Source organism: Streptomyces sp. UW30 (assembly GCF_008042075.1).
In the GTDB taxonomy this organism is placed as follows: Bacteria; Actinomycetota; Actinomycetes; order Streptomycetales; family Streptomycetaceae; genus Streptomyces.
Map to the genome: position 1 here is coordinate 2,179,030 of NZ_RDBN01000037.1, position 56,924 is coordinate 2,235,953.

Annotated in this window: 46 protein-coding genes and 5 pseudogenes (1 of these 51 running past the window's edge); 32 read left to right on the forward strand and 19 right to left on the reverse strand. The window is 71.8% G+C overall.

Annotation, left to right across the window (positions count from 1 at the left end; translation table 11 throughout):
- The 4 genes and pseudogenes from EAO75_RS28690 to EAO75_RS28705 form a co-directional block, all read left to right on the forward strand.
- Positions 1-221 (forward strand): annotated as a pseudogene (locus tag EAO75_RS28690) (alpha-glucosidase C-terminal domain-containing protein); the annotation flags it as partial.
- A 41-nt stretch (positions 222-262) separates the two neighbouring features.
- Positions 263-1,624: a maltokinase N-terminal cap-like domain-containing protein gene (locus EAO75_RS28695; RefSeq protein WP_147997879.1), complete on the forward strand. Its 1,362-nt coding sequence runs from the start codon at positions 263-265 to the stop codon at positions 1,622-1,624.
- A gap of 4 nt (positions 1,625-1,628) precedes the next feature.
- A complete protein-coding gene (gene glgB, locus EAO75_RS28700; protein WP_147997880.1) occupies positions 1,629-3,848 on the forward strand; it encodes a 1,4-alpha-glucan branching enzyme in 2,220 nt (739 codons plus the stop codon).
- A gap of 113 nt (positions 3,849-3,961) precedes the next feature.
- Entirely contained in the window at positions 3,962-5,869 is a 1,908-nt protein-coding gene (locus EAO75_RS28705; protein ID WP_147997881.1) for an AMP-dependent synthetase/ligase, read from the forward strand.
- A gap of 16 nt (positions 5,870-5,885) precedes the next feature.
- Here the strand turns inward: EAO75_RS28705 and EAO75_RS28710 are convergent, their stop codons facing one another.
- Positions 5,886-6,437: a fibronectin type III domain-containing protein gene (locus EAO75_RS28710; RefSeq protein ID WP_147997882.1), complete on the reverse strand. Its 552-nt coding sequence runs from the start codon at positions 6,435-6,437 to the stop codon at positions 5,886-5,888.
- A 10-nt stretch (positions 6,438-6,447) separates the two neighbouring features.
- Entirely contained in the window at positions 6,448-7,050 is a 603-nt protein-coding gene (locus EAO75_RS28715) for a LamG domain-containing protein (protein WP_147997883.1), read from the reverse strand.
- Positions 7,051-7,368: 318 nt separating this feature from the next.
- On the opposite strand from EAO75_RS28715, the gene EAO75_RS28720 reads away from it, so the two are divergent.
- From EAO75_RS28720 to EAO75_RS28735, 4 genes are all read left to right on the forward strand, one after another.
- A complete protein-coding gene (locus EAO75_RS28720; protein WP_187284599.1) occupies positions 7,369-8,763 on the forward strand; it encodes an NAD(P)/FAD-dependent oxidoreductase in 1,395 nt (464 codons plus the stop codon).
- Between the two features lie 68 nt (positions 8,764-8,831).
- The gene (locus EAO75_RS28725) at positions 8,832-11,075 is read left to right on the forward strand and encodes an FUSC family protein (RefSeq protein WP_147997885.1); all 2,244 of its coding nucleotides are present in this window, start codon (positions 8,832-8,834) and stop codon (positions 11,073-11,075) included.
- A gap of 51 nt (positions 11,076-11,126) precedes the next feature.
- Entirely contained in the window at positions 11,127-11,348 is a 222-nt protein-coding gene (locus EAO75_RS28730; protein ID WP_147997886.1) for a hypothetical protein, read from the forward strand.
- A gap of 302 nt (positions 11,349-11,650) precedes the next feature.
- Positions 11,651-12,106: a cyclic nucleotide-binding domain-containing protein gene (locus EAO75_RS28735; RefSeq protein WP_147997887.1), complete on the forward strand. Its 456-nt coding sequence runs from the start codon at positions 11,651-11,653 to the stop codon at positions 12,104-12,106.
- A gap of 3 nt (positions 12,107-12,109) precedes the next feature.
- On the opposite strand, the gene EAO75_RS28740 is transcribed toward EAO75_RS28735, so the two are convergent.
- Entirely contained in the window at positions 12,110-13,411 is a 1,302-nt protein-coding gene (locus EAO75_RS28740) for an MFS transporter (RefSeq protein WP_147997888.1), read from the reverse strand.
- A gap of 97 nt (positions 13,412-13,508) precedes the next feature.
- Positions 13,509-14,123, reverse strand: a complete 615-nt coding sequence (locus EAO75_RS28745) for a LysE/ArgO family amino acid transporter (RefSeq protein ID WP_147997889.1) — start codon at positions 14,121-14,123, stop codon at positions 13,509-13,511.
- Positions 14,124-14,189: 66 nt separating this feature from the next.
- Between EAO75_RS28745 and EAO75_RS28750 the strand changes: the two genes are divergently transcribed.
- Entirely contained in the window at positions 14,190-15,098 is a 909-nt protein-coding gene (locus EAO75_RS28750) for a LysR family transcriptional regulator ArgP (protein WP_147997890.1), read from the forward strand.
- Between the two features lie 99 nt (positions 15,099-15,197).
- On the opposite strand, the gene EAO75_RS28755 is transcribed toward EAO75_RS28750, so the two are convergent.
- Complete coding sequence (locus tag EAO75_RS28755) at positions 15,198-15,902, reverse strand: TetR/AcrR family transcriptional regulator (RefSeq protein WP_147997891.1); 705 nt, start codon at positions 15,900-15,902, stop codon at positions 15,198-15,200.
- Positions 15,903-16,011: 109 nt separating this feature from the next.
- Here EAO75_RS28755 and EAO75_RS28760 point away from each other — a divergent pair, with 109 nt between their 5' ends.
- Positions 16,012-17,229, forward strand: coding sequence for a saccharopine dehydrogenase family protein (locus EAO75_RS28760; RefSeq protein ID WP_147997892.1), 1,218 nt, complete (start codon positions 16,012-16,014; stop codon positions 17,227-17,229).
- A 107-nt stretch (positions 17,230-17,336) separates the two neighbouring features.
- Positions 17,337-17,570, forward strand: coding sequence for a WhiB family transcriptional regulator (locus EAO75_RS28765; protein ID WP_147997893.1), 234 nt, complete (start codon positions 17,337-17,339; stop codon positions 17,568-17,570).
- Positions 17,571-17,578: 8 nt separating this feature from the next.
- Here EAO75_RS28765 and EAO75_RS28770 read toward each other — a convergent pair whose 3' ends face one another.
- Genes EAO75_RS28770 through EAO75_RS28780 form a run of 3 tightly spaced genes read right to left on the reverse strand, consistent with a single transcriptional unit; the run spans position 17,579 to position 20,876 of the window.
- Positions 17,579-19,414: a sensor histidine kinase gene (locus EAO75_RS28770; RefSeq protein WP_147997894.1), complete on the reverse strand. Its 1,836-nt coding sequence runs from the start codon at positions 19,412-19,414 to the stop codon at positions 17,579-17,581.
- Positions 19,411-20,106, reverse strand: a complete 696-nt coding sequence (locus EAO75_RS28775; protein ID WP_147997895.1) for a response regulator transcription factor — start codon at positions 20,104-20,106, stop codon at positions 19,411-19,413. Before EAO75_RS28775 ends, EAO75_RS28770 begins: the two co-directional genes overlap by 4 nt.
- A 29-nt stretch (positions 20,107-20,135) precedes the next feature.
- Positions 20,136-20,876, reverse strand: a complete 741-nt coding sequence (locus EAO75_RS28780) for a L,D-transpeptidase family protein (protein WP_147997896.1) — start codon at positions 20,874-20,876, stop codon at positions 20,136-20,138.
- Positions 20,877-20,982: 106 nt separating this feature from the next.
- On the opposite strand from EAO75_RS28780, the gene EAO75_RS28785 reads away from it, so the two are divergent.
- Positions 20,983-21,333: a DUF488 domain-containing protein gene (locus tag EAO75_RS28785; protein WP_147997897.1), complete on the forward strand. Its 351-nt coding sequence runs from the start codon at positions 20,983-20,985 to the stop codon at positions 21,331-21,333.
- Between the two features lie 22 nt (positions 21,334-21,355).
- Here the strand turns inward: EAO75_RS28785 and EAO75_RS28790 are convergent, their stop codons facing one another.
- Together EAO75_RS28790 and EAO75_RS28795 are read right to left on the reverse strand one after the other, a co-directional pair.
- The gene (locus tag EAO75_RS28790; RefSeq protein ID WP_147998124.1) at positions 21,356-23,029 is read right to left on the reverse strand and encodes an FAD-binding dehydrogenase; all 1,674 of its coding nucleotides are present in this window, start codon (positions 23,027-23,029) and stop codon (positions 21,356-21,358) included.
- A 23-nt stretch (positions 23,030-23,052) separates the two neighbouring features.
- Positions 23,053-23,679 (reverse strand): TetR/AcrR family transcriptional regulator, encoded by a 627-nt coding sequence (locus tag EAO75_RS28795; protein WP_147997898.1) that lies wholly within the window; start codon positions 23,677-23,679, stop codon positions 23,053-23,055.
- A gap of 115 nt (positions 23,680-23,794) precedes the next feature.
- Here EAO75_RS28795 and EAO75_RS28800 point away from each other — a divergent pair, with 115 nt between their 5' ends.
- From EAO75_RS28800 to EAO75_RS28815, 4 genes are all read left to right on the forward strand, one after another.
- A complete protein-coding gene (locus EAO75_RS28800) occupies positions 23,795-24,424 on the forward strand; it encodes an alpha-ketoglutarate-dependent dioxygenase AlkB (protein WP_147997899.1) in 630 nt (209 codons plus the stop codon).
- Positions 24,425-24,533: 109 nt separating this feature from the next.
- A complete protein-coding gene (locus EAO75_RS28805; protein ID WP_147997900.1) occupies positions 24,534-25,748 on the forward strand; it encodes an acyltransferase family protein in 1,215 nt (404 codons plus the stop codon).
- Positions 25,749-25,797: 49 nt separating this feature from the next.
- A complete protein-coding gene (locus EAO75_RS28810; RefSeq protein ID WP_147997901.1) occupies positions 25,798-26,544 on the forward strand; it encodes an MBL fold metallo-hydrolase in 747 nt (248 codons plus the stop codon).
- Positions 26,545-26,584: 40 nt separating this feature from the next.
- On the forward strand, positions 26,585-27,820 hold the full coding sequence (locus EAO75_RS28815; RefSeq protein ID WP_147997902.1) for a DUF4032 domain-containing protein: 1,236 nt from the start codon (positions 26,585-26,587) through the stop codon (positions 27,818-27,820).
- 14 nt (positions 27,821-27,834) lie between these two features.
- Here the strand turns inward: EAO75_RS28815 and EAO75_RS28820 are convergent, their stop codons facing one another.
- Entirely contained in the window at positions 27,835-27,978 is a 144-nt protein-coding gene (locus tag EAO75_RS28820; protein ID WP_410092491.1) for a universal stress protein, read from the reverse strand.
- 1 nt (position 27,979) lies between these two features.
- Between EAO75_RS28820 and EAO75_RS28825 the strand changes: the two are divergent.
- A pseudogene (locus tag EAO75_RS28825) lies at positions 27,980-28,216 on the forward strand (universal stress protein); the annotation flags it as partial.
- 134 nt (positions 28,217-28,350) lie between these two features.
- Here EAO75_RS28825 and EAO75_RS28830 read toward each other — a convergent pair.
- A complete protein-coding gene (locus EAO75_RS28830) occupies positions 28,351-29,223 on the reverse strand; it encodes a universal stress protein (RefSeq protein ID WP_147997903.1) in 873 nt (290 codons plus the stop codon).
- A gap of 75 nt (positions 29,224-29,298) precedes the next feature.
- On the opposite strand from EAO75_RS28830, the gene EAO75_RS28835 reads away from it, so the two are divergent.
- The 5 genes from EAO75_RS28835 (at position 29,299) to EAO75_RS28855 (ending at position 36,264) form a co-directional block, all read left to right on the forward strand.
- Complete coding sequence (locus EAO75_RS28835) at positions 29,299-29,655, forward strand: VOC family protein (RefSeq protein ID WP_147997904.1); 357 nt, start codon at positions 29,299-29,301, stop codon at positions 29,653-29,655.
- 131 nt (positions 29,656-29,786) lie between these two features.
- Positions 29,787-31,463: an FAD-dependent oxidoreductase gene (locus EAO75_RS28840; RefSeq protein ID WP_147997905.1), complete on the forward strand. Its 1,677-nt coding sequence runs from the start codon at positions 29,787-29,789 to the stop codon at positions 31,461-31,463.
- Complete coding sequence (locus EAO75_RS28845; RefSeq protein ID WP_147997906.1) at positions 31,460-32,899, forward strand: ATP-binding protein; 1,440 nt, start codon at positions 31,460-31,462, stop codon at positions 32,897-32,899. The genes EAO75_RS28840 and EAO75_RS28845 overlap by 4 nt, the downstream gene beginning before the upstream one ends.
- Positions 32,896-33,249 (forward strand): UBP-type zinc finger domain-containing protein, encoded by a 354-nt coding sequence (locus EAO75_RS28850; protein WP_147997907.1) that lies wholly within the window; start codon positions 32,896-32,898, stop codon positions 33,247-33,249. The genes EAO75_RS28845 and EAO75_RS28850 overlap by 4 nt, the downstream gene beginning before the upstream one ends.
- A gap of 72 nt (positions 33,250-33,321) precedes the next feature.
- Complete coding sequence (locus EAO75_RS28855; protein ID WP_147997908.1) at positions 33,322-36,264, forward strand: helix-turn-helix transcriptional regulator; 2,943 nt, start codon at positions 33,322-33,324, stop codon at positions 36,262-36,264.
- A 16-nt stretch (positions 36,265-36,280) separates the two neighbouring features.
- On the opposite strand, the gene EAO75_RS28860 is transcribed toward EAO75_RS28855, so the two are convergent.
- Together EAO75_RS28860 and EAO75_RS28865 are read right to left on the reverse strand one after the other, a co-directional pair.
- Complete coding sequence (locus tag EAO75_RS28860; RefSeq protein ID WP_147997909.1) at positions 36,281-37,471, reverse strand: SGNH/GDSL hydrolase family protein; 1,191 nt, start codon at positions 37,469-37,471, stop codon at positions 36,281-36,283.
- Positions 37,468-39,684: pseudogene (locus EAO75_RS28865) on the reverse strand (glycosyl hydrolase family 95 catalytic domain-containing protein); the annotation flags it as partial. The gene EAO75_RS28860 and the pseudogene EAO75_RS28865, both read right to left, overlap by 4 nt.
- 29 nt (positions 39,685-39,713) lie before the next feature.
- Between EAO75_RS28865 and EAO75_RS46095 the strand changes: the two are divergent.
- The gene (locus EAO75_RS46095) at positions 39,714-39,857 is read left to right on the forward strand and encodes a hypothetical protein (RefSeq protein ID WP_187284600.1); all 144 of its coding nucleotides are present in this window, start codon (positions 39,714-39,716) and stop codon (positions 39,855-39,857) included.
- On the opposite strand, the pseudogene EAO75_RS28870 reads toward EAO75_RS46095, so the two are convergent.
- Together EAO75_RS28870 and EAO75_RS28875 are read right to left on the reverse strand one after the other, a co-directional pair.
- A pseudogene (locus EAO75_RS28870) lies at positions 39,845-41,563 on the reverse strand (alpha-galactosidase D); the annotation flags it as partial. The gene EAO75_RS46095 and the pseudogene EAO75_RS28870 overlap by 13 nt on opposite strands.
- A 23-nt stretch (positions 41,564-41,586) precedes the next feature.
- Positions 41,587-42,774 carry an ROK family transcriptional regulator gene (locus EAO75_RS28875; protein WP_147997911.1) on the reverse strand — a complete coding sequence of 396 codons (1,188 nt, stop codon included), beginning with the start codon at positions 42,772-42,774 and terminating at the stop codon, positions 41,587-41,589.
- Between the two features lie 204 nt (positions 42,775-42,978).
- Between EAO75_RS28875 and EAO75_RS28880 the strand changes: the two genes are divergently transcribed.
- The 7 genes and pseudogenes from EAO75_RS28880 (at position 42,979) to EAO75_RS28910 (ending at position 51,543) form a co-directional block, all read left to right on the forward strand.
- Complete coding sequence (locus tag EAO75_RS28880; protein WP_147997912.1) at positions 42,979-44,235, forward strand: serine hydrolase domain-containing protein; 1,257 nt, start codon at positions 42,979-42,981, stop codon at positions 44,233-44,235.
- Positions 44,236-44,324: 89 nt separating this feature from the next.
- A complete protein-coding gene (locus EAO75_RS28885; protein WP_147997913.1) occupies positions 44,325-45,689 on the forward strand; it encodes a CAP domain-containing protein in 1,365 nt (454 codons plus the stop codon).
- A gap of 64 nt (positions 45,690-45,753) precedes the next feature.
- Complete coding sequence (locus EAO75_RS28890) at positions 45,754-46,431, forward strand: AIM24 family protein (protein WP_147997914.1); 678 nt, start codon at positions 45,754-45,756, stop codon at positions 46,429-46,431.
- Positions 46,432-46,634: 203 nt separating this feature from the next.
- Positions 46,635-47,699: a tetratricopeptide repeat protein gene (locus tag EAO75_RS28895; protein ID WP_147998125.1), complete on the forward strand. Its 1,065-nt coding sequence runs from the start codon at positions 46,635-46,637 to the stop codon at positions 47,697-47,699.
- A gap of 161 nt (positions 47,700-47,860) precedes the next feature.
- Positions 47,861-48,766 carry a polyprenyl synthetase family protein gene (locus EAO75_RS28900; protein ID WP_410092481.1) on the forward strand — a complete coding sequence of 302 codons (906 nt, stop codon included), beginning with the start codon at positions 47,861-47,863 and terminating at the stop codon, positions 48,764-48,766.
- Between the two features lie 138 nt (positions 48,767-48,904).
- Positions 48,905-49,864, forward strand: coding sequence for a threonine/serine dehydratase (locus EAO75_RS28905; RefSeq protein ID WP_147997915.1), 960 nt, complete (start codon positions 48,905-48,907; stop codon positions 49,862-49,864).
- 157 nt (positions 49,865-50,021) lie between these two features.
- Positions 50,022-51,543: pseudogene (locus EAO75_RS28910) on the forward strand (serine/threonine protein kinase).
- Here the strand turns inward: EAO75_RS28910 and EAO75_RS28915 are convergent.
- Positions 51,544-52,980: a serine hydrolase domain-containing protein gene (locus EAO75_RS28915; RefSeq protein ID WP_147997916.1), complete on the reverse strand. Its 1,437-nt coding sequence runs from the start codon at positions 52,978-52,980 to the stop codon at positions 51,544-51,546.
- Positions 52,981-53,208: 228 nt separating this feature from the next.
- Between EAO75_RS28915 and EAO75_RS28920 the strand changes: the two genes are divergently transcribed.
- Entirely contained in the window at positions 53,209-54,252 is a 1,044-nt protein-coding gene (locus EAO75_RS28920) for a hypothetical protein (protein WP_147997917.1), read from the forward strand.
- A gap of 29 nt (positions 54,253-54,281) precedes the next feature.
- On the opposite strand, the gene EAO75_RS28925 is transcribed toward EAO75_RS28920, so the two are convergent.
- The gene (locus EAO75_RS28925; protein ID WP_147997918.1) at positions 54,282-54,764 is read right to left on the reverse strand and encodes a DUF6328 family protein; all 483 of its coding nucleotides are present in this window, start codon (positions 54,762-54,764) and stop codon (positions 54,282-54,284) included.
- Between the two features lie 85 nt (positions 54,765-54,849).
- Positions 54,850-55,833, reverse strand: a complete 984-nt coding sequence (locus tag EAO75_RS28930; RefSeq protein WP_147997919.1) for an aldo/keto reductase — start codon at positions 55,831-55,833, stop codon at positions 54,850-54,852.
- Positions 55,834-55,970: 137 nt separating this feature from the next.
- Between EAO75_RS28930 and EAO75_RS28935 the strand changes: the two genes are divergently transcribed.
- Positions 55,971-56,924: the 5' portion of a cholesterol oxidase substrate-binding domain-containing protein gene (locus tag EAO75_RS28935; protein ID WP_147997920.1), read on the forward strand. 738 nt of this gene lie beyond the right edge of the window; 954 of the gene's 1,692 nt are visible here — the first part of the coding sequence; its start codon is at positions 55,971-55,973; the stop codon falls past the right edge of the window.

Genomic DNA, 56,924 nt, shown 5'->3' on the forward strand with positions numbered 1-56,924 from the left:
CTCTGTGTGCACAACTTCGCGCGCTTCGCGCAGCCCACCGAGCTCGACCTGCGCGAGAGCTCGACCTGCGCGAGTTCAGCGGACGGCACCCGGTCGAACTGTTCGGCGGCGTGCGATTCCCGGCCATCGGCGAACTGCCGTATCTGCTGACCCTCGGGGGCCACGGCTTCTACTGGTTCCGGCTCACCCGAGTCGCATCCCGCATCGGCAGACGACTTTGAGCGTGAGCTTCGAGCGTGTGCCGAGGAAAGGACGCGTCACCATGCAGAAGACCGCATCTCCCCGACCCACCCGTACGGTCGACGCCAGCCCGATGGCCTCCCTGGCCGGGCTCCTGCGCGAGTGGCTGCCACGGCAGCGCTGGTTCGCGGGCAAGGACCGGCCCGTCACGGACCTCGCGCTGCTGTCGATGACGGAGCTGTTCCCGGGCTGTCTGCATCTGCTGGTGCACGCCGGTCACTCGGCGGTGCCCTCGCCCGGCGGCGCTCCCCCGGCCGGCGACTGCTACCAGCTGCTGCTCGGCGTGCGGCAGCATCTGTCGCCGCGCCTCGGGAAGGCACTCATCGGCCGTGCGGAGGAAGGGCCGCTGGCCGGTCTGACGGTCTTCGACGCGCTGCAGGACCCCCGCTCGGCCCAGCTGCTCCTGGACCGGCTGCGGCACCCCGGCACCGCCGGACCGCTGCGCTTCGAGGCCGACCCGTCGGTGTCGCTGCCGGTCGGGCTCGTGCCGCGGCTGCTGGACGCCGAGCAGTCCAACTCCTCGCTGGTGTACGGCGACGCGTTCATCCTGAAGCTGTTCCGGCGCATCCAGCCCGGCGTCAATCCGGACCTGGAGCTGTCCGGCGCGCTGGCCCAGGAGGGCTGCGGTCGGGTGCCGGCGCCGGTGGCGTGGTTCCGGACGACGCACCCCTGGGAGGCGACGCTCGGCGTGCTCCAGCCGTTCCTGCGTGGCGCCTCCGACGGCTGGACGCTGGCGCTGGGCGCGCTCGCCTCGGGTGACGACTTCACCGCGCAGGCCCGTCAGCTGGGGCGGGCGACGGCGGAGGTGCACCTGGCGCTGGCCTCGGCCTTCCCCTCCAGGGCCCACGCCGAGAACGGCCGTACCGCGGCGGCGATGACCGAACGCCTGGAGCTCGCCGCGCACTTCGTCCCCGCCCTGCAGCCCTACGTCCCGGGCCTGCGCACCGCCTTCGGCGCCCTCGCCGCCTGCGATCCCGGGCCGCCCGCCCAGCGCATCCACGGCGACCTGCACCTGGGGCAGGTGCTGCGGGCCGACCGGGAGTGGTTCGTCATCGACTTCGAGGGCGAGCCGTCCCGCCCGCTCGCCGAGCGCCGCGGCGTGCACTCCCCGGTGCGGGACATCGCCGGCATGCTCCGCTCCTTCGACTACGCCGCCCGCCAGCGCCGGCCTTGGCGTCCGGAGTGGGCGCGCCGCTGCCGGGAGGCCTACTGCGCGGGCTATGCCGCCCGCGCCGGATGGGACCCGCGCACGAAGCACGGGTTGCTCCGTGCCTACGAAACCGACCGCGCCGTGTACGAGGTGCTGTACGAGGCCCGGCACCGACCCGACTGGTTGCCCGTACCGATGGCGGCGATCGAACGCCTCGCCGTGAGAGGAGCCTGACCCCATGGCCCTGCACGAGACCTCGCGCCCCGAGTCGGCCGGAGGGCCTCCCCGGCACACCGCCGCGCCGTCCCTCGACCCGGCCGAGCGTGACCGCCTGCTGTCGGGCGCACACCACGATCCGCACGCGCTGCTCGGGGCGCATCCGGTCCCGGGCGGGATCGCGTTGCGGGCGCTGCGTCCGTTCGCGCGAGCGGTGAGTGTCGTGGTCGACGGCGAGCGCACCGCGCTGGTCTCGGAGGGCGGCGGCCTGTTCTCGGCCGTACTGCCGCTGGACGCGATCCCCTCCTACACGCTGCTCGTGTCGTACGAGGAGGACGGGTCCGACGAGCGCGAGGTCCACGACCCTTACCGCTTCCTGCCGGCCCTCGGCGAGCTCGACCTGCACCTCATCCGCGAGGGACGGCACGAGCAGCTGTGGAAGGCGCTCGGCGCCGAGCCGATGACCCATCAGGGCGTGGCCGGCACCCGCTTCACCGTGTGGGCGCCGAACGCCCAGGGTGTACGGGTCGCCGGGGACTTCACCTGCTGGGACGGGACGGCGTTCCCGATGCGGTCGCTCGGCGCGTCCGGGGTGTGGGAGGTGTTCCTGCCGGACATCGGCGAGGGCACCCGGTACAAGTTCGAGATCACCTCCCGCTACGGCCACCGCTTCCTCAAGGCCGACCCGATGGCGCGCCGCGCGGAGGTCCCGCCGGACACCGCGTCGATCGTGCACGCCTCGCACTACGCGTGGGGCGACGAGCAGTGGATGACGCACCGGGGTGACGTGCCGGTGCACCAGGCTCCCTTCTCGGTCTACGAGGTCCATCTGCCGTCCTGGCGGCCAGGACTGACGTACCGCGAACTCGCCGAGGAGCTGCCCGCGTACGTCAACTACCTCGGCTTCACGCACGTCGAGCTCATGCCGGTGGCGCAGCATCCGTTCGCCGGTTCCTGGGGCTATCAGGTCACCGGCTTCTACGCGCCGACCTCGCGGCTCGGCACGCCCGACGACTTCAAGTACCTGGTCGACGCCCTGCACCGGGCCGGCATCGGCGTCATCGTGGACTGGGTGCCGGCCCACTTCCCCAAGGACGACTGGGCGCTGGCCCGCTTCGACGGGGACCCGCTGTACGAGCCCGGGGACGCGCGGCGGGCCGAGCATCCGGACTGGGGGACGTTCGAGTTCGACTTCGGGCGCACCGAGGTACGCAACTTCCTCGTCGCCAACGCCACGTACTGGTGCGAGGAGTTCCACATCGACGGGCTGCGCGTGGACGCCGTCGCCTCCATGCTCTACCTCGACTACTCGCGGGACTCCGGGCAGTGGTCGCCGAACGTGTTCGGCGGGCGGGAGGACCTGGACGCGATGGCGTTCCTCCAGGAGATGAACGCGACCGTGTACCGGCGCAACCCCGGGGTCGTGACGATCGCGGAGGAGTCGACGGCCTGGGACGGGGTGACCCGGCCGACCGAAAGCGGCGGGCTCGGGTTCGGGCTGAAGTGGAACATGGGCTGGATGCACGACTCGCTGGAGTACATCGCCAAGGAGCCGGTGCACCGCAAGTACCACCACAACGAGATGACGTTCTCGATGGTGTACGCCTATAGCGAGAACTACGTCCTGCCCATCTCCCACGACGAGGTCGTCCACGGCAAGCAGGCGCTTGTCTCCAAGATGCCGGGCGACTGGTGGCAGCGCCGCGCCAACCATCGCGCGTATCTGGGCTTCATGTGGGCACATCCCGGCAAGCAACTGCTCTTCATGGGGCAGGAGTTCGCACAGGGCGCCGAGTGGTCGCAGGAGCACGGGCCGGAGTGGTGGCTGCTCGATGAGGGGTACGCGTCGGCGGGCGACCATCGGGGCGTGCGGGACCTGGTCGCCGAGCTCAACGCGCGCTACCGGGCGACCCCGGCCCTGTGGGAGCGGGACACCGACCCCGGTGGCTTCCAGTGGGTGCTCGGGGACGCGGCCGACGACAACGTGTTCGCCTTCCTCCGCCACGGCACCGACGGCGACCCGCTGCTCGCTGTCTCCAACTTCTCCCCGGTCGTCCGCCACGACTACCGGCTCTGGGCGCCGGACCACGTCGTCGCCTGGCAGGAGACCCTCAACACCGACGCCGCACGCTACGGCGGTGGGGACGTCACCAACCCCGATCCCGTGAAGCCGGAGGACGGACATATCCACCTGACGCTGCCGCCGCTGGCGACAGTGTGGCTGCAGCCGTACAGGATGTGACGCCCGAGTTCTCCGTTCCCGACACCATCCGGTCTCAGCTGGGCTAGATTCGGGCAGCGCCGATAACGGTACTCATCGGTGACGTCACACCCGGTACACAACTGGAGCAGTGCATGCGCGACCACGGCCTCGCTCCGCCCACCGTCACGCCCCTGTCCGGCGGGCTCGCCGACAGCGTCTTCGAAACGGCGGCCGTCAACCCCACCTTGCCGATGCTCGCGCGGCGTCCCGACCCCTCCTCCACGGCCTGGGAGGAGGTGACCGCCGCCGAACTGCGCGACGAAGTCACCGATCTGGCCAAGGGGCTGATCGCGTCCGGCATCTCACCGGGCCACCGCGTGGCCATCATGGCGCGCACCCGGTACGAGTGGACGGTACTCAGTCACGCGCTGTGGGCGGTGGGCGCCGAGGTGGTCCCGATCTATCCGACGTCGTCGCGTGACCAGGTCGAGTGGATCCTGCGGGACGCCGAGTGCGTGGGCGTGGTGGTCGAGGACGAGCAGGCGGTCATGACGGTCGGGTCCGTGTGCGGATCGCTGCCGCGACTGCGCCACGTCTGGCAGCTGGACGCGGGAGGACTCGCGCAACTGGTGGAGCGCGGCGAGTTCGTCCCGCTCACCACGGTCGAGTCGCTGCGCCGCATCGTGCTGCCGGACTCCACCGCCGCGGTCATGTACACCTCCGGCACGACGGGCCGCCCCCTGGGCTGCGCCCTGAGTCACCGCGGGCTGGCGAGCCCCAGCGACACGCTCCTCGCGGGCTGGGGCCACACCGTGATCCCGCCCGGCGAGCGGCAGGCGTCGGTCCTGGCCTTCCTGCCCTTCTCCCATGTGTACGGCCTGCTGGTGCAGGCTCTGTGCATCCGCGGCGGCATGGTGATGGGGCACGAGCCCGACCTGAGCGAGGCGGCGCTGTCGGCGGCGCTGCGCACCTTCCGGCCGACCTGGTTCTGCGCCGTACCGTCGATCTTCGAGAAGATCTACAAGAACTTCCTGCGCGCGGCCCAACAGGCGGGCCGTGGCGCATTGTTCGAGCGTGCCGCCGACACCGCCCGGGACTTCGCCGCGGCGCTGGAACGGCACCGGCTGGGCGGCGGACCCGGACCCGGGTTCGATCTGCGGCTGCAACACGCCCTGTACGAGCGGACGGTGTACCGCAAGCTGCGGGCCGCGCTCGGCGGCCGAGTGTGCCGGGCGACGTCCGGCGGCTCGTCCCTGAACCGCGAACTCTCCCTGTTCTACGAGGGCATCGGCATCTACGTGAACGATGCCTACGGCCTCACCGAGACCTGCGGCGGGGTGACGGCGCAGCCGGAGGGCCGGGAGATGTCGGGGACGGTCGGGCAGGCCCTGCCGGGCATGGACATCCGGGTGGCCGACGACGGGGAGATCCTGGTGCGCGGGCCTTCCGTGTTCCAGGGCTACGTCAACGACGAGGCCTCGACGCGGGCCGCGCTGTACGGCGGCTGGCTGGCCACCGGGGATCTCGGGCGGCTGGACTCCGACGGCTATCTGACGATCACGGGGCGCAAGAAGGACATCATCATCACGAGCAGCGGCAAGAGCGTCTCCCCGGCGCTCCTGGAGCAGCGTCTGAGGATGCATCCGCTCGTCCACCAGGCGGTGGTCGTGGGCGACAACCGGCCCTGTTTCGGGGCCCTGATCACCCTGGATCCCGACTTCCTGGCCTACTGGCGCGAGTCCCTCGCCGTGCGCAGCGACGCCCGCATGCGGGTGGCGCGCGAGGAGAACGCGCTGCGCGAGGAGGTCGCGCGGGCCGTGGCGGCCGCCAACAGCGCGGTGTCGCGCTCGGAGTCCATCCGGGTCTTCCGGGTGCTGCCCGAGCCGTTCGACGTTGCCCGTGGTCTGCTGACGCCGTCGATGAAGCTGCGCCGGGACGAGATCGTGCGGCACTACGCGCTCCAGATCGAGGCGATGTACCAGGCCCGCTCGCGCGCTCCCCGGGAGCAGCTGGCGGAGGAGTTCGCGCACTGGGACGACACGGACAACGTCTTCGGCTGAGGGGGCATGGCGCGGCCTATTCGCCCGTCGTGAGCCGTACGACGTTCGAGCGTTCCCCGAGGACGAAGGCGCGGACGCGGTACGCGGCGTGCCGTTCGTCGGGCAGGGGGACGAAGTCGGTGGCCTCGGTGTCCGGGGCGAGGACGGCGACGGGGTCGTAGCGCTCGCCGTCCTTCTTGCGGATCTCCAGGAGGTAGCCGTCCTCGCCCGTGGAGTCGTCGCTCCAGGTGAGGCGGATGCCGTCCGGCCGGTCGGTGAGGTGCGGCCGGGCGGTGGGGCCCCGGTACGACGTCAGCCGGTAGTGGAAGGTGGTGTGCGGCATGAGGTCGGGGTGGCGGTAGCTCCTCACCTGGGGTGCGAGGTACTGGAGGACCGTGTAGGGGCCGTCCTTCTCGGTCGCGAACTCCAGGACGTGGCCCGCGATTCCGGTCCGCTCGTCCTGCCAGTTCAGGTCGATGTCGGTGGGTGTCGTGAGGGCACCCCGCAGCGGCTGTTCCGTGCCGGCCGAGCAGGCCGGCAGCGCCAGGACCAGCGCTGCCGACACCGCGATACGCGCCTTTCCTCGCATACGACGGCCGCTACTTCCGCCAGAAGCGGACGTTGCTCCACTCCACGGTGGCCGTCCCGTTGCCGCTGCTGGTGCGGTAGGCGCCGAACTTGTCGTAGAAGCTGCCGCCGGGGCTGTCGTAGGTGTGCTTGAGCGAGCCGTTGATGTAGGTGCGGTGTTCGACGCCGACCTGGTGGACCGTGTTGACGCGGACCGTCGCGCCGACCGTCCCGGCGTTGGACAGCGTGGTGCCGCCGTGCACCGCGTACAGCCGGCCGCCGCGTTCGACGGCGAGCATGAAGTACGGGCCGGAGCCCGACTCGTGGAAGGTCTGCTTGAGGCTGATCCGGGTGCCGCTGAGGCCGGTGATGCGGAAGTAGCCCTCGAACTGGCGCGTTCCGCCGGTGTAGGTGGCATAGCGTCGTTCAGCCCGTTGGTCACCGCTGGCGGTGGAGCAGGTGAGCCGGAACGTCAGGCCGTCGATCTGGCCGCAGCCCCGCTCCTGCTCGGTGAAGCTGGGTGAGACGGACTGCCAGCCCCCGGGCTCGACTTCGGCGAAGGCGTGCGGCGCGGTGAGCAACGACGTGGCGCACAGCGCCGTGGTGACGGTGAGGGTGCGCAGGCTTGGGCGCATCCTGCCTCCTGTCGGACGTGGGGGATGGACCGCACCTCATTTGTTCATGTGTATGAACTGCGATCCCTTATATGGATGAGCATTAGGGAAGTTAGGTTCGGACCAATGACTCGTCAAGAGATCGTGCGGACACGTCTTTCACTTCCGAACCGGTGTGCCCCCGCGTCGGTTGGGGCAAGGTGGCTCACGACGTGTTCATCTGCCTGCCGCACCCGGCTGGCGGAACGACCGGTGGCGCGGTGGGATCGAGGCGTGCGAAGCCGCGATCCAGGGGCAGGCGAACGTCGTCGAGGCAGACCGCCTGGAGCCGCAGAAGGGATGATCACCGTGACACGACCCAGGATCCTGGTGGTTGGCGCAGGCTTCGCCGGAGTCGGATGCGTTCGCCGGCTGGAACGCAAACTCTCCCCCGACGAAGCCGAGATCACCTTGGTGACGCCGTCCTCCTACCAGCTCTACCTTCCGCTTCTCCCCCAGGTCGCCTCCGGCGTCCTCACCCCTCAGTCGATCGCCGTGTCCCTGCGCCGCAGCCGCAGGTACCGCACCCGGATCATCCCGGGCGGCGCCATCGGCGTGGACCTGGCCTCGAAGGTCTGCGTCGTCCGCACCATCACCGACAAGATCCTCAACGAGCCGTACGACTACATCGTGCTGGCCCCCGGCAGCATCACCCGGACCTTCGACATCCCGGGGCTGACCGACAACGCCTACGGCATGAAGACGCTCGCGGAGGCCGCCTACCTGCGCGATCACGTCATCTCGCAGCTGGACCTGGCCGACGCCAGCCAGGACCCGGACGAGCGGGCGGCGCGGCTGCAGTTCGTGGTGGTCGGCGGCGGATACGCCGGTACCGAGACCGCCGCGTGTCTGCAGATGCTGACCCACAACGCGGTCAAGCGCTATCCGCGGCTCGATCCCCACCTGATCAAGTGGCATCTGATCGACATCGCGCCGCGGCTGATGCCCGAACTCGGCGAGAAGCTCGGCAGCGACGCCCAGGAGATCCTGCGCAAGCGCGGCGTCGAGATCTCCCTCGGGGTGTCCATCGCCAAGGCGGGCCCCGAGGAGGTCACCTTCACCGACGGCCGGGCGGTGCCCACCCGCACCCTGATCTGGACCGCCGGTGTCGTCGCCAGTCCGCTGATCGGCACCCTGGGCGCGGAGACGGTGCGGGGGCGGCTCGCGGTCACCGCTGAGATGAACCTGCCCGGGCAGGACGGAGTGTTCGCGCTCGGCGACGCCGCCGCGGTGCCCGATGTGGCCAAGGACGAGGAGGGCGCCGTCTGCCCGCCCACCGCCCAGCACGCGATGCGCCAGGGCAAGGTCGTCGCGGACAACGTCATCGCGTCCCTGCGCGACCAGCCGCTGCGGCCCTACAAGCACAAGGACCTCGGGCTGGTCGTCGACCTCGGCGGCCGCGACGCCGTCTCCAAGCCCCTCGGCGTGGAGCTGAAGGGCCTGCCCGCGATGGCCGTGGCCCGCGGGTACCACTGGTCGGCGCTGCGCACCAACGTCGCCAAGACCCGTGTCATGACGAACTGGCTGCTCAACGCGGTCGCCGGGGACGATTTCGTGCGCACCGGTTTCCAGTCCCGCAGCCCCGCCAAGCTGAGGGACTTCGAGTTCGTCCACGCGTATCTGACGCCGGAGCAGCTGCGGTCACAGACCGGCGGGAAGGGCTCAGCCAAGGCAAACGAAGGGACGGCCGAGTGAGGTGACGGTGCCGGCCGGACCGCGGTGCGCGGTGTGAGCGAGGAGAGAGCGGGAGTGAGTACGGCGGCGTGAGGGCAGCGGGAGGGCCGGTGCGGGCGCGGCTGCGCGACCGTGCCGCGGCCTCGGATCCGGGCCTGCTGAGGCTGACGGCCGGGTTGCGTACGGCGGGCTCGATCGCCCTCGCGGTCGCCGTGCTCGCGCTGCTGGGCACCGACGTGACCCACCTGGTGGCGGGGGCGCTGGCGGCGATGGTGTCCACGTTCGCCATCCGGGAGAAGCAGCGCGGGCAGCAGGCGGTCACGCTCGCGCTGGGCCTTCCGGTGGCGCTGGCGTCGATGACGCTGGCGGCGGCGCTGCACAGCCATGTCGTGGCCGGCGACCTGGTCTTCGTCGCGCTCATCTTCTGTGCCGTCTACGGCCGCCGGTTCGGCGACCGGGGCACCGCGCTCGGGCTGATCGGCTTCCAGATCTACTTCGTGTCGCTGTTCGTCGGCGCGACGGTCGGTGATCTGCCCGAGCTGTACGGCGTGGTCGCCGTGGCCTTCGCGTGCGGCGCCCTGGTGCGGTTCGTGCTCGTGCCCGAGACGCCGACGGGAGTGCTCCAGCGGCTGCGTGATGCCTTCCGCGCCCGGCTGGCCCAGCTGCTGTCCGCCCAGCTCGACCTGCTCGACGCCGGTCCCGAGGACGCGGACCGGGCCCTTGAGCAGGTGCGCGAGGGCACCGCCCGCCTGCACGAGACGGCTCTGCTGATCCAGGGCCGGCTGGAGGAGGGGACCTCCGACGAGGGCGTCGCCGGGCTCGTCCAACGGCGTGTCGCGGACGCCGAGATCGCCGCCGAGCGCCTGGGGCTGTCGCTGCTGCGGGCTCGCGGCGCCGAGCGCGTGGACACGCTCGCCCTGCATCTGCCGGGTGCGCCCGTCCCTTCGGGGGGCCGGGAACCGGTGCGGGACGCGGCGACCGAGACACTGCGCCGGGACCTGGAGGCGTTGCGCCAGCTCGTCCTGCGCCCCGTCGACCAGGCCGCCGGTACCTCGGTGGCGCACGTCCGCAACCGGCTCCTCGGCTACCGCGACGAGGAGAACCTGCCGGCCGCGTCGCCCGCCGTGCAGGACGTGTTCCGGGCCGTCGGCGAGGCCGCCCGTGCCGTCCTCGGGCTGCGGATCGCGCTCGGCGGGGTCCGGGACGAGTCGGACGACAGCCCGGCCACGGCACGCTCGCGCGAGGAGCTGGACGCCGAGGACGCCGTGCTCGACGCGGAGGAGGAGGCGCCGGCAGAGGAGGCGACCGGGCTGCGTCGGCCCACCACGCGCGCCGCCGTTCAGGTCGCCGTGGGGTCGACGCTGGCCATCGTCGGCGGTGAGCTGCTGTCCCGGGACCGCTGGTACTGGGCGGTGCTGACCTGCTGGATCGTGTTCCTCAACACCGCGTCCACGGGCGAGATCCTGGTCAAGGGCTACCGCCGGCTGCTGGGCACCGTCCTCGGCGTGCTGGCCGGCATCGTGCTGGCCGGCGCCGTCGGGCGGCACACCTGGACGGCGTTCGCGCTGGTGCTGCTGTTCGTCTTCGCGATGTTCTACTCGGCCGCGCTGTCCTACACGGCGGTGTCCTTCTTCGTCACCGCGGCACTCGGGCTGCTCTACACCCTGCTGCACACCTACAGCCTCTCGGTGCTCGTGCTGCGCATCGAGGAGACGGCGCTCGGCGCGGCCTGCGGGGTGATCGCGGCCGCGTTCGTGCTGCCGGTGGGGACGGACCGGCGGACGAACGAACTCCTCGCCACCGTGCTCCAGCGTCTCGGCGACGTCACCCGAAGCGCCGTCGAGGCGCTCAGCGGCGGGCCGCCCGTCGACCTGCTGGACGAGGCGCGCGACCTGGACCAGGCGCTGGCCGACCTGCGGGCCGCCACGAAGCCGCTCACCCATCCGGTCACGCCCCTGCGGGCCCGGCGGGAGACCGCCCGCTATGTCGTCGCGCTGCTCGAGACGTGCGCGTTTCACGCGCGCTCGCTGGCCGCGACCGCCGAGCTGCTGCCCACGCACCCCTCGATCGCGGCGGACCCCCGGCTGCGCCGGGCCGCCGGGCGCATCGAGAACAACCTCGAGGCGATCCGCGCGCATGTCGCCGACGAGCACGCCACCGCCGAGATCGAGACCGGCCCGAGCATCGCCTCGCTCCTGGGGCCGACCACTCCCGGCGCCTCGCGCTACGGCCGGGTCACCGACCGTGTCCTGCGGCATCTGCAACGCCTCGACGAGGGGGTGACCGGCCTGGCCCGTCCCCTGGGCGTGCCCGTGAAGGCACCGGACGGATGACCGCACGGCAAAGGACTGCACATCGGGGCGATACGCGGGTAGGCGGATGTCATGACCGATGTCGTGGACTCAGACGAACTGCTGCGACGGATGCACCGCGCCCGGGCCTGCGCCCGGCAGGAGGAGCGTGCGTGGCGGGTGCGGAGCGAACAGTTGAGGTCGACCGACCCCGAGGGGGCACGCGACGCCGCCGTACGGACACTGGCGTACGAGACCGTGATCATGGTGCTGGACGAGATCCTGACCCCCGGCAGGCACTCCGAACAGGGTTGACACCCGGAACCGCGTGAAACCGGTCACGTACCCCGGTCTGGGTTGCGCGGAAGCCTCCGAGATGGTTTACGGTTCATCCATACGTGGTCACGGGGTGGACCGAGTCAGTCCCCCGTGTACCACCGCATACGGCCCTGGCTGGCCTCCCCCGTCCAGCCAGGGCTTTTTCATGCCCTCGGCGGCCCGCCCCGGGATTTTCAGCCGAAACCGCCGTCCGCCGAGGTGCTCAGCGCGGCGGCAGCGGCTGAAATGGACGCAAGGGTTGCACCGGAACCTCCGTCCTCGGCGAGGAGCCCCGTGTCATGACCAAAGCGATCAAACTGCTGACCGCCCTGCCACCGCCGCAGCGTCAGGCCCTGATGTCGCTCGCCCGGGAGGTCGCCTTCGCGGAGGACGCCCGGATCTTCGAGGCGGGCGGTACGGCCGACCGCTTCTGGGTCATCCGCTCGGGCGCCGTCTCCCTCGACCAGCGGGTGACGTCCGTCCGGCGGGTCACCGTCGCCAGCCTCGGCGCGGGCGATCTGCTCGGCTGGTCCTGGCTGTTCCCGCCGTTCCAGTGGGACTTCGGCGCTGAGGCGTTCAGCCCGGTGCGCGCCTACGAGTTCGAGGCGGAGTCGGTGCTGCGGCTGTGCGAGGAGGACACCCGGCTCGGGATGACCCTGGTGCGCTATGTCGCCGAAATCCTCGCGCACCGGCTGGAGATGACCCGGGGCAAGCTGATGGAGCAGTACGGGCAGCGCCGGCGCAGTGTGCTCTGAGCGTCAGACGCGGTAGCGGCGCAGGGCGGGAAGCGCGGCGGCCAGGCCCAGCATGAGGACGACGACCAGCAGGCCGCCGCCCACGGTCGCGGTGCGCGCGCCGAAGGCCGAGCCCGCGGTGCCGTGCAGGACGTCGGCGAGGCGCGGGCCACCCGCGACGACAACGATGAACACGCCCTGCATCCGGCCGCGCATCTCGTCGCTGGCGGCGGACAGCAGGATCGCCCCGCGGAAGACCATCGAGACCATGTCGGCGACTCCGGCGAGGGCCAGGAACACCACCGCGAGCCACAGACTGCCGCTGAGCCCGAAGCCGGTGATGGCCGCGCCCCAGGTGACGACCGCGCCGATCACCATCCAGCCGTGCCGACGGGCCCGGGAGAAGGTGCCGGAGAACAGCCCGCCGGCCACCGCACCGATCGGGATCGCCGCGAACAGCAGGCCGAGCGCGAGCCCTTCGCCGTACGACCCGTAGGTCTGGCCGGCCAGTTGCGGGAACAGGGCGCGCGGCATGCCGAAGACCATGGCGATGATGTCGGCCAGGAAGGACAGCAACAGCACCTTGTGCAGGGCGATGTAGCGGAAGCCCTCGGCGATCTCCCGTACGCCCGCGCAGCGTTGGACGGCTGCCGCGAGCGGCGGCAGCGCGGGCAGCCGCAGGACCGCCCAGACCGTGACGCACAGGGCCAGCGCGTCGATGAGGTACAGCTCGGCCAGTCCGATCACCGGGATGAGCACGCCGGCCAGCAGCGGGCCCATCACCTGGCCGATCTGCATGACGGTGGAGCCGAGGGCGTTCGCGGCGGGCAGTTCGTCGGCCGGGACCAGGCGGGCGATGGAGGCGTTGCGGGCCGGGGCGTTGATCCCCCAGAACGCCTGCTGTACGGCGAGCAGCACCATCAGCACGGCCACCGACTCCAGACCGGTGACGGCCTGGAGCCAGAACAGCAGCGAGGTGACGGCTATGCCGGTGTTGGTGATGAGGAGCAGCTTGCGGCGGTCCATGCTGTCGGCGATGGCGCCGCCCCACAGCGCGAACACCACCAAGGGCAGGAGTCCGGCGAGGCTCGCGGCGCCGACCCACGCCGAGGAGCCGGTGATGTCGTAGACCTGCTTCGGCACGGCGACCGCGGTGAGTTGGCTGCCGACGGCCGTGACGATGGTCGAGGACCACAGGCGGCGGTAGGCCGGGCGGCGCAGCGGACGGGTGTCCATCGCCCAGCGGCGCCAGCCGCGCCTGGCGGGTATCGGTGGCTCGGCGCCGGCCGCCGGCTGCTCTTCGGTGCTGCTCTCGCTCGTGTCCACGGACGTCCTGGTTGCTCGTTACACCTATCGGGAACCAGAGATCACTATGGCACCAGGGGCGAGCGTGCGGGATGAGCGGTCTCGCTTTCCGGACAGGTCAGGCGCCCGCGATCAGGCTGACGCCGAGCGCGATCATCGTCGCGGACACCAGAGCGTCCAGCACGCGCCAGGCCTTGGGCTTGGCGAGGTGGCGGCTCAGCAGGCGCGCCCCGAAGCCGAGCGCGGCGAACCAGCACAGGCTGGCGAACGCGGCGCCGAGGCCGAACGTCCAGCGCAGCGGGCCCCGGTCGGCGGCGACCGTGCCGAGCAGGAAGACGGTGTCGAGGTAGACGTGCGGGTTGAGCCAGGTCAGAGCGAGGCAGGTCAGCACCGCCCGCCGCCGTGACCCCGTCGCGTCGCCCTCGGTCAGCAGGGCGCCGGCCGGCCGGAAGACCCGGCGGGCGGCGAGGGCGCCGTAGCAGAGCAGGAACGCCCCGCCCACCCAGGCGACCGCCGTGAGCACTCCCGGCCATGCCACGACCACCGCACCGACACCGGCCACGCCCAGGGTGATGAGGAGCGCGTCCGACAGGGCGCAGATGCCGACGACCGCGAGGACGGCGTCGCGGCGGATCCCCTGGCGCAGGACGAAGGCGTTCTGGGCGCCGATGGCGACGATCAGGGAAAGGCCGGTGCCGAATCCGGCGGCGGCGGTGGTCAAGGCGTTTGTCATGCCATTGACGCTAAGGAAACGGTCTCCTGGCGTACAGCTAAAGATTCTTACGTATCCTTAGCTCTCGTGAAGACCGAGCTGACCGAGCTTCCCCTCGACCAGGTGCGGACGCTGCTCGCGGTGGTGGACGAGGGCACCTTCGACGCGGCCGCCGCAGCCCTGCATGTGACGCCGTCGGCCGTGAGCCAGCGCGTGAAGGCGCTGGAGCAGCGCACGGGGCGGGTGCTGCTGGTGCGCACGAAGCCGGTGCGGCCGACCGAGTCGGGCGAGGTCGTCGTCCGGTTCGCCCGCCAGCTGGCCCGGCTGGAGCGCGACGCGCGGGCCGAGCTGGGGCTGAGCGGGGCCGGGGACGCGACCCGGGTGTCCATCGCGGTCAACGCCGACACACTGGCGACATGGTTCCTGGGGGCACTCACCCGGGTCCCCGAGGAGGACCTGCTCTGCTTCGAGCTGCGCCGGGAGGACGAGAGCCGAACGGCGACGCTGCTGCGGGAGGGGCTGGTGATGGCCGCGGTCACCTCCTCGGCGGAGGCGGTGGCGGGCTGTTCGGTGCGTGCACTCGGCCGGATGCGCTATCTGGCCGCGGCGAGCCCGGAGTTCGCCGAGCGGCATCTCGGCGGCTCGCTGGGGGACGCGCTCGCGCACGCTCCGGTGATGACGTTCGACCGCAGCGACGACCTCCAGGACTCCTTCGTCCGCAGGCTGCGCCGCACCCGCACGGGCGCGAGCGCGGTACGGCACTACGTCCCGACCTCGGAAGGCTTCTTGTCGGCCGTGACCGCCGGCCTGGGCTGGGGCCTGATCCCCGAGGCACAGGCGGAACCACTCTTCGGGGACGGCCGCCTCGTCCAGCTGGCCCCGGACCGCCCGCTCGACGTCCCGCTGTACTGGCAGCAGTGGAAGCTGGACTCGCCGGCGCTGGTCGCGGTGACGAAGGCGGTGACGGCGACGGCAGCGGAAGTGCTCCGCGGGTAGTGCGGCGCTGTGCCGCGATGCGGCTGCGGCGCCGTCGTGGCTGGTCGCGCCCACACGGCCGGAGCCGCGCTTCGATACAGCCCCGCGCCCCTCAGGGCGCTAGTCGCGCCGCTCCAGCCGGGCCGCGGCGCTGTCCAGCAGCATCTCCAGAGCCGTCGGATAGGCGCTGTTCACCATCCGGGCGGCCAGGAGCGGCGCCGCCTCCGCGATCCGGGGATGCGTGGCGCGCGGGAGCCGGGCATACGTCGACCGCCACATGTCCTCATCAGCACGCAGGGAGTCGCTCGGCAGAGTCAGCGACGCGGCGTCCAGCGCCGCGAAGGCCAGGGTCTGGTCGATGAAGGCGTGGTAGACGCGCACGGTGTCCGGCAGCGGGAATCCCGCCCTGCGCAGGATGTCCAACACGGCCTCGTCGGCGGCGAGTTCGTTGGCCCGGCCGGTGACCCGGCTCGTGGTCAGAACGGCGGCTTGCGGATGGGCCACATACGCGGCGTGAATGCGGAGCCCGACGGCGCGCAGGTCCTCGCGCCACTCCCCCGTGGGCGTCCAGCCCTCCAATGCCTGGCCCATCAGCGCGTCGCCGATGGCGAGGGTCAGCTCGTCCATGCCGCGGAAGTACCGGTACAGCGTGCTCGGGTCCGCGTCCAGGGCCAGGCCGAGGCGGCGGGCGGTGAGGCCGGCACTGCCGTGTTGGCGCAGCATGCGCAACGCCGTGTCGACTATCAGCCGCTCCGACAGCACGGTGCCACTCTTGGTGGGACGACGCCGACGCCGCTTTTCCTCCGGTACGACCGGTTTCGGCATCGCATCCTCCATCCTTACGCCAACGCCATTGACCTTACGTGAAGGCGCGGCGTTGTATCTCCGGCGGGGCCCCACCACGTCGTAGACCTTCAATCAAGGGAGTCTTGTCATGCGTGTACTGCTCGTGGGTGCCGGCGGGGTGGGTACCGCCATCACCCGGATCGCGGCCCGGCGTCCGTTCTTCGAGGCGATGGTGGTCGCCGACTACGACCTGGCCCGCGCCGAGGCGGCCGTGGCGGCCCTCGACGGCGACGCCCGGTTCCGGGCCGAGCGGGTGGACGCGAGCGACCAGCCGGCGGTGACCGCGCTGCTGGAGCGGCACGCCTGCGACGTGCTCCTCAACGCCACCGACCCGCGCTTCGTGATGCCGCTGTTCCAGGCGGCGCGCACGGCCGGGGCCACGTATGTCGACATGGCGATGTCGCTGTCGCACCCGCATCCGGAGCGGCCGTACGAGGAGTGCGGGGTCAAGCTGGGCGACGCCCAGTTCGAACAGGCGGCGGACTGGGAGAAGGCGGGCGCGCTGGCGCTGGTCGGCATGGGCGTGGAGCCCGGCCTGTCGGACGTCTTCGCCCGGTACGCGGCCGACGAGGTCTTCGACGAGATCGAGGAGATCGGCGTCCGTGATGGCGCGAACCTCACCGTCGACGGCTACGACTTCGCGCCGTCGTTCAGCATCTGGACCACGATCGAGGAGTGCCTCAACCCGCCGGTGGTGTACGAGCAGGACCGCGGCTGGTTCACCACCGAGCCCTTCAGCGAGCCCGAGGTGTTCGACTTCCCCGAGGGCATCGGCCCGGTGGAGTGCGTGAACGTGGAGCACGAGGAGGTGCTCCTGGTCCCGCGCTGGGTCGACGCGCGCCGGGTGACGTTCAAGTACGGCCTGGGCGAGGAGTTCATCAGCACGCTGAAGACGCTGCACCTGCTGGGCCTGGACCGCACCGAGCCGGTGACCGTGCCGAGCGCCGGCGGGCCTGTGCGGGTCTCGCCGCGGGACGTCGTGGCGGCGTGTCTGCCGGACCCGGCGACGCTGGGCGAGCGGATGCACGGCAAGACGTGTGCGGGCACCTGGGTGCGGGGCGTCAAGGACGGCAGTCCGCGCGAGGTGTACCTCTACCACGTGGTCGACAACCAGTGGTCCATGAAGGAGTACGGCTCTCAGGCCGTGGTGTGGCAGACGGCCGTCAACCCGGTCGTCGCCCTCGAACTCCTCGCCGGCGGCGCCTGGTCGGGCGCGGGCGTGCTCGGCCCGGAGGCCTTCCCGGCCCGGCCGTTCCTGGATCTGCTGACCGAGTACGGCTCCCCGTGGGGCCTGCGCGAACAGTGACCGGATTCGCCGGGATCCAACGAGGTTTCACTTGCGCATCGACAGGCGACTCGAAAACGAGTAAATGCATCCACCGAGGGCACGTTCGACGATCGCAGGTGACTTTGATGGACGACTGGCGAGACCACGCCGCCTGCCGCCATGAGGATCCCGACCTCTTCTACCCGATCGGCACGTCCGGGCCGACCCTGTTGCAGACGCAGCAGGCGAAGTCCGTCTGCCGGCGCTGCTCGGTCCGGGAGCAGTGTCTGCGCTGGGCGCTCGACATGGACCAGTTCATCGGGATATGGGGCGGCATGAGCGAGGCGGAGCGACGAGACTTGCGGGAGCAGGCCGGCTGAGCCACGCATCACGGGACCGAGCCGTCGGGCTCGGCGGCTCCCGGCAACCGCAGGGTGAACACGGAACCGGCACCTGGCTCGCTCGCCGCGTCGACCGCGCCCCCGTGCGCGGCCACCAGGTGCCGGACGATCGGCAGGCCGAGCCCGCTGCCTCCGGTACGCCGGCTGCGGGACTTCTCGGCACGCCAGAACCGGTCGAAGACGTACGGCAGGTCCTCGGGGGCGATGCCGGTCCCCGTGTCGGTGACGTCCAGGACGACGTCGTCGCCGTCGCGGCGGGCGGCGAGTGTGACGGTGCCGCCGGCCGGGGTGTGGCGCAGGGCGTTGGAGACGAGGTTGCCGAGGGCCTGGCGCATGCGGACGGGGTCGGCGTCCAGCCAGGGGGTGCCGTCCGCCGTGGTGCGCAGGGTGACGCCGGCCGCGTCGGCGGCGACGCGGTGGGCGGCGGTCACCTGGTCGAGGAGTTCGTCGGCACGGACGGGCTCGCGGTGCAGGCGCAGCGTGCCGGCGTCGGCGGCGGCGAGGTCCTGCAGGTCGTCGATGACGCGCTGCAGGACGAGCGCCTCCTCGTGCAGCGAGGCGAGCAGGGCGGGGTCGGGGTCGACGACGCCGTCGCGGGTGACCTCCAGCCAGCCGCGGATGTTGGTGAGCGGGGTGCGCAGTTCGTGGGCGACGTCGCTGACCATGGCCTTGCGCTGGGCCTCCAACCGCTCGCGCCGCTCGGCGAGTTCGTTGAAGGCGGCGGCGAGGATGCCGGTCTCGTCCCGGGTCGTGACGGGTACCCGGGCGTGCAGTTCGGGCGGCTGCTGGGCCGCCTCCGTCAGCGCCCTCAGCGGCCGGACGAGGCGGGTGGCGACCGCCGCGGTCACGGCCACGGTGACCGCGAGCACGAGTCCGGCGGCGCCGACGACCTTGGCCTTGTTCGCCGGGGACATGTCGAAGCGGACGGCGGTCGGGTCGCCGCCGCCCAGGAACAGCTCGGCCACGGGGGCGACGTACGGGTCGAGCTGGGTGCGGCGTGCCTCGTCGACACAGCGGTCCGCCTCCCGCACGGCCGTGCGGTCGTCGGTCCCGTTGGTCTTCCCCAGGAGGTAGCGGGTGCCGAGCCGCTTCTCGGTCACGTCGACCGTGACGAACGGCTGCGAACCGGGGTTCAGTCCGCGCCGGTCGAGGCACTTCCGGGCACGCTCGGACAGGTCGGCCAGCGCCTTGTTCTCGGTCGGTGTCGGGGTGTTGAGCAGGCCGTCGGCGCACGCGTCGGGCACGAGCCCGCCCGCGACGGGCCCGTCGTGGTCGGTGACGACGGGCCGGCCGCTCGGCGTCTGCACGACGGTGGCCTCGTAGCCGCTGCGGGCGAAGCACCGCTGCCGCGTCCCGGCGAGCTTCTCCAGCTTGGCCCGCTCCTCGTCGGTCACCCGGTACGGGCCCACGACCCGAGGGTCGACGCCGCCGCGCTGCGCTCCGCGCTCGGTGTAGGTGTCGATGTGCAGCGGGTCGACGGTGGCGGCGGCGCGCGGCGGCAGCGAGGTTCCGGCCGGGGCCGAGTCGGCGATCGTCCTACGGTCCGTGGTGGTGAGGGCGATGCGGCGGCCGGTGCGGGCGGACAGTTCACGGACCGTCCTGTCGACCCCGTTCCAGTCCGGGTGAGTCGCGGCGTACCCGCTGAGCCGGGCGAGGACGTCCATGTCCTCGGTGAGGACCTGCCCCTGTTCCTCCCGCAGCGCCCGGGTGGTGGTCTCCACCGCCAGCCAGGCCGTCGCCGCCACCGAGCACACGGCGATCAGCGCCGAGGCGATCAGCAGCCGGACCAGCAGGCGCTTGCGCAGCGGTATGGGCCGGGTCATCCGCGGCCGCCGCTGAGCTTGTAGCCGACGCCGAACACGGTCAGCAGCCGCACCGGCCGCCGCGGGTCGGCCTCGATCTTCTTGCGCAGGTTCATGATGTGCACGTCGACGGCCCGCTCGGTGGAGGCCCGGTCGATGCCCCGGGTGCACTCCAGCAACTGCCGCCGGGAGAAGACCCGTTCGGGTTCGGCGACCATCGCCAGCAGGATCTCGAACTCGGCCGGCGTGCACTCCACCCCCACCCCGTCGCACCGCACCTCGTGCCGCTCGGGGTCGACGGCGATCCCGGCGGCGCGCACGACGGGGTCCTCGCGCCGGCCGGCGGCGTGCCCGCTGCGCCGCAGCACCGTACGGATGCGGGCCATCAGCTCGCGCGGGCTGTACGGCTTGGTCATGTAGTCGTCGGCGCCGAGTTCGAGGCCGAGCAGCACGTCGTCCTCCGCCGACCGGGCCGTCAGCATCAGCACCGGGATGTCGTCGTCCCGGCGCAGCACCCGGCACACCCCGAAGCCGTCGATCACCGGGAGCATGAGGTCCAGGACGACCAGGTCGGGCCGTTGCCGCCGGACCGCGTCGAGGGCGGCCGACCCGTCGTGCACCACGGTTGCGGTGTGGCCCTCCGCGAGCAGGGAGCGGCGTATGAGTTCGGCCTGCATCTCGTCGTCCTCGGCGACCAGCACATGTGCGCACACGCGGCGGATCCTAAGCGGTCGGGGGAAACTCAGCGGGCCAGCGCCTCGGCGTCGCCCATGACGACGACGGGATGCCGGTCGGGATCCAGCGCCAGCAGCAGCTGCCGCATGTGCTCGCGCGCGATGCTGACGCAGCCCTGCGTGGGTCCGCGGTGGTCCACGTGGAGCCATATGCCGCCGCCGCGTCCGGTGCCGAGCGGGCGGGTCCAGTCGAGGGGCGTGGTGCCGGGCTTGCGGTTGTAGTTGACGGCGATGACGTAGTCGAAGGAGCCCGCGAGGGACTCGCCCTTGAATCCGGTGCCGGTCGCGGTGAAGCCGACGCCGTGGTCGTACGGCAGCTCGGTCCCGGGGTCGCGGAGCAGGCCCCCGGCGTCCGTGAGCGTGAAGACCCCGATGGGTGAGCGCAGGTCGCCGGCCCGGTGGTGCTCCGTCCAGCCGCGCAGGGCGTTGTGCGCGGGCCAGCGGGCGCCCGCCTCCCAGCCGATGTCGCTGCGCTCGTACAGGACGACCGTCGAGCGCGCGGAGTTCCTGCCCTGTCCGGTCACGACGACGGCCTGCCGGGCCTCGTCGGGCACCTCGGCCCAGGTCTCGGGTCCCAGTCCGGGCAGTTGCTGCGGAGCCACCTCCAGGGCGACCTCGGGCATGGGCGAGGCGGTCGTGGGAGTGGGGGCGGCGGGCCTGTGGTCCGGCGTCGCCATGGCACCGCCGCCGCAGCCGGTGAGGAGCAGGGAGGCGGCCAGCAGTGCGACACGGGGCTTGTGCGTGATCATAGGCCGACCTTGACCGACACTTGTGAGGAACTCGTCAGGTTCGACGGGCCGCCCCGCGCAGCCGTCGGCTCGCACCCGTGAGCTCGCACACGAGGAAGGCCCGCTCATGAGCGTCCGTATCCGTCGCGTCTACGAAGCACCCGAGCCCGGCGACGGCGTGCGCGTCCTGGTCGACCGGCTGTGGCCGCGCGGTCTGTCGAAGGAGGCGGCCCGCTTGGACGAGTGGCCCAAGGGGCTCACCCCGTCGACGGAGCTGCGCCGCTGGTATCACGCGGGCGAGCGGTCGTACGAGGAGTTCGCCGATCGCTACGAGGCGGAGCTGGCCGCTCCGGAGGCTGCCGAACTCCTTGATCACGTACGGGAGCTGGCGGGCCAGGGCGACGTGACCCTGCTGACCGCGTCCAAGTCACCCGAGCGCAGTCACGCCGCCGTGCTGGCCCGCCTCCTGAACGAGTGAGGAGACGGGCCGTACGCCACCGTCAGGCCGTCTGCCGCGCCGCCGCCCGGCCCGCGGTGCGGCCCGAGAAGAGGCAGCCGCCGAGGAAGGTGCCCTCCAGGGCGTTGTAGCCGTGGACGCCTCCGCCGCCGAAGCCGGCGACCTCGCCGGCCGCGTACAGGCCCTCGATGGGGGTGCCGTCGGCCCCGAGCGCGCGCGAGTCGAGGTCGGTCTGGATGCCGCCGAGGGTCTTGCGGGTCAGGATGTGCAGCTTGACGCCGATCAGGGGGCCGGCCGCAGGGTCGAGGATGCGGTGCGGGGTGGCGACGCGACCGAGGCGGTCGCCGATGTAGCGGCGGGCGTTGCGGATGCCCTGGACCTGGGAGTCCTTGCTGTACGGGTTGGCGATCTGGAGGTCGCGGGCCTCGATCTGGCGCCGGACGGTGGCCGCGTCGAGGAGTGCCTTGTCCGTCAACTGGTTCATCTTCTCGACCAGTTGCTCCAGGTTGGGGGCGGTCACGAAGTCCGCGCCGTGTCGCAGGAACGCCGCCACCGGACCCGGGGCCCCCTTGCCGAGCACGCGCTCCTTCAGGAATCCGGCGCGGTCCTTGGAGGTGATGTCGGGGTTCTGCTCGGAGCCGGAGAGCGCGAACTCCTTCTCGATGATCTTCTGGGTGAGGATGAACCAGGAGTGGTCGTAGCCGGCGATGTCGGGGTCGGTGCGCAGGTGCTTGAGGGTGCCGAGCGTGTCGTAGCCCGGCAGGCACGGGTCGGGCAGCCGGCGGCCGAGGGCGTCGAACCACATCGAGGACGGGCCGGGCAGGATACGGATGCCGTGGCCGGGCCAGATCGGGTCCCAGTTCTGCAGGCCCTCGGTGTAGTGCCACATGCGGTCGCGGTTGACCAGTCGTACGCCCGCCTGCGCGCTGATGTCGAGCATGCGGCCGTCGACGTAGGCGGGGACTCCGGTGACCATGTCGGTGGGCGGGGTGCCGAGCCGCTCGGGCCAGTGGCGGCGGACTATGTCGTGGTTGGCTCCGATGCCGCCGGTGGTGACGACGACCGCCTTCGCGGTGAGCTCGAACTCGCCGAGGCGGTCGCGGTTGGAGGCGACACCGCGGGGCGAGTTGTCCTCGGCCAGGACCGTGCCGCGCACGCCGCGCGCGGAGCCGTCCTCGATGACCAGCTCGTCGACCTGGTGCCGGTGGTGGAAGGTGAGCAGTCCGTCGCGCGCGGCCTGCTTCGCGTACCGCACGAACGGCTCCACGACGCCCGTGCCGGTTCCCCAGGCGATGTGGAATCGGGGCACGGAGTTGCCGTGGCCGTCGGCACGCAGGTCACCGCGCTCGGCCCAGCCCACGGTCGGCAGGAACTTGATGCCGTGCGTCTCCAGCCAGGCCCGCTTCTCGCCGGCCGCGAACTCGACGTACGCGCGCGCCCAGCGCACCGCCCAGGAGTCCTCGTCGTCCACCCGGTCGAAGCCCGCGCTGCCCTGCCAGTCGTTCCAGGCCAGGTCGAGGGAGTCCTTGATGCCGAGGCGCCGCTGCTCCGGGGAGTCCACGAGGAACAGCCCGCCGAAGGACCAGAACGCCTGCCCGCCGAGGTTGGCGGCGTTCTCCTGGTCCACCAGCGCGACCCGGCGGCCCCGGCTGGTCAGTTCGCTCGCGGCGACCAGGCCCGCGAGTCCCGCTCCGACGACGATGACGTCGGCATCCATGGCGACCGTCCCTTCCTCATGCCTCATGGTGTGGTGGCGCTCCCGGCGGTGAGCAGCGCGGTGAGCAGTTGTTTCAGCCAGGCGCGGGCGTGCTCGACGTCCTTGTCCAGCAGCAGTTGGGTGGTGACGCCGTCGTACACGGCGACCACGGCATGGGCGGCTCCGTCGATGTCGCCGAGCACGGCGGGCAGTTCGGTGTGGCCCCGCGCGCGGGCGAGCCGGTCGGCGATCGCGCCGCGCAGTCGGGCGCGGTGTTCCAGCAGGGTCCGGGCGACGGCCGGGTCACGGGCGGCGTGCACCAGGAAGTCGGTTTTCACCAGCAGCCAGTCGCGGTCCAGGAGCAGCACCTCGGCCACCCGGTCCACGGCGGCGGGCACGTCCAGGTCCGGGCCGTCGAGGGCGAGCGCCCCGGCCACCTGCTCGGCGATGAGGTCCGCGCGCTGCCCGTAGAGGGCGAAGAACAGCTCGTCCAGGCTGTCGAAGTTGGAGTAGAAGGCGCCCCTGCTGTAGCCGGCGGCCTCGCAGACCTCCTCGATGGAGACCCGTCCGAACCCCTTGGCGGCGAACACGGCGAACGCGGCGTCGAGGAGGTTGGCCCGCGTGCGGACGCGGCGCTTGGTGACGCGCTTGGTCGTTTCCTGCACGGCCATGTCCGGACCTCCGTTCGATACGTGAATGTATCCGATACATCAATGTATCCAAAGGGCCCGTGCGCAAGGAGAATGCGATGGGAACAGATTTTCGATTCAGGGGTACGCTGGAAACATGGCCACGCACCTCCAAGGCTCCCTGTTCGACCAGACCGACGAGCTGCGGCTCGGCTCCCTCACCGGGATCCGCCGTACGCGGCTCGCCCTCGGCGCCTGGATCGACGTGCTGCCCGGCTGGCTCAGCGGGGCGGACGGACTGTTCGAACAGCTGGCGTCCGAGGTGCCCTGGCGTGCCGAGCGGCGCACGATGTACGACCACGTGGTCGACGTACCTCGGCTGCTCGCCTTCTACGGCGCCGACGACGCACTGCCGCACCATGTCCTCGCTCAGGCCCGGGACACGCTGTCCGCGCACTACGCCGAGGAGTTGGGCGAGCCGTTCACCACGGCGGGGCTCTGCTACTACCGCGACGGCCGGGACAGCGTGGCCTGGCACGGGGACCGCATCGGGCGGGGCGCCCGCGAGGACACCATGGTGGCCATCCTCTCCGTGGGCGCGCCCCGGGATCTGCTGCTGCGCCCGATGCGCGGCGGCGGCGAGTCGGTACGGCGTCCGCTGGGGCACGGCGACCTCATCGTGATGGGCGGCTCCTGCCAGCGGACCTGGGAGCACTCGATCCCGAAGACCACCCGCGCCACGGGACCGCGCATCAGCGTGCAGTTCCGCCCCGACGGCGTGCACTGAGGCGGAGAGGCGGCCGCTTCGGGTGTACGCGGGGGCTGCCTCCGGCGGACGGTGCCGGAGGCAGCCCTTCCTCTGGGCGCGGCCCCGCCTCGCCCCCACACTGGTCCGGGTGAGCGCGCAGACGCAGGTCCCGGCCACCGCTCCCCGGCGCACCGAGCTCGACGCGCTGCGGGTGTTCGTCGTCCTCGGCCTGGTCTTCTTCCACGCCGCGCTCGTGTTCTCGCCGGACGACGACTTCTACGTCAAGAACGCGCAGACGACCGAGGCCGTGACCGTGTTCGTCGGGTTCGGGGTCGTGTGGGCGATGCCCATGCTGTTCCTCGTCGCCGGACTCGGCTCCCGGTACTCGATCCACCGACGCGGGGCCGGCCGCTTCACCCGGGAGCGGCTGCTGCGCCTGGGCGTTCCCCTGGTCCTCGCGACGCTCGTGCTGTGCCCGCTCCCCCAGTGGCTGCGGCTGCGGGCGGCCGACCCCGGCTACGACGAGTCGTACTGGCGTTTCTGGCCCCGGTTCCTCACCGTCCACCCGGACGCTGCCGACTTCCCCTTCGTCCTCGACGGGGAGTACTTCGAGACGGGCCATCTGTGGTTCGTGGTGCTCCTGCTGACCTTCAGCCTGCTCCTCGCCCCGGTCGCTGCGCCGCTGGCGGCCCGGGCACTGCGGATGGGGCAGGCGGTCGAGCGACGCCCGGCGCTGCTCCTGCTGCCCGCTCTGCTGCTCGCCGCGATCAACGCGTTCCTGGGCATGGAGGAGGGCTTCGCGGGCTGGAACCGCTGGGCCTACCTGGTGTTCTTCCTCTTCGGGTACGTCCTCGCCGACGACGACCGCGTGCGCGGCGCCCTGCGCCGGCTCGCCGTGCCGGTGGGCGTGGCCGGACTCGTCCTGTTCGCGGGGACGGCGCCCGGCTTCGTCTCGCTGGACGACCCGTTCACCGAGCGCGGTGCGTTCGCGCTGGTGACGCGGGCGCTGTTCGGGGCGGCGGGCTGGTGCTGGGTGATGGCGATCCTCGGGCTGCTGGACCGGCCGCGCGAGGTCCGGCCGGCCTCGCGCACCATGGTGTACCTCGGGATCGCCGCCCTGCCCGTGTACGTGCTGCACCAGCCGGTCGTGGTCGCCCTCGCCTACGGCGTGGTGGGCTGGTCGGCGCCGATCCTGGTCGAGTACACCGTGATCGTGGCCGGTTCGCTGGCGGTGATCCTCGCGCTGTACGAGGGACTGGTGCGCAGAACGCGGCTGACGCGGTTCCTGTTCGGGATGCGTGCGGACGCACCGGCCACAGCTGCTCTTGATCGTCCGGACCCGCCGGTCACACCGCCTCGTTGATCTGCTTTGCTGGGTCCGTCGGGCACGAACCTCACCACGCGGGACGATCATGCGGGCAGATGTGCAGCACGTCGCGGACGGCACCTATCTGGTGCACGGCAGCAACACGAACTGGGTGATCCTCACCGAGGGGGACGCGGTCACGCTGATCGACACCGGGTACCCCGGCGACCGGGCCAAGCTCCTCGCCTCCCTTTCCGAAGTGGGCAGTTCGCCCGAGGCGGTCAAGGCCGTACTGATCACGCACGCCCACACCGACCACCTGGGCAACGCCGAGTACCTGCGCACCACGTACGGCACGCCGATATACCTCCACGAGGCCGAAGTGCCGCACGCCCGCCGGGAGTTCCTGCACCAGGTGGATGTCAGGACGGTGCTGAGGAACGGCTGGCGGCCGGGTGTGCTGCCCTGGGCCGTGCACGCGATCCGCTCCGGCGGCACCGCGCACGTCCCGGTCACCTCCCCCGAGGCATTCCCGTCGTCGGGCCCGCTGGACCTGCCCGGCCGTCCCGTCCCGGTGCACACGCCCGGCCACACCGACGGCCACTGCGCCTACCATCTGCCGGACGCCGGGGTGGTGATCGCGGGCGACGCCCTGGTGAGCGGACACCCCACCTCGCGGATCAAGGGGCCCCAGCTGCTGCCGGACATGTTCCACCGCGAGCGGTCCCGGGCCGTGGCCTCGCTGGCCGTGCTCGAAGGACTCAAGGGCGATGTGCTCCTGCCCGGGCACGGGCCGCTGCACCGGGGCCCGGTGCAGGAAGCTGCTCTTCAGGCCCGGGAGCGCGCCGTCTAGGGTGAGCTGACGATCACCGCGAGGCGAGGACGAACAGCCCATGGCACTCCAGATCAGCGCGACGAATCCGGAGCACCCCGCCCTCCTGCTGGAGCTGCCGTGGCAGGTGCCGCTGGAGCAGTGGCCGGAGGATGTCCTGGTCCCGCTGCCGCGGGGTATCTCCCGGCACATCGTGCGCTACGCCCGGGCCGGCGACGAGGTGATCGCCGTCAAGGAGCTCGCCGAGCGCCCGGCCCTGCGCGAGTACGAGCTGCTGCGCGACCTGGACCGGCTCGGCATCCCCGCGGTCGACCCGCTGGCCGTGGTCACCGGCCGAACCGGCGCCGCCGGTGATCCGCTGGAGTCGGTGCTGGTCACCCGGCATCTGCGCGGCTCGCAGCCGTACCGCTCGATGTTCGAGACGACGATGCGCCCGGCGACCATGCACCGGCTGATGGACGCGCTGGCCGTGCTGCTGGTCCGCCTCCACCTCGCCGGGTTCGCGTGGGGTGACTGCTCGCTGTCCAACACGCTGTTCCGGCGCGACGCGGGCGCCTACGCCGCGTACCTGGTGGACGCGGAGACCGGCGATCTGCACCCGCAGCTCAGCGACGGTCAGCGCGACTACGACCTGGACCTCGCCCGGGTCAACATCAGCGGCGAGCTGCTGGACCTGGAGGCGTCCGGGGCGCTGCATCCTTCCGTCGACCCGATCGAGTTCGGCACCGAGATCTGCGGCCGCTACCGGAGCCTGTGGGAGGAGCTGACGCGCACCTCCGTCTATCCGGCGGGCAAGTACCACTACATAGAGCGCCGGATACGCCGCCTGAACGAGCTCGGATTCGACGTGGCCGAGATGCAGATCGAGCACGCGACGACCGGCGACACGGTCACCTTCGTGCCCAAGGTCGTCGACGCCGGCCACCACCAGCGTCAGCTGCTGCGCCTGACGGGCCTGGACACCGAGGAGAACCAGGCCCGGAGGCTGCTGAACGACCTGGAGAGCTGGATGGCCACCCAGGACGACTACGACCCGGGCGATCCCCTCGGCGCCCGCCCCGAGGTGCTCGCGCACCGCTGGGTGCGGGACGTCTTCCGGCCCACCGTGCGGGCCGTGCCGCTGGAGCTGCGCGGCTCCATGGACGCGGCCGAGATCTACCACGAGCTGCTCGAACACCGCTGGTACCTGTCCGAGCGGGCGCAGCACGACATCGGCCTGGACACGGTGGTCGAGGACTACATCAGCAACATCCTGCCCACGGCCCGCGAGACACTTCAGCCGACGACGTCCGACTGACTCGGCAGGCTGGCTCAGGCGTGCGGAACCACGGCCACCGGGCAGTCCGCGTGGTGCAGCATGCCGTGCGCCACCGAGCCGATCCGGGCGCCCGCGGCAGTGCGGTGGGCGCGGCGCCCGACGACCATCAGCTGGGCCCGCCCGGCGACCGACAGCAGCACCTGTCCGCCGCTGTTCGCCTACAGCCCGGCGTCCATGAAGATGCTCGACGAGGCCGGGGGGCTGGAGCCGTACGAGAAGAAGGCGCTGGCCGAGGCGCTGCGGCCGTGGCGGGAGCGGTTCCCGGACGTCCATGTCGTCGAGCACGTGGAGATGGGCGCTGTCGGTCGCCGGGCGGGCCCGGTCGCCGGGCGGGCCCAGCTGATGGTCGTCGGGCGCCGCGCCCACCGCACTGCCCGCTGGTACCTGTCCGAGCGGGCGCAGCACGACATCGGCCTGGACACGGTGGTCGAGGACTACATCAGCAACATCCTGCCCACGGCCCGCGAGACACTTCAGCCGACGACGTCCGACTGACTCGGCAGGCTGGCTCAGGCGTGCGGAACCACGGCCACCGGGCAGTCCGCGTGGTGCAGCATGCCGTGCGCCACCGAGCCGATCCGGGCGCCCGCGGCAGTGCGGTGGGCGCGGCGCCCGACGACCATCAGCTGGGCCCGCCCGGCGACCGACAGCAGCACCTGTCCGCCGCTGCCCATCTCCACGTGCTCGACGACATGGACGTCCGGGAACCGCTCCCGCCACGGCCGCAGCGCCTCGGCCAGCGCCTTCTTCTCGTACGGCTCCAGCCCCCCGGCCTCGTCGAGCATCTTCATGGACGCCGGGCTGTAGGCGAACAGCGGCGGCAGGGTCCACGCCCGTACGGCACGCACGGTCGCGCCACGCGCCGCGGCCGTCTCGAACGCGAACCGGAGCACGGCGGCGCTGTCCTCGGCGTCCCCCTGCTGGCCCACGACGATCTCGTGCCCGGCGACCTCGGAGGACGGCTGGTCACCGGCGCGTACGAGCACGACGGGCCGCGTGGCCCCGGCGATCACCTGCTGTCCGACGGAGCCCAGCAGGAACCCGACGACCCGGCCGTGGCCGCGCGAGCCGAGCACCAGCATCTCGGCCTCTCCCGCCGCGTCGGCGAGCGCCTCGGCGGGCGCGCCGTCGACGACGTCGGTGGCCACCTCAAGGCCCGGATGCCGCTCGGTGACGGACCGGGCGGCCTCGGCCAGCCCGTCGCGCACCCACTGGGTCTGGGTGTCCTCGCTACCCGCGTCGATCGCGTCGTGCGGCTGGAACCGCCATGCGTGCACCACCCGCAGAGGCAGACCCCGCCGGACGGCCTCGCGGGCGGCCCAGGCCAGCCCGGCAAGGCTCTCCTGCGTTCCGTCCACCCCTGCCGTGATCGGGCGCGTCATTCCGGCTGCCTCCTTGTGTATCGGCCACATGCATCGGCCACGTCCTTGGTGCCCAGTCTTCACTAAGCTGCGCCCATGGCCTTGGAGTGGGAGCAAATGATGGTGGACGCTGCCGATCCGGAGGCCCTCGGGCGCTGGTGGGCCGAGGCGCTCGGATGGGTCGTGGTGGACGACTCGGCCGAGGAGTACGAGATCCGGCCCGAGAAGGACCGGCTGCCGGGGCTGCTCTTCTGCCGGGTACCGGAGGGCAAGGTCGTCAAGAACCGCCTCCACCTCGATTTCCGGCCCGACGATCACGAGGCGGAGGTCGCCCGCCTCCTCGCGCTCGGCGCGCGCCACGCGGACATCGGGCAGACCGGCGAGGAGCCGTGGGTCACGCTGGCGGATCCCGAGGGCAACGAGTTCTGTGTCCTCGCCCAGCGTCGCGGCTGAGGGCGGTCGCCCCCGCGTACCTGAGCGAAGCGCGCGGATCGAACATACGATGGCCGGGAGTCGGCTCGGCGACCCGCGCCCGAAGGACGCCCGCCGCCGCGCCGAGAAACGAACTCCGGGGTGGGAGACGTATGACTCAGGCCGCCGAAGCAGCGCGGACCGTCATCCTGACCGTGGACGACGACCCGGGAGTGTCCCGGGCGGTCGCCCGCGATCTGCGGCGGCGCTACGGCGAGTCGCACCGGATCGTGCGCGCGGAGTCCGGCGAGTCCGCGCTGGACGCGCTGCGCGAGCTGAAGCTGCGCGGTGATCTGGTCGCGGTGATCCTGGCCGACTACCGCATGCCGCAGATGAACGGCATCGAGTTCCTGGAAGCGGCCCTGGACGTGTACCCGGGCGCCCGCCGCGTGCTGCTGACCGCGTACGCGGACACGAACGCGGCGATCGACGCGATCAACGTCGTGGATCTTGATCATTACCTGCTCAAGCCTTGGGATCCGCCCGAGGAGAAGCTCTACCCGGTCCTGGACGACCTGCTGGAGGCGTGGCGGCGCAGCGACTACCGGCCGGTGCCCAGCACCAAGGTGGTCGGGCACCGCTGGTCGGCGCGCTCGTCGGAGGTGCGGGAGTTCCTGGCCCGCAACCAGGTGCCGTACCGCTGGTATTCGGCCGAGGAGCCGGAGGGACAGCGGCTGCTGGCCGCCGCCGGGCACGACGGGCAGCAACTGCCCCTCGTGGTCACGCCCGACGGGACACCTCTCGTGGCGCCCGAGGCACCCGAGCTGGCCGCGAAGGTGGGCCTGGCCACGACGCCGACGGCCGACTTCTACGACCTCGTCGTCATCGGCGGCGGACCCGCCGGGCTCGGCGCGGCCGTGTACGGGGCGTCGGAGGGGCTGCGGACCGTGCTGGTGGAGCGGTCGGCGACCGGCGGCCAGGCCGGGCAGAGCTCCCGTATCGAGAACTACCTCGGCTTCCCGGACGGCGTGTCGGGCGCCCAGCTCACCGACCGGGCCCGGCGGCAGGCGACGAAGTTCGGCGCCGAGATCCTCACCGCGCGCGAGGTCACGGGACTTGAGGTCAGCGGCGCCGCCCGGGTCGTACGGTTCTCCGACGGATCGGCGGTCGCCGCGCACAGCGTGATCCTGGCGACCGGCGTCTCCTACCGCCAGCTGCAGGCGCCGGGTTGTGCGGACCTGACGGGCCGCGGGCTGTACTACGGGTCGGCGCTCACGGAGGCGCCCGCCTGCCAGGGCCAGGACGTGTACATCGTCGGCGGCGCCAACTCCGCCGGGCAGGCGGCGATGTATCTGTCGCGGGGCGCCAAGTCGGTGACCCTGCTGGTGCGCGGGGCGTCGCTGTCGGCGTCCATGTCGCACTATCTGGTCCAGCAGATCGAGGAGGCCCCGAACATCTCGGTGCGCCCCCGCACGGTCGTGGAGTCCGCGCACGGTTCCGGACACCTGGAGCAGCTGACGCTGCGCGACGTGGACGGCGGGCGGACCGAGAACGTCGACGCCCAGTGGATGTTCGTGTTCATCGGCGCGGCCCCGCTGACCGACTGGCTGGACGAGACGGTGCTGCGGGACGAGCGCGGATTCATCCTCGCGGGGCCCGACCTCACCGCCGACGGCCGGCCGCCGGCCGGCTGGGAGCTGGACCGGCCGCCGTACCACCTGGAGACCAATGTGCCCGGCGTGTTCGTGGCGGGCGACGCTCGCTCCGAGTCCGCCAAGCGCGTCGCGTCCGCCGTCGGAGAGGGAGCCATGGCCGTGATGCTCGTCCACCGCTACTTGGAGCAGTCATGAGCGGGCAGTTGATGCCGTGCAACGCCCAGGAGATCGGGTCGCTGTTCCTGTTCGAGAAGCTCACCCCCGAACAGCTCGGCAGGCTGTGCAGCGAGGGGCGGGTGGAGATGTTCGAGCCCGGGCCCGTGTACACCGAGGGCGACCCCGCCACCTGCTTCTACGTGATGATCGAGGGCACGGTCGTGCTGTCCCGGCGGGTCGGGGCCGACGACGTGGAGGTCAACCGGACCTCCCAGCGCGGGGTGTACTCCGGTGCCTGGCAGGCCTACCTCGGGGACCGGGTGCCGCAGGTCTACAACAGCTCGATGCGCGTGACGGAGCCGACGCGGTTCTTCGTCCTGCCCGCGGAGACCTTCGCGGGGGTGATCCAAGAGTGGTTCCCGATGGCCCTGCATCTGCTGGAAGGCCTCTTCTTCGGTCAGAAGAGCACCCAGTCGGCCATCAACCAACGCGAGCGGCTGCTGGCGCTCGGCTCGTTGTCCGCCGGGCTCACGCACGAGCTCAACAACCCCGCCGCGGCGGCCGTACGCGCGACCGCGACACTGCGCGAGCGCGTGGGCAAGATGCGGCACAAGCTGGCCATCATCGCGCAGGGTTCGTACTCCCCCGAAGTCATGGCCAACCTCATCGACCTCCAGGAACGCACCGCCGAGCGGGTCGCGAAGGCCCCCACGCTGAGTCCGCTGGAGGCCGCCGACCGGGAGGACGCGGTCACCGACTGGCTCGACGACCAGGGCATCCCGGAGGGCTGGCGGATCGCGCCCACCTTCGTCCAGGCCGGTCTCGACGTGGACTGGCTGGACCAGGTCGTGACGGCGGTCGACGCGGAGATCCTGCCGAGCGCGATCGGGTGGCTCAACTACACCGTCGAGACCGAGCTGTTGATGGACGAGATCAACGACTCGACCACCCGCATCTCGCATCTCGTCGACGCGGCCAAGCAGTACTCCCAGCTCGACCGCGCGCCCTTCCAGAACGCCGACGTCCATGAACTCCTCGACAGCACCCTGCTGATGCTGTCGGGCAAGATCGGGAAGCGGATCGACGTCGTCAAGGACTACGACCGTACGCTGCCGAAGATCCCGGCCTACCCGGCGGAGCTCAACCAGGTCTGGACGAACCTGATCGACAACGCGGTCTCGGCGATCAACAGCGCGGGCGGCGACGGCACGTTGACGGTGCGGACGGCGCCGGATCACGACCGGCTGCTGGTGGAGTTCCGTGACACGGGGGTGGGTATCCCGGCGGAGCACCGGGGGCGGATCTTCGACCCCTTCTTCACGACCAAGCCCGTGGGCGAGGGCACCGGGCTCGGCCTCGACATCTCCTGGCGGATCGTGACCAACAAGCACCACGGCACGATCCAGGTGGAGTCCGAGCCGGGCGACACGCGTTTTCAGGTGCTCCTTCCGTTCACGTCCGAGGAGGCTTCATGAGCAACGTCAACGGCATCGATCCCAGCGTCCCGCCGAGTGGCAGTGGGTGTCCGGAGTGCGACGCGGCCGGTGGGTGGTGGTTCCATCTGCGGCGGTGTGCGCAGTGCGGGCATGTGGGGTGCTGCGACAGTTCGCCCGCGAAGCATGCGACGGCGCATTTCCGGGAGACCGGGCATCCGCTGGTGCAGAGCTTCGAGCCGGGTGAGGCGTGGTACTGGAACTACGACACGAACGAGATGTTCGAGTCCGGGCCCGAGTTGGCTCCTCCGGCGAGTCATCCCGCGGATCAGCCCACGCCGGGGCCCGCGGGGCGGGTGCCGCAGGACTGGGCGAACACGTTGCGCGCCTGACCGCTCGATCACGCAGTTGCCCACGCCCGCAAAACCACAGGTGCTGTCAGTGGTGAGTGACAGGATGTATGCGTGTCGCAGACCCCACTCAGTACGCCGTTGATCGGGCGGGACCCCGAACTGGCCCGGCTCTCCGACGTCCTGGAGCGTGCCCGGGGCGGTGAGGCCCGGGCCGTGCTGGTCGCCGGGGACGCCGGGGTCGGCAAGACCCGGGTGCTCGACGAGGTCGCGGGGCGGGCCGGCGCGGCCGGGATGACCGTGCTGACCGGGCACTGTGTCGACCTCGGCGATGTCGGGCTGCCGTATCTGCCGTTCACCGAGGTGCTCGGGGTGCTCGCCGAGGACGAGCGGTTCGCGGGTGTCCTCGCCGCTCATCCCGTCGTGGGACGTCTGCTGGGTGGCGGGACGGACGCCGTGAGCGACCGGCTGCGGCTGTTCGAGGGCATCGCCGGGCTGCTGGCCGATCTGTCGGACATCGCGCCGGTGCTGCTCGTCCTGGAGGATCTGCACTGGGCCGACCAGTCGTCGCGGGATCTGCTGCGGTTCCTGCTCAGTCGAGGGATCTTGCAGCGAGCGGCGACCGGGGCGCCGGCGCATCGGCTCGCCGTGCTCGCGTCCTATCGTGCGGACGATCTGCACCGGCGTCATCCGCTGCGGCCACTGCTCGCCGAGTTGGTGCGGCTGCCCGCGGTCGAGCGGCTGGAGCTGCGGCCCATGGCCGATGCCGAGGTCGCAGAGCTGGTGCGTGCCGTGCAGGAGCGGCCGCTGCCGGACACGACCGTGCGGCGGATCGTCGAGCGGGCCGAGGGCAATGCCTTCTACGCCGAGGAACTCGTCGCGGCCACGGACACGGAGGCCGGCGGGGTGCCCAGCGGGCTGGCCGACGTCCTCCTGATCCGGTTCGAGCAGCTCTCCGACACCGCCCAGCAGGTGCTGCGCACGGCCGCGGTCGCCGGACGCCGGGTCGGGCACGACCTGCTGCGGGGTGCCGTGGGGATCCCGGAGGAGGAGCTGGAGTCGGCGCTGCGCGAGGCCGTCGGGCGGCAGCTGCTGGTCTCCGGGGACGGCGACACGTACGCGTTCCGGCACGCGCTCGCCCGCGAGGCGGTGTACGCCGATCTGCTGCCCGGTGAACGGGCCCGGCTGCACGGCGCGTTCGCCCGGCTGCTCGCGGGGCGCGGCCGTCCGGACGAGACGGCGGCGGAGCGCGCCCACCACTACCGCGCGAGCCACGACCTGGCGGAGGCGCTGGCCGCGTCGCTGGAGGCCGCCGCCCACGCCCACGGTGTCGGCGCGCCGGCCGAGGAGCTACGGCATCTGGAGACCGCCCTGGACCTGTGGTCGTCGGTGGAGCCGTCGGCGCGGCCCTCGGGCGAGGGCAACGACCGGGTGACGCTGACGCTGCGCGCGTCGGCGGCGGCCGCCCACGCGGGCGAGGCGCACCGGGCGGTCTCCCTCACCCGCTCCGCACTCGCGGGCGTCGGCCAGGACAGCGACGCCGAACTCGCCGCCCGGGTCCGCTACACGCTCGCCGGCAACCTGCTCGAGGTGGACAGCCTGACGGCGGCCTACGCCTACAGCAGCGAGGCGCTCGCCCTCATCCCGGCCGACCCTCCGTCACGGACCTGGGTGTGGGCGGCGGCCACGCATGTCCTCGCGGCACGCCAGGTCGGGGAGGACGAGACCGCGCTGCGCATCGCCCACGAGGCCCTGCCCACCGCCGAGCGGCTCCAGCTCACGGACGCCCGGGCGGATCTGCTGATCTCGCTGGCCGCGCTCGAGGGCGGCGGCCGGGGCACGCCGCAGGGGCGGGAGCGGCTGCGTGAGGCCCGGGAGTTGGCGAGGAGTGCGGGGAACACGACGGTGGAGATGCGTGCCCTGTTCAACCTCGCCGTCGGCTGCTTCGAGTCCGGTGATCTGGAGGAGTGTCTGCCCTGGCTGACGGAGGGCCTCGACCGCGCCCGGCGTGCGGGGCTGCTGTCGTCGCCGTATCCGCTGGAGATGCGGTATCTGCGCGTGTTGGTGCTGTACACGCTGGGGCGCTGGGACGAGTGCGTGAGCTTCGCGGCGGCCGACGCCGACGTGCTGCCCGACACGGGCGGTTTCACGGCCGGTCCGGCGCTGTACGTCGCGCTGGCGCGCGGCGACGTCCAGGCCGTCGAGCAGGCCCGTGCCCTGCTGGAGGGACCGTTCGACTGGATGGGCACGCTCGTCGCGGGCATCGCGCTCACCGACGCCGCCGGGGTGGACGGTGACGCGGAGGGGGCGGTGGAGCGGATGCGGACGACCGTCGCGGCCCTCACCGACGACGTGGGAAGGCTGCCCGACGTCACGGTCCGGCTGGCCGCCCTCGCGCTGTCCGCGGTCGCGGACCGGGCCACCGCACTGCGCCTGACCGGTGACGAGGCGGGCGCACGCCACTGGGCGGACAAGGCGACCGAACTGGTGGAGCGGGCGCGGACGGTGGCCGTACGCGGCGAGGACCGCGTGCCGCAGGGCCCGGAGGGTATGGCGTGGCTGGCCCGCGCGGAGGCGGAGTGGACGCGGGCCGTCAGCGGGCCGGACGCGCAGGCGTGGGCGAGGGCGGTGGCCGCGTTCGCCCATGGCGACGCATACGAGCGAGCCCGGTGCCGACTGCGGTACGCCGAGGCCCTGCTGGCGGCGGACGAGCGCGAGGCGGCGGCCACCGAGGCCCGGGCCGCCCGGGCGACGGCGGCCCGGCTCGGCGCGACTCCTCTGCTGGAGCGGGTGGACGCCCTGCTCCGCCGGGGCCGCCTGGCGCAGGCCCCCGCCGGCCGCGCCTCCGTGCTCACGGCCCGCGAGCAGGACGTCCTGCGTCTCCTCACCCTCGGCCGCAGCAACCGGCAGATCGGCGAGGAGCTGTACATCTCCGGCAAGACGGCGAGCGTCCACGTCTCCAACATCCTCGCCAAGCTGGGCGCCGCGAGCCGTACGGAAGCGGTGGCGATCGCCTATCGCGAGGGCCTGATCAGCCGCGAGGAGACGGTGGGCTGATCGGCCGTCGCGCACCTCACCCGGTGATGTCGCAGTCGAGGGCGGTCAGGTCGACGGCGTCGGCCATCGCCTGCATGCCCTTGTCGTTGGGGTGTATGTGGTCGCCGCCGTCGAGGGCGGGGAGCATCCTCTCCTGGTCGTAGGGGCTGCGCAGGATGCGGTCGAAGTCGGTGACGGCGTCGAACTCACCGCTGGTGCGGATGAAGGTGTTGACCTCCTGGCGTACGGCCTCGCCGGCCGCGTCCCATTCGTGCCAGCCCTTGAAGGGGGCCACGGTCGCGCCGACGACGCACTTGCCGGCCGCGTGCGCCCGGTCGACGATGTCGCGGAAGCCCTCGATCAGGTCCTCGGCCGTGACGCCGCTGTGGGCCTTGATGTCGTTCACGCCCTGGAAGAGGAACACGGTCCGCACGCCCGGCTGGGACAGCACGTCCCGCTCCAGCCGGTTCAGGGAGCTCTGGCCGGCGCCGTCCGCGATGAGCTTGTTCCCGGAGATGCCCTCGTTGGCGACGCCCTTGACCGCGGTGTCCGTGCGTTGCAGACGGCGGGCCAGGTAGTCGGGCCAGCGGCGGTTCAGGTCGGAGGTGGACTGCCAGCCGTCGGTGATGGAGTCGCCGAGGGCGGCCACCGCTGCGGTGCCCTTGGGGGCGTGCACGGAGACGGCGTCGAGATAGAACCAGGAGCCGGTCGGGATGGTCCAGGGAGTGCCGCTGTCCTCGGCGGTGTGGTCGCCCTGGGTGGCGTACGACGTCTGCATGGCCATCCAGTGACCGCTCGCCGGGCCGGCCGCGTCCGGGCTGTGCAGGCTGACGACGAGGTTGGACGCGGTGGGCAGTTTCCCGGGCAGCGGGTCGCTCCACACGGTGGCGCCGGCCGGCACGGTGACGGTGGGCTCGCCGCCGAAGGCCAGGCGCCGGTTGCTGCCCGGCCGCAGTTCGGCGCCCTGCTTCTGGAGGCCCGCGTAGGCGCTGTCGAAGGTGATCGGCCGGTCGCCGAAGGCGTTGGAGAGCCGGACCCGCACGCCGGTGCCGCCGACGCTGGTGTGCACGACGAGCCGGTAGCTGCGGCCGGCGACGCCGTCGCCCATCCGGTCGGCGCTCGCCGCCCAGGTGACGACGCCGCTCGGGCCGCCGGTCGCCTCGGCGGGCGCGGACTGGCAGGCGACGACCGTCAGCAGGACGGCGGCCAGCGGAAGCGCGGCCCTCACCGGGCGAGGTCTTTCAGCGTGACGGACGCGCCGGGCCGCAGCGAGACCGTGCGGGACACCTCGCCGTAGGCGACCGTCGTGGTGCGGCCGCCGACGCTGCGGATCCGTGCCTCGGTCGGTTTGCCGTCCCGCCAGTGCAGGTCGACCTCGAAACCGCCGCGCACGGGGACGCCCTCGACGAAGCCCGAGGCGGCCCAGGCGTCGGGAAGGGCGGGGAGGAGTTCGACGTGTCCGGGCCGGGAGTACAGCAGCATCTCCACCATCGCGGCAGGGGTGCCGAAGTTGGCGTCGATCTGGAAGATGCCCCGGCCGCGTTCCACCTCGTAGATGTCGAAGAGGTTGAATGCCGTGCCGTTGGTGCCGTCGGTGGAGGGGCGGAGGTTGTTGACGATGAGCTGGTAGGCCTTGTCTGCGTCCTTCAGGCGGGCCCAGCACAGGCTGCGCCAGGCGTTGGCCCAGCCGAAGCTCTCCATGCCGCGTGCGGTGAGCAGGGCGGTGGCGCCGGCGACGAGGTCCGCCGGGGTGGAGCCGTCAGGGCGGATGCGGTCCCCGGGGAAAAGGTTGATGAGCGGGGACAGGTGGCGGTGCGTGGTCTCACCCAGGTTGTCCGGCGACATCCACTCCTCCAGCCAGCCGGTGGTCGGGCTGACCTGCGGCAGGTACAGCTTTCTGCGCAGTGAGGCGATCGTATCCGCGAAGTCGGTGTCCCGCCGGAGTTCGGCGGCCGCGGTGCAGTAGTTCCCGAACAGCATCCATACGACTTCCTGAGCATAGGTGATGCCCTTGGCGTCCTGCGGGCCGTGCTCCGGGGACCAGTCGCTGTCGTCGACGAGCACCTCCTTCGACGTGCCGGGGAGGGTGACGGTCAGCAGCCGCGCCTCCCAGAACTCGCACGCGCCCTTGAGCAGCGGGTAGATCTTCGCCAGGTACTCGCGCGACCCGGTGTACTCGTAGTGCTCCCACAGGGTGGTGCACAGCCAGGCGTTGCCCGCCGGATGCCACCACCAGCCGCTCCCACCGTAGGGGTTGGTGGAGAAGGCGACGGCCCAGCCGGCGTTCTTGCCGCTGGAGTTGCGGTACCGGTTGCGCGGGTCGTTGAACAGGCGACGGGTGAGGTCGTTCCAGGACGGGAGCTGGGCGACGCAGTAGTCCGTGAAGGCGTCGAAACACGGGGACAGGCCCGTGCGGTCGGCCATCCAGTAGTTCATCTGGATGTTGATGTCGGTGTGGTAGTCGCCCATCCAGTCCGGGTCGTTGCCGTCCAGCCACAGGCCCTGGAGGCCCATCGGCAGGCTGTCGCGCGAGCCGGTGATCATGAGGTAGCGGCCGTACTGGAGGTAGGCCGCCTCCAGTTCCGGGTCGGGTTCGGGGTCGCGGCTGCGGGCGTGCAGGCGCTCCCAGGTGTCCAGTTCGCGCTGCTCGGCCGTGGACGTGCCGAGGGAGAGGCCGAGTCGTCCGTACAGGGCGCGGTAGTCGGCGACGTGGGTGCGCCGCAGGGCGTCGGCGGACTCCGCGGCGGCGGCCCGGACTTTCGTACGGGCGAGTCGCTCGGGGTCGAGTGAGGGGTTGCGGAAGCCGGAGTCGGCGTCGGGTGCGTAGTTGGTTCCGGCGGTGACGACGACGGTGAGGTCCTTGCAGCCGGTGAAGTCGATGCGGGTGCCGTCGACGGTGACCTTGCCGCCGGTGCCGCGGGCCTTGACGGCGGCGCCGTAGCGCAGCCCGTTGGGGAGGGTCGCGCCGAAGGACTCGGCGGCGGTGGGGTGCTCTCCGTGGGTGCCGGTGAGGGCGATGGTGCCGGTGTAGCGGCCGCCGCCGCTCTGGGTGAAGCGCAGGACGATGACGTCGTCGGGGTGGCTGGCGTACATCTCGCGCCGGTAGGTGACGCCGGAGCGGACGTAGGAGCTGGTGACCAGGCCCTGGGCGAGGTCGAGGGTGCGGCGGTAGCCGTTGACGGCGCCGAGGTCGTGGTCGGGGATGTCGACGGTGAGCTTGGCCAGCAGCGTGAACGAGCCGAAGTCGGAGCGGCCGTAGGGGAACTGGCCGTCCTGGTCCAGGGTCTCGTTGAGGCCGCCGGTCCACATGGTGGCGTCGGTGATCAGGAGGAGTTCGCGGCCGGGGTCGTTGCTCGCGAGGGCTCCGATACGGCCGTTGCCGACGGGCAGGCCCTGTTCGATCAGCGAGCCCTCGTCGCCGGGGGCCCGCCACCACAGCTGGGTTCAACCTCTCCGACGCACCCGCCTCCGTGACCGCGAACTGGCAGACCCTCGGCTTCAAGGGCAAGGCCTCCGTGCGCGACGTGTGGAACAAGGAGAGCCTCGGCACCCACACCGACAAGATCACCCAGGCGCTCCCCGCCCACGGCTCCCGCCTGTTCACCGGCACGTAGACGCTGTTGACGGTCCCCCAGTTGCCCGTGGACGGCATCTTGTGCGAGGTGGCGCCGCCTCCGTTGGCCGAGACGAGGATCGAACGGGAGTCACCGCTGACGTAGGCGACCTTGATCTGGTAGGTGCCGGCCTCGGCCACCACGACGTCGTTCACGGTGACCTTGCCGCCGGTGTAGAGGTTGCCGACCTTGTGGCCGTCGGAGCAGGCGGAGCAGTCGGCGACGGAGGCGTTGCCGCTCAGGGTGCCCGCCTCGGCCTCGTGGGCGGTCCAGGCGAGGTCGGTGCCGCGTGGGGTGACGGTGAACAGGCGGGAGCCGTGGGCGGGGAGCGCCTGGGTGATCTTGTCGGTGTGGGTGCCGAGGCTCTCCTTGTTCCACACGTCGCGCACGGAGGCCTTGCCCTTGAAGCCGAGGGTCTGCCAGTTCGCGGTCACGGAGGCGGGTGCGTCGGAGAGGTTGAACAGGGCCACGGTGTAGGTGCCGTCGGGGTTCTTCGCGGCCCAGACCTGCTGCGGGTCGGAGGCGGTGACGGGCTCGGCGGGCGGGGCGCTGCTCTGGTTGATCGCGATGACCTCGCGGTTGGTGAGCAGCGACAGGCCGTAGGAGTCGAGCCTGGTGAGGTCGTCGCCGGTGAACAGCGGGGACTTGGCGATGGCCCACAGGGTGGCGTAGCTCTGCCGCTCGGCCTTGGTGAGGCCGTCCATCTCGCCGTTGCCGACATTCAGGGAGTCGAGGTCGTTCCAGCCGCCGGGGCCGGCGTGGTCGGTCCAGGCGGGGGCGTCGTCCCAGCGGTCGTCGACCGAGTTCTCCCAGCTGACCAGGGTGTTGCAGTAGCACTCGACGTCGGTGTCGATGCGCCAGCCGTTGGAGTACTTCTTCCAGTCCTCGACGTGCCCGTAGTCGAGGGACCAGGACAGCTCCAGGTGGATCGGGCGGCCGGCGGTGTCGATGGCCTTCTGCCAGGCGGAGACGTCGGCGACGTTGTTGTAGTTGTCGCCGTTCTTGAACGAGCCGGGGCCGACGCCGTCGAGCTTCAGGAAGTCGTAGCCCCAGTCGGCGAACATCTGCGCCTGGGAGTCGATGTACTTCTGCGCGCAGGGGTTCGAGAAGTCGATCTTGTAGGCGCTGTCCCAGCCGTTGGTGGTGCGCAGGTCGTCGTAGACGATGTCGCCGGTGGTGCAGCCGTCGGCGTTCCAGATCGGGTTCTTGCCGTCGTTGTACGCCCCCTTCTCCAGGCCGACCGGGAGGTAGATGCCGGCCTTGAGGCCCTTGGAGTGGATGCGGTCGGCGACGGCCTTCATGCCGCTCGGGAAGCGCACCGGGTCGGCCTTCTGGCGGCCGTACTCGTCGAACTGCGACTTCCAGGACCAGTCCATCCACCAGCCGGCGTCTATGTTGACGTACTCGTAGCCGTACTTCTTCAGCTTGGCGGCCAGGGCGTCGGTCTGCTTGGTGACGTTGGCCTCGGAGAGGTAGCTGTAGTCGCCCTTCGGGTTGAGACCCGGGTACTTCGACGACTGCATGGTCCAGCTGGTCCAGCCCATGTAGGGCTTGGCGGCCACCGCGGTGGTGGTCGGGGCGGCCGGGGGCGTGGTGGTCTCGGCCTGTGCGGCGGGGACGGCGGCGGTGACACCGGCGGTGAGGGCCAGGACCACCACGGCTCTCAGGGCGCGTGCGGGCATGACGGAGTACGAGGATGACCTCATGGGTCGGGCCTCCCTGGGTTGGTTCAGCGGCTCTGGCGCTGGTCGTCGGCTCGGATGAAGGACTGGATGGCGGTGGCCGCGGCCCCGCGCGCCCACTCCTCGAAGGGCAGTGGGCGGGTCTGTACGTCGCACTGGGCGGCGGAGCCGAACGCGGCCGCGGCGAGGGCGTCGCGGATCTGTTCGGCGAACAGGTCGTAGGCGGCGAGCCCCTCGCCGGAGATGATCACCCGCTCGGGTCCGAGCAGATTGGCCACGGTGGCGATGCCCCGGCCGATCGCCTCGCCGGCGCGGGCGTAGGCCTCGCGGGCTCCGGCGTTCCCCCGGTGGGCCAGCGCCGCCGCTTCGGCGGTGTCGGCGACCTCGACGCCGGTGGTCTCGCGGATGCGGCGGACGATCGCCGCGTCCCCCGCGATGGCCTCCACACAGCCACGGTTGCCACAGTGGCAGGGCGGGCCTGCCGGGTCGACGGTCACGTGCCCGATCTCTCCGGCCACGCCGTGCGCCCCGGCGACGACCCGGCCGTGCACCACCAGGCCGCAGCCGATGCCGGCGCCGACGGTCACCACGGCGAAGTCGGACAGTCCCACGCCGGCGCCGAACCACTGCTCGGCGACGGTGAGGGCGCGTACGTCGTTGTCGACGGTGACCGGCAGTCCGGTGGTCGCGGCGGCGAGTTCGGCGAGGGGGACGTCCCGCCACTCCAGGAACGGTGAGTAGCGGACGACGCCCGCGCCGCGGTCCACGTCTCCGGAGACGGCGATGCCGAGTCCGAGGACCGGGACGCCCAAGTCGCCCGCTTCCGCGAGCAGTTCGCCCGTCAGCTCGGCGACCGAGGCCAGCACGCCCTTGGGTTCGAGGTCGGGGAGCGGGGCGTGGCGGGCGACGCGGATACGGCAGCACAGGTCGGTGAGCACGCCGATGATCTCGTCGCCGGTCACTTTGACGCCGATGAACAGCGCCCGTCCTCCGTCGACCCGTACCGGGTTGGCGGGCCGGCCGAGCGTGGGGCGGGCGTCCGCGTCCACGTCCTCCACCAGATAGCCGGCCTCGATCAGGGGCCGTACCGCCTTGGTGACGGCGGCCGGGGACAGTCCCGCCCGCCGGGCCACCTCCAGACGGGTGAGCGGCCCCTGGCTGAGGACCGTGGTGAAGATCTGCGAGGCGGCCGGCGTGTTCGCCGGGAACGACTCGGCGCGGTGGATCGAGGACATGCCCGGAACCTAGAGCCCTTATTTTCCGCCGTCAATAAAAGAAGCAGGATTCCCCGAAGTGCCGCTGAAGGACTCCCACCCAGTGATCGGTGTCTGTCCAACTGTGCGTCGTCTGTGGCGATGTGACGGGATGCGAGAAGGTTGCCCCGGACGGCGGTGATCGTTATCGCATCTGCAGCACATCGACGAACGGGAGGAATCCGGATGGTCTCGAAGGTCTCAACAGCGCTGGTCAGAGGCACGGCGGTGGCGGTGGCCCTTGGGTCGCTCCTCGCGGTACCCGCGTATGCCGCACCCCTGGAACCCGCCACCACCAAGGCCGACGCCGCGGCGGCCGCGCCACCCGCCCCGGATGTGACGGGCCTGTGGAACGTCCTGCGCGCGGCGAGGCGGCAGGGCGCACCCGGTGCGATGGCGCGTCTCGACGACCGCGGCTCGGTCCACTGGGCGGCCGTGGGCGTCGCCGACCGGAAGAGCGGACGGGCGCTCAGCAACGCCGACCGGTTCCGCATCGGCAGCGTCACCAAGATCTTCTCGGCCGTGGTCCTGCTGCAACTCGCCGACGAGAAGAAGCTGGCGCTCGACGCCCCGGTCAACCGCTATCTGCCGGGGCTGCTGCCCGACGACCGCATCACGGTCCGCCACGTGCTCAGCCACCGCAGCGGCCTGCACGACTACTCCAACGACATGTTCGCGCGGACGGTTCCCGGCTTCGAGGCGGTCCGCAAGAAGGTCTTCACCTACCGGCAACTGGTGAACCGCTCCTTGAGCAAGCCGCGGACCACCAAGCCGGGCGGCGCGTACTCGTACTCCAACACCAACTTCGTGGTCGCCGGGATGCTCATCGAGAAGCTGACCGGGCATGCCGTGCGGACCGAGTACCGCAACCGGATCTTCGAGCCGCTGAAGCTGAGCGACACCTTCTACGTGCACCCCGGCACCAAGGTCCCGGGCCGGCACGCCCGCGGCTATCTCACGCCGGACACCGCCGGCGCGGCGCTCGTCGACGCCACCGAACAGACGGTGTCCTGGGCGCAGAGCGCGGGCGCGGTCATCTCCACCACACGGGACCTCAACCTCTTCCTGTCGGCGCTGCTCGGCGGCCGGCTGACCTCCCGCGCCCAGCTGGCCCAGATGCAGCGGTGGGTACCGTCGGGGACGAACCAGCGGTACGGGCTCGGGCTGCGGCGGCGCGATCTGTCGTGCGGGGTCTCCGTCTACGGCCACACGGGCGCCGTACAGGGCTACTACTCCTACGCCTTCGCCTCCAAGGACGGCAAGCGCAGCCTCGCTGCGCTCGCCAACGCCTCCAACAACGGCTCGGTGCACGCCGCCATGCTGGGCACACTGGAGTCCGCGTTCTGCGGCAAGCAGACGAAGAAGTCCCGCAGTGCCGCCACGCCGGTCGAACGGCACGAGGTCAGCGCGCCGGGGAACCCGCTGGATCCTGACGCGCACTGAGCCCGCACGTCGGGTGGGAACCCTCGGGATCCGGTGTGCGTTGTGCGGACATCCCCACCGGATCTCGAACCACCCACCAGGACGGCCCGATGAGCGAGTTGGTTCCCGGGGGCAATCTGCCCCTCCCGGGCGGCAGCGTGACCGTCCGGGTGCCCGGCCCCTTCGACGTGTCCGCGCTCATCACCGACGACAGCGGCAAGGTGCGCGGCGACGCGGACTTCGTGTTCTACAACCAGCCGTCCGCTCCGGGCYCCCGGCTGCACGGCGACACGCTGACGGTCGACCCACCTCGCCTGCGCACCGGGGCGACCCGGGTCACGGTGGTCGTCAGCCCCACCGATCCCGGCACTCCCCTGGGCCGACTGCCCGCCCCCGCGCTCCACATCACCGACTCCGGCGGCCGCCCGGTCGCCCGGTTCGCCCCGCCGCGCCCGCGGCAGGAGACGGTGCTGCTGCTCGCGGAGCTGTACCGGCGGGGCGGCGGCTGGAAGGTGCGGGCCCTGGGGCAGGGGTACGCGGACGGGCTTGCGGGGCTCGCGCGCGACTTCGGGGTGGACGTGGTCGAGGACGCCACGCCGACGCCGGCCCGGCAGACACCGGCCCCGACCGCCGCGCCCACCGCCCGGTCGACGATGCACACCCTGACCGACCTCGGCGTGCCGCACACCCCTTCCCCCGATCCCGACGGCTTCCTGGGGCTGGTCAACTCCGCGCGCGCAGGCGCCGGTTCGGGGCCCGTCACTCTTGATGCCCGGCTCGCCTCCGCCGCCCGCGCTCACGCCGCCGCCATGGCTTCGGCGGGACGGCTCGGGGTGGAGGGCCCGGACGGTGTCTCCGTGTACCAGCGCATCACCGCCGCCGGGTACGCATATCTGACCGTCGGCGAGCACCTGGTCTCCGGCCCGCGTACCCCCGCCGAGTTCGTCGCCTACTGTCTGCGCGCCGAAGGCCCTCGCCGCACCCTGCACGACGCCGCCTTCAGGCATGCCGCCCTGGCGCACGTCACGGGCGGCCGCTCGGGCGACACGTACTGGACGGCGCTGTGGGCCAGGCCGCTCACACCGGGCGGCCTGCCCCGCATCGCCACCGAGGTCGTCGACCTCACCAACCGGGAGCGGGCCCGGGCCGGGCTGCACCCCCTGGCCGTCGATGCCGCGCTGACCACCGCCGCACAGGCCTACAGCGCCGACATGGCAGCCCGCGCCTTCTACTCCCACACCTCGCCCGAGGGCACCCAGCCCTGGGACCGGGCGGCCGCCGCCGGCTCCCGCATGCGCACGATCGGCGAGAACATCGCGTGCGGTCAGCGCTCCCCCGCCGAGGTCGTGGAGGGCTGGATGAACAGTCCGGGCCATCGCGCCAACATCCTCAAGCGGGACTTCACCCACATAGGCATCGGCTTCGCGGGCGGGGGCCCGGCGGGCACGTACTGGACACAACTCTTCGGCGCCTGACGGGTCGGGGCGAGGACACGCCGCGATCTAGGCGGAAGGGCACCGTCCGGGACACGATGCCCGTATGAAGGGTGACCTCTTTTCCAGCGAGCACATGGTCCAGCCGGCCACGGCGCCGGGCATGACGATCGAGAACGCCAAATGCATCAAGTACGCGGTGAACGGCGAGATGCACGCCCGCCAGGGCGCGATGGTCGCCTACCGCGGCAACCTCCAGTTCGAGCGCAAGGGCCAGGGCGTGGGCGGCATGCTCAAGCGGGCCATGACCGGTGAGGGACTGCCGCTGATGGCGGTGCGCGGGCAGGGCGAGGCCTGGTTCGCGCACGAGGCGCAGAACTGCTTCGTCGTCGACGTCGACCCGGGCGACGAGTTCACGGTCAACGGCCGCAACGTGCTGTGTTTCGACGCCTCGTTGTCGTACCGGATAGCGACGGTGAAGGGCGCGGGCATCACCGGCGGCGGTCTGTTCAACAGCGTCTTCACGGGCCAGGGCAGGCTGGGTCTGATCTGCGACGGCAATCCGTTGGTCATCCCGGTCTCGCAGCAGTACCCGGTGTACGWCGACACGGACGCGGTGGTCGGCTGGACCGCCGGACTGCAGACCTCGCTGCATCGCTCGCAGTCCCTCGGTTCGATGCTGCGCGGCGGTTCCGGGGAAGCCGTGCAGCTGATGCTGCAAGGTCAGGGATATGTCGTCGTACGACCGAGCGAGGCGACACCGCAGAAGCCGCAGCAGCACTGAACGCCCCCGCGAGGTGATCTGCGCCTCACGAGCAACCCACTCCGCCCTGCCGACGTCTTGATCGACAACAGGTGAAGCCCTGGCCGTTCTTTTGGCCAGGGCTGGTTCTCAACGCTCTATACACGCCATGTATACCCATCACGTATACGCACCATGTATACACACAGAGTAGAGACGGCGTGTATATCGATCGAAAGGCATCGATGTACGGCAAGGCATTCGCCCCGGAGTACCAGGGCGCCCTGACGACTCTGTCCGTGAACTCGTCGCTCACCGACGTTCTGGCCGCCGGCACCGAGCAGTTGAGAGCGGCCGAGCGGTCCGGCGAGCACGGCGAGGCGGCGCGCTCCGGGCTCGCGGTCGCCGAGGCGCACCGCCGGCTGGGGCAGATCGGGGACGCCGACCGCGCCTGGAAGGCGAGCTACCGCGCCGCCCGGGAAGCCGGCGACACAGGGGCGATGGCCTGGGCGATGTGGAGCGGCGGCACGCTGGCCCGCCAGCGCGGCGCGTTCCCGCTGGCCCGGCGGCTGCTTCAGCTCGCGGCCGACCTCGGCGAGCGGGGCGGCGACATCGTCGTACGCGGCTACTCGCTGGCCGGGCTGGCGGAGACCGGCCGCATCCAGGGCGACTACGACGCCGTCCACCGGCTGCACGAGCAGCTGCTGGCCGAGGCCCGGCGGCGCGGTGAGGCCCGGCACACCGTGTGGGCGCTGGAGGGCATCGCGCAGATCCACCGCAACACCGGCTCGTACGACACCGCGTACGCCCTGTTCGAGGAGGCCGCCGAGATCGCCGCGCGCGCCGAGGACCGGCGTGGCCATGCCTGGGCGCTGCGCGGGCTCGCCGATGTCGTCTCCGTGCGCGACGGCGACGCGGAGCGGGCGCTGGCCCTGCTGTCCGAGGCGGAGACCACGTGCCGCACGATGAAGCTGTCCAGCGCGCTGGCCTACAACCACAAGATGCGCGGCAACGTCCTCTACCGGGCCGGGCGTTACGCCGAGGCGCGGGAGCTGTACGAGCTGGCGCTCTCGGAGTTCCGCGCGATGAGCGAGCCACGCGGGGAGGCACTGTCCCGGCTGGGGCTGGCGAAGTCGCGGGCGCAGCTGGGGCGCGATCGCACCGAGACCGCCGCCGAACTCGCCGAGCTGGCCGTGGTGCTGGAGCGGATCGGGCTGCGGCACGCGCGGGAGATGGTGGCTCGGGCACAGCAGGAGTTCTGCGTCGGTGAGGACGCGATGGCGGGCGCCGAGGCGGTGGGCGTACGGTGACGACTTCCTCTTCGGCACTGCGGGCCCCGGCCGACACCGGTCGGCGCGCCACTGCGGTCCCCACACCGGTGGACGCCGGCCAAGTCCTCGACCGCTGCCGGACCTTGGTGCGCCCGGCGCTCAGGGAGGCAGTGGACCGAACGCATCCATGGGTCGGCGAAATGGCCGCGTACTCCTTCGGCTGGTGCGAGGTGGGCGGCGCGCCGGCCGCCTCCTCCGGCGGCAAGGGCGTACGGCAGGCGCTGGCGGTGCTCGGGGCGGAGGCGGCCGGCGCACCCGGTCGGGTCGCGGTGCCCGGGGCGGTCGCGGTGGAGCTGGTGCACGCCTTCTCCCTGCTGCACGACGACATCATGGACGGCGACGAGGCACGGCGGCGCCGCCCCACCGTGTGGAAGGCGTACGGCACGGGACCCGCCGTCCTCGCGGGGGACGCGCTGTTCGCGCTGGCCGTCGAGACGCTCGCGGCGGCACCTGCGGGGTCCCGGGCGATACGGCTGCTGTCCGAGGCGTTGCAGGACCTGGTGCGCGGGCAGGCGGACGACCTGCTGTTCGCCACGCGTCCCTGGACGGGTCCGGAGCGGGTGCGGCCGGACGAGTACCGGACGATGGCCGAGCACAAGACGGGCGCCCTGCTGGGCTGTGCGGCCGCGCTGGGCGCCCTGCTCGGCGGCGCGCCGCCCGCGACCGTCGCCGCCCTCGACCGGGCGGGTCGCCATCTGGGCATCGCCTTTCAGGTCGTGGACGATCTGCTCGGCATCTGGGGCGACCCCGCCGTCACCGGCAAACCGGTCCACGGCGATCTGCGGGAGCGCAAGAAGACGTATCCCGTGCTGGTCGCGCTCGACTCGCCCCTCGCCGGTCGACTCGCCGCAATGCTGGAATCGGGCGCCGATCCCGGCGAAGTGGCCGCGCTGATCGAGAAGGCGGGTGGCCGCTCGGCCGCGCTCGCGGAGGCACGGCGTCATGTCGCCGCCGTGGAGGTGGCCCTGGCGGACGTACCGATGGAGGCGGGGCCCGCGCAGGAGCTGCGCTCGCTGCTCGACTTCCTCGTGCGGCGCGACCTGTGAGAGCGCGGTCCACTCGTTCGGCGGTGGCCTTCGGCAGCGCCGTGCCGCCGCCGGCGAAACCGGGTTGACCGGCGGCGTCCGTCGGGCCAGGGTGCCGAACGGCGCGGATCCACGCCCCGCGCCGGAAGGGTGACTGCCTTGATCGGGATCTCGGATGTCGAAGCCGCGGCCGACCTCATCGCCGGACACGTCGTACACACCCCGACCGTACCCAGCCCCGGCCTGTCGGACCTGCTCGGTGTCCCGGTCACGGCCAAGCTCGAACTCCTCCAGCGCACCGGGTCGTTCAAGGCCCGCGGGGCGACGGCGAAGCTGCTGTCGCTGACCGACGACCAGCGCGCCGCCGGGGTCGTCGCGGTGAGCGGCGGCAACCACGGCATCGCCCTGGCGATGACCGCCGCCGTCCTCGACGTGAAGGCCACGGTGGTCATGCCGCGTTCGGCGCCCGCGCACGCCGTGCGGATCGCCGAGGACGCCGGGGCGTCGGTGCGGCTGACGGACGACATGGACGGGGCGTTCTCGCTGGTCACCCGGCTGCGGGACGAGGGGCTCACGCTCGTGCATCCCTTCGACGACCCCCTGGTGATCGCCGGGCAGGGCACCGTCGGGCTGGAGCTGGCGCGTGACGCGGGTGAGCTCACGGACGTGATCGTCAGTGTCGGGGGCGGTGGGCTCATCGCCGGTGTCGCGGTGGCGCTGCGGGCCCGCCGGCCGGACGTGCGGATCTGGGGTGTGGAGACCGAGGGCGCCGAGGCCATGTCACAGGCGCTGGCGGCGGGCGGGCCGGTGCCGGTGGCGCTGTCGTCGATCGTGTCGACGCTCAGCGCGCCGGCCGTGTCGCAGCTGACGTACGACCATGTGTCGGCCCTGGTCGACGAGGTGCTCGTGGTCCCGGACCGGGAGGCGGTGCGGGGCGTGCTCGACCTCGCCGAGCACGCCAAGGTGTGGACCGAGCCGGCCGCCGGCAGCCTGCTGCCGGCGGCGCGCCGTGTGCTGGAGCGGGTCGGGGCGGGCGCCCGGCTCGGGCTGGTCGTGTGCGGAGGCAACGCGACGACCTCGGACATGCAGCGCTGGGCGACGGATTTCGGCCTTCGTTGAAGCATTCGCGACCAATTCCCCGGCCTTTTAGCCAGCTTACTCACGCGTAAGAAAGCAAATGAAAAGAAGCGCCCTTTAGTTGGGGTTTTCGTTGAACGCTTCCGGTGATGCCTCCCGTACTTCCTGTGAGAAATGAGAGCCAGGGGTTCAGCGAGGGATGGCCATGGTCAAGGCGCGCGTCTCCACAGTCGAGTTGGTCGCCGGGAGGTACCGGCTCGTCGATGTCGTCCAGCGCGAGACGAACCGCGTCGGCTACTACGGCGAGGACCTGGAGACCGAACGTCCGTGCCTCCTCACCCAGATCGGGCTTCCCGACGACCCGAGCCCGGACGACCGGCGCCGGGCCACCTCGCGCATCCTGCGCACCTCGGAGCGGATAGGGCTGCTGCGCCCGGGCCGGGTGGCCGCCGTGCTGGACGTCGTCGAGGAGTCCGGCAGCCTGTGGATCGTCACCGAGTGGATCGACGGCACACCGCTCGGGGAACTCCTGGCCCAGCAGGGCACGTTCAACTATGTGCGGGCCGCGCGCATCGGCCTCGAACTGCTCGATGTGCTGGAGGCCGCGCATGTCGCGGGCATCACGCACGGCGAGCTGAGCCCGGGCCAGGTGTTCGTGGGCGCCGACGGGTCCGTGGTGGTCACCGGCTTCGGCCTGGCCGGCGCGACCCTCGCGCCCCGGGTCGCCGCTCCGTCGTACGCCTCGCCGGAGCAGGCCCGCGACGAGCGGATCGGGCCGGCGTCCGACCTGTGGGCGCTGGGCGCGATCCTCTACACGATGGTCGAGGGACGTCCGCCGTATCGCGAACGGGACCGGCCCGAGGCCACGTTGAAGGGAGTCGACCGGCTCCCGCTGCGTGCCCCGGTGCGTGCCGGGCCGCTCACCCAGGCCGTGCAGGGCCTGCTGCGCAAGGACTCCCGGGAGCGGCTGAGCAGACCGGTGGTCCGCGAGGCGTTCGACCGCGCCCTCAACGAGGATCCCGAGGCGGGCGCCCCGGCGGCGGGGCGCCCCCGGATACGCGGTCGATGCGCCGTCGGACCGACCTGGGGCAGACGCGCCATGGTCGTCGGCACCGCGCTGGCCGTGGTCACCGTCGCGGCCGCCGTCCTCGTGGTGACCAACGGCAGGCAGGACGACACGGACTCCTCGGCGGCGGGTACGACGCCCGGTCCGTCCGCCTCCGCCGGCGCGCCGACCTCCCAGTCCCCCACGGGCACGCCGAGCACGTCCCCCACTCAGGAGGAGACAGGGACGGGGACGGGGACGGCCCGAGGGCTGGCAGCCGCTGGCCACCAAGCGCGCCTCGGACGTGGCGTACCGCGTCTTGTTCAGCGCCGACGGCGATGAGCGCGGGCTGGCGGTCACCTACAGCGAGGCGCTGGGGCCGGATCCCGTCGCCGTCTGGCGCGACGACGTCCAGCCCCAACTGGAGGAGAGCGGCGGTTTCCAGCGGATCGGTGACATCGAGACGACCACGTACCAGGGCTACGAGGCCGCCGACATGGAGTGGGTCTCGGAGACGGACGGCACCCGCCTGCATACCTTCGGCCGCGGCTTCGTCATCGACGACCACCATGGCTACTCGCTGCGCTGGATCACCCCGGAGGACGACTGGAACGACCCCGAGAACCAGGAGGCGCTGGACGTCTTCCTGCGGACCTTCCGGGTTCCCGGGGACTGATCAGGCCGACGCTCGGGGCGCGCGCATCGCCCGCAGCGGCAGCCCGTGCAGCGGGTCCGTGCGCCAACGGGCCGTGAACGTACGGTCCTTGAGCGAGCAGCTCACGTCCAGATGGTGCGGTGTCTCCAGGAAGGCGACGTCCACGACGAGGGTGCCGGCGTCGGTCCAGCCGCCGCTGACGGCGGTGGGCACCGGCTCCTCCGTGACGGTCCATCCGGCCTGACCGAGCCGCACCTGAAGGGGGTGACCGTCCTCGGTGAGCGTCAGGGTCCAGCCGTCCGCGCCGGGCGTGAGGTCGATCGCCGTCAGCTTCGGCAGCGGCCCGCAGACCCCGCCGTCCGGCGTGAACGCGGGCCCGGACCAGGCCTCGGCCCCCTCGGGCGGCGCGGGCTCACCGGCGGCGGCAGTCAGCGCCAGGCCGGCCAGCCGTTCCGCCAGGGCCGTGTCCGCCGCCTCGCCGCCCGTGCGGGGCGCGGGCCCGAACGCGGGCAGCAGATGCTCCCAGACCAGGTTCAGCAGGGTCTGCATGTCCCAGGTGTCCGCCGTGGTCGCGATCACGGCGTCGTGTTCGGGCAGCACGATGCAGAACTGACCGAACGCGCCGTCACCGCGATAGCCGTGCCGGGACATCCAGAACTTGAAGCCGTAGCCCCGCTGCCAGTCGTCCCCGGGCATCGCGCCGGCGTTCGGGATCTGGGTGCGCGTGGCCTCGTCCACCCACCACTCGGGCAGCAGCCGCTCGCCCTCCCAGACACCGCCGCGCAGATACAGCTGGCCGAGCCGGGCTATCGCGTCGGTGGTGGCGTGCAGTCCGCTGAAGCCGAGCTCCCGGCCGCTGCGGTCACGCAGCCACGCGACCTCTCCGATGCCGAGCGGATCCAGCAGGCGCGGCCGCAGGTACTCGGTCAGCGACTGGCCGCTCGTGCGCTGCACGATGGCGGAGAGCGTGAAGGTGGCGGGCTGGTTGTACGCGAAGACCGTGCCCGGGTCACGGGGCGGGGGCACCAGGAGGAAGCCGCGCACGAGGTCCTCGCGGTCGCGTTCCCGCGCCTCGAAGACGGTGTCCGCCTCGTGCCCGCTGGCCATGGACGCCACGTGCCGCACGAGCATCGCGCGGCTGCGCGGATCGGTGATGTCGGACTCGAACTCGGGGAAGTACGAGATCACCGGGTCGTCGAGCCGTATCAGCCCCTCGGCGGCGGCGATCCCGGCGGCGGTCGCGGTGAAGCTCTTGCTGATCGAGTAGAGCAACTGCGGGCGTTCGGCGGTGTACGGCGCCCACCAGCCGGAGGCGACCAGATGGCCGTGCCGCAGGATCATCAGGCTGTGCGGCTCGATCGTGGGGGCGGCGTCGAGGGCGTCGAGGAAGGCGAGGACACCGGCGGCGTCGACGCCCTGGGCGGCGGGGGTGCTCGAAGGCAGCGCACGGGCAGACATACGTGCATCCTCCCCCGACACTCCGGCGTGGACAGGGACCTGCACGAACCTCGCCCCCACACGCGCCCCGTCCGTCCCGTTTTCCACGCGCCTGTCCGGGGAGGCGAGGGCTGGTCGCCCGTGGCTGTGCGCCGCGAGATGCCGCACCGCGCGGGCGCCGTGCGCGGGTGTCATAAGCTGCCGGTCGGCACTTTTGCCGTCCCAGCAGCTTGTACAGGAGAGTCATCCGTGACACTGGCGTTCGTCCCACCCGAGACGTCCTCCGCACCCCAGGCCCCGCTGTCCGACCTCGTCGCGCGCGACGCGCGTGAGTTCGGGGTCTACGTGCGGACCGGCGGGTGGGCCTTCGGTCTGATGGTGGCCCGCAGCGTGCGGCCCGGCGGTCAAGGCGCCGACGAGACGCCGAAGGTGTCCGCGAAGGAGTTCGCCGAGCTCGCCGGGTGCTCCCCCGAGCGCGTCATGCGCTACTACAAGGCCTGGGACCGGGCCGCCGACGACGGTCTCGTCCCGCAGTTCGAGGCCCTCGCGCCGGGCCAGGAGGTGGAGCTGCCGGACTCGGACGTGTGGCTCAGCTACTACGTCTCCCGCAACAGCGCCACCTCCGAGCGCGGCACCGCCATCACCGAGGCCGCCGAGGCCGAGGGCATCCGCCCGACGAAGGCCCTGGAGGTCGCCGAGAACCCCACCGCGCTGCGCGCCGCGATCCTCGCCGACCCCTCCACCGCCCGCGCGGCCCGCCAGGCGCTGCTCGACCGGGTCCGCGAAGACCCGGATCTGCAGGCCGAGTTGGCGCGGGACGTCGTACGCACCGACGACCTCAAGAAGGCCGTCGCCACCGAGAGCCGGTCGGCCGACCGGATCGACTACGTCCGCCAGATCGCCGAGTCCGGCCAGATCAAGACGCCGGCCGGGCAGACCGTCGACGCGCCCGTGGACCTGCGCCAGGAGGCCGAACGGCATCTGTCGCTCATCGACGAGCTGGAGGAGGACGAGGACACCGGTGAGTGGGCCACCGAGGCCTACGGCGCCATGAAGTCCCTCGTCGTCGAGGCCGTTGAGGCCGACCCCGAGCTGCGGGTGCAGGAGCGGCGGACCAAGTTCTACAGCAGCCTGCAGAGGGCGACGAAGGTCTTCGAGGAGCTGACCTTCGACGATGTGCAGGAGTTCGTCGAGGACGACATGGTCCAGCAGTTGGAGGAGCTCCAGCAGGCCATCGCCACGGCCATCGCGGCTCTGCGCGGGACGCGGGAAGGCGCGGCGCGACAGGAGTAGCCGCGCTCCCTCCACCGACGCGCCGCCGCTCACTCTGTGTGGCGGCGGCGTGTCCACAGAGGCAGCACGAACCAGCACACCACGTACCAGAGGACCACGCCCGCGACCAGCCAGGGCACAAAGTCGTCATCCATGGCGACCCGCAGGACCAGCAGCAGCGCCGACGCCATCGTGGCCAGCAGCAGGACCAGGCCGACGGAGGTCAGCCGGGAGGCCCACTCCACGGCCTGCGGTTTGATGCGCCGCCCCGACACCATGCGGTGCAGGGACACAGGACCGATCAGGGCGCCGGTGGCGGTGGCGCCCAGGACGACCGTCACGATGTAGATGGTCTGTTCCGTGTCGCCGAGGGTGTCGTACTTGGTGGTGAAGACGACGGTGAGCAGGAAGCCGAACAGGATCTGGACACCCGTCTGGGCCACCCGGACCTCCTGGATGAGTTCGAGCCACCTGCGGTCGGCCCGCTCCTCCTCCGTCTCGTCGCGCCCTGTCCGCTTTTCCTGGTCCATCATGCGGTCCGGGTAACCACGGCGCGAAACCCTCAAACGGTGCGGGTCCGGGAGCGACGGGCTCGCTGCCCCCGGAGCCGTACCGCGTCTACCAGCGGTTTTCCACCTGTTCCTTGATCCGCCGAGCATAGAGGTCCTGGATCGCGGCGAGCGTCTCGTCGGTCAGATCCGGCAGCGCGGCGGCGTCCGCGTTGGCGCGGGCCTGCTCGGGCGAGCGGGCGCCCGGGATGACGGTGGTCACACCCGGCTGCTGGATGATCCAGCGCAGCGCCAGCTGGGCGGGCGTGAAGCCCTCCGGGGCGAGGGCGGCGAACTCGACGGCGGCCTCCACACCGGAGGCGTAGTCGACGCCGGAGAAGGTCTCGCCCTGGTCGAAGGACTCGCCGTGCCGGTTGTAGGTGCGGTGGTCGTTCGCCGGGAAGACGGTGTCCTTGGTGTACTTGCCGGACAGCAGGCCGGAGGCCAGCGGGACGCGCGCGATGATGCCGACGCCCGCCTGCCGCGCGGCGGGCAGCACCTCCAGCAGGGGCTTCATTCGGAACGCGTTGAGGATGATCTGCACACTGGCCACGCCCGGCCGGGCGATGGCGGTCAGCGCCTCGGCGCAGGTCTCCACGCTGACGCCGTAGTGCGCGATGCGCTCCTCCTCGACGAGGGTGTCCAGGGCGTCGAACACCTCGTCCGTCGAGTAGACCGGCGTCGGCGGGCAGTGCAGCTGGACCAGGTCGATGCGGTCCACGCCGAGGTTGCGGCGCGAACGGTCGTTCCAGGTACGGAAGTTGTCGAGGACGTAGTTCTCGGGGATCTGGTCGACGCGGCGGCCCATCTTGGTCGCCACGAAGATGTCGAGCTCCGGCCTGTCGCGCAGGAAGGCGGCGATGGTCTGCTCGCTGCGCCCGTCGCCGTAGACGTCGGCCGTGTCGAAGAAGGTCACCCCCGACTCGACCGCCGCGTCCAGAACCGCAAGGGCTTCCTTGTCGTCCACGTCTCCCCAGTCGGCGCCCAGCTGCCACGTACCGAGACCGACGACGGATGCCCGCTGACCCGACCTACCGATTACACGCTCGTCCATGGCGTCAGTGTGTCATTCGCCGACCGCTTGGGCGGAGCGGGCCCCTCCGCCCAAGCTCCCTGTGAATCGTTCACTCACACGAGTGAATCGACTCGGCGAGCAAGCGGTTACTGTCGGAGCGATCCTAGCTTGGGCCCGTGATCGACGACTTCAGCCGCAGGAACTTCCTGCGCACCGCCGCCGCCCTGGCCGCCGTACCGACCCTCCTCCCGGCCGATCCGGCCGTCGCGGCACAGGAGTTGCCGGACTTCCCGCACGATGTGGCGCTGCACCGCTCGGCGTACCGCAACTGGGTCGGCGAGATCACCGCCGACGGGCTGTGGGCCTGCGCGCCGACCGGCCCGGACCAGGTGGCCGCCGTCGTCAACTGGGCCTGGCGGCACGGCCGGCGGGTCCGCGCCCGGGGTGCCTCGCACGGCTGGTCGCCGCTGACGATCACGCCGGGCACGGCGTCGGACGCGCCGGTCCTCCTCGTCGACACCGCCTCTCATCTCACCGGCCTGTCCCTGGAGTCCCCGTCCTCGGTGCGCGCCGGTACGGGCATCACCCTGGAGTCCCTGCTCACCTTCCTGGAGGAACACGGCCTCGGCGTCACCGCCGCCCCCGCGCCCGGCAACCTCACCCTCGGCGGAGCCCTGGCCATCGACGCGCACGGCACCGCCGTACCGGCGCAGGGCGAGCAGCGGCTGCCCGGCCACACCTACGGCTCGCTGAGCAATCTCGTACTGTCACTAACGGCCGTCGTCTGGGACGAGGCCGGCGGCGCCTATGCGCTGCGGACCTACGACCGCGCCGAGGCGGACTGCGCCGCGCTGCTCACCCACCTCGGCCGCTCCCTGGTCACCGAAGTGGTGCTGCGGGTCGGCGCGAACACCAATCTGCGGTGTGTCAGCCGTACGGACATCCCGGCCCGCGAGCTGTTCGCCGCGCCCGGCACCGCGGGACGCTCCCTGGAGAGCTTCCTGGACCGGACCGGGCGGGTCGAGGCGATCTGGTTCGCCTTCACCGAGCACCCGTGGCTGAAGGTGTGGAGCGTCTCCCCCACCAGGCCGCCGGCCTCGCGGCACGTGACAGCGCCGTACAACTACCCG

Bases quoted from the DNA above. Each gene is read 5' to 3' on its own strand.
- EAO75_RS28880 (WP_147997912.1), top strand. From the start codon at position 42,979: ATGGTCTCGAAGGTCTCAACAGCGCTGGTCAGAGGCACGGCGGTGGCG.
- EAO75_RS28895 (WP_147998125.1), top strand. From the start codon at position 46,635: ATGTACGGCAAGGCATTCGCCCCGGAGTACCAGGGCGCCCTGACGACT.
- EAO75_RS28875 (WP_147997911.1), bottom strand. From the start codon at position 42,774: ATGTCCTCGATCCACCGCGCCGAGTCGTTCCCGGCGAACACGCCGGCC.
- EAO75_RS28840 (WP_147997905.1), top strand. From the start codon at position 29,787: ATGACTCAGGCCGCCGAAGCAGCGCGGACCGTCATCCTGACCGTGGAC.
- EAO75_RS28760 (WP_147997892.1), top strand. From the start codon at position 16,012: ATGCGTGTACTGCTCGTGGGTGCCGGCGGGGTGGGTACCGCCATCACC.
- EAO75_RS28735 (WP_147997887.1), top strand. From the start codon at position 11,651: ATGACCAAAGCGATCAAACTGCTGACCGCCCTGCCACCGCCGCAGCGT.
- EAO75_RS28745 (WP_147997889.1), bottom strand. From the start codon at position 14,123: ATGACAAACGCCTTGACCACCGCCGCCGCCGGATTCGGCACCGGCCTT.
- EAO75_RS28710 (WP_147997882.1), bottom strand. From the start codon at position 6,437: ATGCGAGGAAAGGCGCGTATCGCGGTGTCGGCAGCGCTGGTCCTGGCG.
- EAO75_RS28795 (WP_147997898.1), bottom strand. From the start codon at position 23,679: ATGGCCGTGCAGGAAACGACCAAGCGCGTCACCAAGCGCCGCGTCCGC.
- glgB (WP_147997880.1), top strand. From the start codon at position 1,629: ATGGCCCTGCACGAGACCTCGCGCCCCGAGTCGGCCGGAGGGCCTCCC.
- EAO75_RS28780 (WP_147997896.1), bottom strand. From the start codon at position 20,876: ATGATCACGCACAAGCCCCGTGTCGCACTGCTGGCCGCCTCCCTGCTC.
- EAO75_RS28765 (WP_147997893.1), top strand. From the start codon at position 17,337: ATGGACGACTGGCGAGACCACGCCGCCTGCCGCCATGAGGATCCCGAC.
- EAO75_RS28830 (WP_147997903.1), bottom strand. From the start codon at position 29,223: ATGACGCGCCCGATCACGGCAGGGGTGGACGGAACGCAGGAGAGCCTT.
- EAO75_RS28925 (WP_147997918.1), bottom strand. From the start codon at position 54,764: ATGATGGACCAGGAAAAGCGGACAGGGCGCGACGAGACGGAGGAGGAG.
- EAO75_RS28790 (WP_147998124.1), bottom strand. From the start codon at position 23,029: ATGGATGCCGACGTCATCGTCGTCGGAGCGGGACTCGCGGGCCTGGTC.
- EAO75_RS28835 (WP_147997904.1), top strand. From the start codon at position 29,299: ATGGCCTTGGAGTGGGAGCAAATGATGGTGGACGCTGCCGATCCGGAG.
- EAO75_RS28900 (WP_410092481.1), top strand. From the start codon at position 47,861: ATGGCCGCGTACTCCTTCGGCTGGTGCGAGGTGGGCGGCGCGCCGGCC.
- EAO75_RS28720 (WP_187284599.1), top strand. From the start codon at position 7,369: ATGATCACCGTGACACGACCCAGGATCCTGGTGGTTGGCGCAGGCTTC.
- EAO75_RS28730 (WP_147997886.1), top strand. From the start codon at position 11,127: ATGACCGATGTCGTGGACTCAGACGAACTGCTGCGACGGATGCACCGC.
- EAO75_RS28705 (WP_147997881.1), top strand. From the start codon at position 3,962: ATGCGCGACCACGGCCTCGCTCCGCCCACCGTCACGCCCCTGTCCGGC.
- EAO75_RS28770 (WP_147997894.1), bottom strand. From the start codon at position 19,414: ATGACCCGGCCCATACCGCTGCGCAAGCGCCTGCTGGTCCGGCTGCTG.
- EAO75_RS28915 (WP_147997916.1), bottom strand. From the start codon at position 52,980: ATGTCTGCCCGTGCGCTGCCTTCGAGCACCCCCGCCGCCCAGGGCGTC.
- EAO75_RS28930 (WP_147997919.1), bottom strand. From the start codon at position 55,833: ATGGACGAGCGTGTAATCGGTAGGTCGGGTCAGCGGGCATCCGTCGTC.
- EAO75_RS28785 (WP_147997897.1), top strand. From the start codon at position 20,983: ATGAGCGTCCGTATCCGTCGCGTCTACGAAGCACCCGAGCCCGGCGAC.
- EAO75_RS28695 (WP_147997879.1), top strand. From the start codon at position 263: ATGCAGAAGACCGCATCTCCCCGACCCACCCGTACGGTCGACGCCAGC.
- EAO75_RS28845 (WP_147997906.1), top strand. From the start codon at position 31,460: ATGAGCGGGCAGTTGATGCCGTGCAACGCCCAGGAGATCGGGTCGCTG.
- EAO75_RS28755 (WP_147997891.1), bottom strand. From the start codon at position 15,902: ATGCCGAAACCGGTCGTACCGGAGGAAAAGCGGCGTCGGCGTCGTCCC.
- EAO75_RS28810 (WP_147997901.1), top strand. From the start codon at position 25,798: ATGCGGGCAGATGTGCAGCACGTCGCGGACGGCACCTATCTGGTGCAC.
- EAO75_RS28815 (WP_147997902.1), top strand. From the start codon at position 26,585: ATGGCACTCCAGATCAGCGCGACGAATCCGGAGCACCCCGCCCTCCTG.
- EAO75_RS28800 (WP_147997899.1), top strand. From the start codon at position 23,795: ATGGCCACGCACCTCCAAGGCTCCCTGTTCGACCAGACCGACGAGCTG.
- EAO75_RS28715 (WP_147997883.1), bottom strand. From the start codon at position 7,050: ATGCGCCCAAGCCTGCGCACCCTCACCGTCACCACGGCGCTGTGCGCC.
- EAO75_RS28850 (WP_147997907.1), top strand. From the start codon at position 32,896: ATGAGCAACGTCAACGGCATCGATCCCAGCGTCCCGCCGAGTGGCAGT.